Source organism: Streptomyces sp. NPDC092045 (assembly GCF_044756005.1).
Lineage (GTDB): Bacteria > Actinomycetota > Actinomycetes > Streptomycetales > Streptomycetaceae > Streptomyces.
In genome coordinates, this window is sequence record NZ_JBIVSC010000006.1 from 189,403 (window position 1) to 247,073 (window position 57,671).

The window sequence follows — 57,671 nt, forward strand, 5'->3', positions numbered from 1 at the left end:
GTCCACCCCTTGTCAGTGCAATTTCACATTACTATTGTACTGATCGCGCCAGGGTCACGAGCGAGCACGACTCGGCGCGCGTACGAGCGAGATGACCGTGAGGCACTCCGCACCGCCCCGCCCGTCCCCGAGAGAATGCGACACACCGCCGCCGTGTCCAAGAGCCAGAGCCCGGACGCCGTGATCATCGGCGCGGGCGTCGTCGGAGCCGCCTGCGCGTACTTCGCCGGCCGCGCGGGACTCTCCGTCGCGGTCGTCGACCGGGGCCCGGTCGCGGGCGGCACCACCGGCGCCGGCGAGGGCAACCTCCTCGTCTCCGACAAGGAACCCGGACCCGAACTCGGCCTCGCCCTGCTCTCCGCGCGCCTCTGGCGCGACCTCTCCGTCCTGCTCCCGCCCGACATCGAGCACGAGGCCAAGGGCGGCCTCGTCGTGGCGCCCGACCCGACCGCCCTCAAGGCCCTGCGCGCCTTCGCGGAGGGGCAGCGCGCCGCCGGCGTCGAGACCGCCGAGGTCCCCGGCGACGGGCTGCGCGCCCTCGAACCCCACCTCGCCGACGGCCTCGCGGGCGGCTTCCACTACCCGCAGGACTCCCAGGTCCAGCCCGCCCGCGCGGCGGCCCGCCTGCTCGCCGCCTCCGGCGCCGCCGTCCACCTCGGCGAGGAGGTCACCGGCATCCTCCGCACCCGCTCCGGGGCCGTGCGCGCGGTCCGCACCGCCCGCCGCGAACTCGCCGCCCCCGCCGTCGTCAACGCGGCCGGGACCTGGGGCGGCGCGGTCGCCGCCCTCGCCGGCACGGAGCTTCCGGTACGGCCCCGGCGCGGCTTCGTGCTCGTGACCGAACCCCTGCCCAGGGTCGTGCGCCACAAGGTGTACGCCGCCGACTACGTCGCGGACGTAGCCAGCGGTTCGGCCGCGCTCCAGTCCTCGGCCGTCGTCGAGGGCACCCCCGCCGGGCCCGTGCTCATCGGCGCCACCCGCGAGCGCGTCGGCTTCGACCGCTCCCTGTCCACCGAGGCCCTGCGCCGGCTCGCCGTCCAGGCCGCCGCGCTCTTCCCGGTCCTCGCCGACGTGCGGGTGCTGCGCGCCTACCACGGCTTCCGCCCCTACCTGCCGGACCACCTCCCGGCGATCGGACCCGACCCGCGCGTCCCGGGGCTGCTGCACGCCTGCGGCCACGAGGGCGCGGGCATCGGCCTCGCCCCGGCCACGGGGCTCCTGATCGCCGCCGCGCTCACCGGCGGCGCGGGGGAGGGGGCGGAGGGCGTGGACCCGGCGCCCTTCCGGCCCGAACGGTTCGACCACGCCTCCGGCCCCGGACGACGGGAGAACACCCGATGAGACGACGCCGCACCCCGCGCGACCTGGTCGGCGGCCGGGCCGGGGCCGCCTTCACCGTCACGTTCGACGGGCGCCCGCTCACCGCGCTCGACGGCCAGTCCGTCGCCGCCGTCCTGTGGGGCGCGGGCATCCTGACCTGGCGCACCACGCGGAACGCCGGGGCGCCGCGCGGGGTCTTCTGCGGCATGGGGAGCTGCTTCGACTGCCTCGTCACGGTCAACGGACGCCCCAACCAGCGCGCCTGCCTCACCCCGGCCCGCCCCGGCGACGCCGTCACGACCCAGGAGGGGACGGGCCGTGCCGAACTCACCGTCTGAACCGCCCGAGCCGCCTGAACCGCCCGAGCCGCCTGAGCCGTCCGAGCCGCCTGAGCTGCCTGAGCCGTCCGATCCGTCTGCGCTGCCTGAGCCGTCCGAGCCGTCTGCGCTGCCTGAGCCGTCCGAGCCGTTCGGGAAGTCCCTGCCGTCCGGGGCGTCCAAGCCGCCCCGCCCGCCCGAGTCGTCCGAGCCCCCGAACGAGCTCTCGGAGAAGGGACCGGAGGAGCGGCCGGCGGTGTCGTACGACGCCGACCTCGCCGTCGTCGGTGCCGGGCCCGCCGGGCTCGCCGCCGCCGTGGAGGCGGCCCGGCGCGGGCTCCGGGTCGTCCTCGTCGACGCGGGGGACCGGCCCGGGGGCCAGTACCACCGGCATCCCGCGCCCGGCCTCGGCGCGCTGCGGCCCGGGGCGCTCCACCACGACTGGCGGGAGTTCACCCGCCGGACGGCGGCCCTGGACGGCTTCGTCCGGGCGGGCCGGGTCGTCCACCTGCCCGGGCACCACGTCTGGACGGTGGTGGCCGGGGGCGCGGAACGGACGCTGCACGCCGTGGTCGCGGACGACGGGGGCGCCGCGACCGTCCGGGCCCGCGCGGTGCTCCTGGCCACCGGCTCCCACGAGCGCCAACTGCCCTTCCCCGGCTGGACGCTGCCGGGCGTGGTGGGCGCCGGGGGAGCGCAGGCGATGCTCAAGGGCGGGCTCGTCCTGCCCGGCCGCCGGGTCGTCGTGGCCGGCAGCGGCCCCCTGCTCCTGGCGGTCGCCGGCTCCCTGGCGGCGGCGGGCGCCCGCGTCCCCGCCGTCGTCGAGGCCGGCGCGTACCTCGGTTACTCCGGCTTCGTCCCGGCGCTCCTCCGCAACCCCGCCAAGCTCGCCGAAGGGGCCCTGCACGGCGGCGCGCTGCTGCGGCACGGCACCAGGGTCCTCGCCCGCCACGCGGTCGTCGAGGCCCACGGTTCCGCGCGCGTCGAGGCGGTGACCGTGGCGCGGCTCGGCCCCGACTGGCGGCCCCTGCCCGGCACCGGCCGCCGGATCCCCTGCGACGCGCTCGCCGTCGGCCACGGCCTCGTACCGCAGCTGGAACTCGCCACCGGGCTCGGCTGCGCGACCCGCACGGCCGCCGACGGGACGGCCGCCCTCGTCCTCGACGCCGAACAGTCGACCTCGGTCCCCGGCGTCTGGGCCGCCGGGGAGGCGGGCGGCGTCGGCGGCGCCCGCCTCGCGGTCGTCGAAGGGACGCTGGCGGCCCTCTCCGTCGCCCGCGCCCTCCTCGGCGGCCGGGCGCCGGAGCCCCGCGAGGCCGCGCTCCGGCGCCACCGCGACCGGCTGCGCGCCTTCGCGGAGGCGATGGGCGCCGTGCACCGGCCCGGGCCCGGCTGGACCGGGTGGCTGCGGCCGGACACCGAGGTCTGCCGCTGCGAGGAGGTGCCGGCGGCCCGCGTCACGGAGGCCGTCGACCTCCTGGGCGCGCGGGACGCCCGTACGGTCAAGCTGTTCACCCGGGCCGGCATGGGCTGGTGCCAGGGCCGCACGTGCGGCCCCGCCGTGGCCGCCCTCGCCGGAGGGGCCTCCGGGGGCGGGACGGCCCCGGACCGGCGCCCGCTCTCCTGCCCCGTACCGCTGCGGCACCTGGCGGAGCTTCCGGAGCGGGGCGGCACCGAGAGCTGACCGGCCGTCAGAACCGAAAGTGCGCGGGCCTCTTGTGGCCCGTCCGCCCATCAGTAAAATGTCACACACCATACAAGGGAGTCCTTTCATGGTCCACGAGCAAGCACCCGTGCACCGCGACCGACCCTGGCGCGGGATCATGGTCGCCACCGCCCTCCCCCTGCGCGACGACGGCTCCGTCGACCACGACGCCTACGCGCGCCACGTGGCCCGGCTGATCGCCGAGGGCTGCGACGGAGTCGTCCCGAACGGCTCCCTCGGCGAGTACCAGACGCTCACCGACGACGAGCGCGCCCGCGTCGTGCGGACCGCCGTCGAAGCCGCCGGGGACGGCGCCCGCGTCATGCCGGGCGTCTCCGCGTACGGCGCGGCCGAGGCCCGCCGCTGGGCCGAGCAGGCCGCCGAGGCCGGCGCCGGCTCCGTCCTGCTGCTGCCGCCCAACGCCTACCGGGCCGACGAGGCCGCCGTGCGCGACCACTTCGCCTCCGTCGCCGCCGCCGGCCTGCCCGTCGTCGCCTACAACAACCCCCTCGACACCAAGGTCGACCTCACCCCCGGCCTCCTCGCCCGGCTGTACGCCGACGGCAGCGTCGTCGCCGTCAAGGAGTTCAGCGGGGACGTCCGCCGCGCCTACGAGATCGCCGAACTCGCCCCCGGACTCGACCTGCTGGCCGGCGCCGACGACGTCCTCCTCGAACTCGTCCTCGCCGGCGCGGTCGGCTGGGTCGCCGGCTACCCCAACGCCCTCCCGCGCACCTGCGCGACCCTCTACCGGGCCGCCGTCGCCGGGGACCTCGACACCGCCCTCCCGCTCTACCGGTCCCTCCACCCGCTCTTCCGCTGGGACTCGAAGACCGAGTTCGTCCAGGCGATCAAGCTCTCCATGGACCTCGCGGGACACCACGGCGGCGCCTCCCGGCCGCCCCGGCTCCCGCTCGCCCCCGAGCAGGAGGCCGCCGTGCGGGCCGCCACGGAGAAGGTCCTCGCGGAGGGCCACGCGTAACCCCGTACCACCCCCGGCCCCGAGGCCGCCTCCCACGACAGAAGGGGACCCATGCGCACCCGCCACGTCTACCACGCGGTGGACTCCCACACCGAAGGCATGCCCACCCGGGTGATCACCGGCGGCCTCGGGGTGATCCCCGGCGCCACGATGGCCGAGCGGCGCCTCCACTTCGCCGAGCACCTCGACCACGTCCGCACCCTCCTCATGTACGAGCCGCGCGGCCACGCGGCGATGAGCGGCGCGGTCCTCCAGCCGCCCACCCGCCCCGACGCCGACTACGGCGTCCTCTACATCGAGGTCTCCGGCCTCCTCCCGATGTGCGGCCACGGCACCCTCGGGGTCGCCACCGTCCTCGTCGAGACGGGCATGGTGCCGGTCGTCGAACCGGTCACCACCGTCCGCCTCGACACCCCGGCGGGCCTCGTGAGCGTCGACGTGCGGGTGGAGGACGGCGCGGCGAAGGCGGTCACGCTCACCAACGTGCCCTCCTACTGCGTCGGCCTCGACCTCAAGGCGGACGTGCCCGGGTACGGCACCGTCACCTACGACCTCGCCTACGGCGGCAACTTCTACGCCTTCGTCGACCTCGACTCCCTGGGGCTGCCCTTCGACCGCGCCCGCAAGGACGAGCTCCTCGCCGCCGGACTCGCCGTCATGGCCGCGATCGACGCCGGGCCCGACCGGCCCGTCCACCCGGAGAACCCCGCCATCGCCGGGGTCAAGCACGTCTACCTGGCCGCGCCCGGCTCCGACGCGACCCGCTCGCGCCACGCCATGGCCATCCACCCCGGCTGGTTCGACCGCTCCCCGTGCGGCACCGGCACCAGCGCCCGCATGGCCCAGCTGCACGCCCGGGGGCTGCTCGTCCCGGGCGCCGACTTCGTCAACGAGTCCTTCATCGGCACCGAGTTCACCGGCCGGATCGTCGGCGAGACCACCGTGGGCGGGCTGCCCGCCGTCGTCCCGACCGTCACCGGCCGGGCCTGGATCACGGGCACGGCGCAGTACTTCCTCGACCCCGACGACCCGTTCGCGGCCGGCTTCCTCCTCTGAGACCGCCGGTTCCCCGCACCGGGCCCGTGGGCCTACCGCCCCGGGCCCGCCGGTCCACCGCCCCGGGCCCGGGGGAGGCGGGCGGGCCGGCCGGACGGCGAAACGTGACATTGTACGATGCTCCTCCGTGACTTCTCGGAGGACGCACGATGGGTGACCTGAAGCAGTACGGCCTCGTCAGAGCGCAGGAGAGGCTGCGCGACCAGGTCGCGCACGCCCTGCGCGCGGCCCTGATCGCCGGGGAACTGCGCCCCGGCCAGGTCTACTCGGCCCCCGGCCTCGCGGCCGACCTCGGCGTCTCCGCGACCCCGGTCCGCGAGGCCATGCTCGACCTGGCCCGGGAGGGCCTGGTCGAGCCCGTCCGCAACAAGGGCTTCCGCATCACCGAGGTCAGCGAGCGCGACCTCGACCAGTACACCGAACTGCGCACCCTCATCGAGGTCCCCACCGTCGGCCGGGTCACCAGGACGGCCGCGCGGGAGCAGCTGGAGGAACTCCGCCCGGTCGCCGAGGAGATCGTCGCCCGCGCCCGCGAGCACGACCTCATCGGCTACCTGGAGGCGGACCGCCGCTTCCACCTCGCCCTGCTCGGCCTCTCCGGCAACGAGCGGCTCGTCGAGACCGTCGGGGAGCTGCGCAAGCGCTCCCGCCTCTACGGCCTGACGGGCCTGGACGAGGCCGGCCTGCTCGTCTCCTCCGCCGAGGAGCACGTCGAACTCCTCGACCTCATGATCGCCGGGGACGCGCGCGGCGCCGAGGCCTGCATGCGCCGCCACCTCGGCCACGTCCGCTCCCTGTGGGCCGAGGGCCGCGACGAGCCGGCCGGACGCCGGTAGGAAGCCCTCCTCCGGGAGGCCTTCCGCGAGGGCTCCCGAGCCCTTCGGGGCCCTCCGGGGCCCTTCTGAGACGGCCCGGGAGCGCTCCAACTCGGCTTTCTCCGGCGGGAATCCCACGACCTGGACACCCTCCCGGGCGTCTATATGCTGACACCATGCTTTCCGCCGCCACGCCCGCGCACGCCGATCCCGCCGCCTCCACCCCCTCCGCGCCCGTGCCGGCCGTCGCCTCCCGGCTGGCCGGCGTCGGCTCCTCGCCGGTGCGGGACATCCTGGCGCTCACCGCGCGTCCCGAGATGATCTCCTTCGCGGGCGGCCTGCCCGCACCCGAGCTGTTCGACGTGGCCGGAATCCGGGCCGCGTACGACGGGGTCCTCACGGACCTCCCGCGGCGGGCGCTCCAGTACTCGACGACCGAGGGCGACCCGGAGCTGCGCGCCGCCGTCGCGGGCCGGCTCAGCGCGCGCGGATTGCCCACGGACGCCGACGACCTGCTCGTCACCACCGGCTCGCAGCAGGCCCTCACGCTCCTCGCCACCGCCCTGCTCGAACCGGGCGGCGTCGTCCTCGTCGAGGACCCCTGCTACCTGGCAGCCCTCCAGACCTTCGCCTTCGCCGGGGCCCGCGTCGTCCCCGTGCCCACCGACGACGAGGGCATCCTCCCGGAGGCGCTGGAGGAGATCGCGGCCCGCGAGGACCCGACCCTCCTCTACGTCGTCCCCACCTTCCAGAACCCCACGGGCCGCACCCTCCCCGCCGAGCGCCGCACCGCCGTCGCCGAGGCCGCGGCCCGCCACGGCTTCTGGATCGTCGAGGACGACCCGTACGGCGAACTGCGCTACGACGGCGAGCCCGTCCCCTGGATCGCCGCCGACCCCGCGGCGGCCGACCGCACCGTCCTGCTCGGCTCCTTCTCCAAGGTGATGGCCCCCGGCCTGCGGCTCGGACACCTGCGCGCCCCCGCCGGGCTCCGCCGCTCCTGCGTCATCGCCAAGCAGGCCGCCGACCTGCACACCTCGACCGTCGACCAGGCCGCGGCCGCGCGCTACCTGCGCGACAGCGACCTCGACGCGCACGTCGCGGTGATGCGCGCCGCCTACCGGGAGCGCAGGGACGCCATGCTCGACGGCCTGCCGGCCGCGCTGCCCGAGGGCAGCCGGTGGAACAGGCCGGAGGGCGGCATGTTCGTCTGGGCCACCCTGCCCGAGGGGTACGACGCCACGGCGCTCCTGCGGACCGCCGTCGGACACGAGGTGGCGTACGTGCCGGGGGCCCCGTTCTTCTGCGGAGCACCGGACCCCGGCGCCATGCGCCTGTCGTTCACGACGCACTCGGCCGAGGAGATCGGGGAGGGCCTCCGCAGGCTCGCCAAGAGCTTCGTCTGACACGGAGGGGCGGGAACGGCGAACGGGGGCGGGGGGACGGGGGGTCCGGCACGGGACGGAGTGGGCCGACCGGGTGACCTTCCGGTCCGTCCGCCCGCCACGCCGTCATCACGTCGTGTCGTTGTTGGGCCGAACGGGTGAGGAGCGGGAGGATGGACCCATGAGTAGGTACGAGAGGTACGACGTCACCGACGAGCAGTGGGAGGGCCTCGCGCAGGTCGTGCCCCTGCGCGGCCGTGACGAATGGCCGTCCAGGGTCGACCACCGCACGATCCCCGAGCAGTACGAATCCGCCGAGCAGCGCCGCATGGTCGTGCTCCGCGTGCAGGTCTTCGCCGACGCCCGCGAGGTCGCCGAGTACCTCATCGCCCAGATCCCGGTGCTCCTCGACCTGACCGGCGCCGACACCGAAGTCGCCAAGCGGATCCTCGACTTCAGCAGCGGCGTCGTCTTCGGACTCGGCAGCGGGATGCACCGCGTCGACCGCAACGTCTTCCTCCTCGCCCCGGCGGGCACGGAGGTCGAGGGCGCGGAGGGCGCGGACGAGGAGGAGGTCGTGGGCGGCCGGGCCGCCGGCGTCCCCCGATCGTAGGAAGGTCGGCTCGACGTAACGGTTCGTCGGGGAACGGCCTGCGTACGGTCCGGACATGGACCTCACCGGCGGCCCCGCGCTCGCCCGCACGTCGAAGAACCACCCCTCCGACCCCGCTTCCTCCCTCCTTCCCGATCCCGCTCCCGCTGCCCTCCCGGGCTCCGCCCCCGCACCCGGCGCCGCCCTCCCCTCCGACGCCGTTCCCCCCGCCGGACCGCGCGTCCCGGAGGCCCGCAACCCCGTCGCGTCCGCCCCCGCTCGCAGGACCGGCGTCCCCTCCCGGACGGCCGCCCCCTCCGGTGCGGACACCCCCCTTCCACGCGCCTCCCGGCCCCGTGCCTCCGTCCCCGAGGCACGGGGCCCGGTCGCGCCGGAGAGGCGGGAGGAGCGGGCCGACGCCCGGCCCGCCGTCACCGAGCTGCGCCTCTCCGCGTTCGCCGGCCACCGCTCCGCCGCGCACGCCCTCGGCCCCGTGACCCTCTTCGCCGGGCCCAGCGGCAGCGGCAAGACCACCACCCTGCGGGCGTACGAGGCGCTGGCCCGGCTCTGCGCGGGCGACCCGCTCGACGAGGTGTTCCCGGACGCCGCCGACCTCGTCCCCGAGCGCGCCCGGCCGGACGCCCAGGGCAGGCGCGGATTCCGCATCGGCTGCACCGTCGACGGGCCGTGCGGCCCCGTCCTCCTGGACCTCGCCGTGCAGGCCGAGCCCCGGCTCCGGATCGTCGGCGAACGGCTCACCGCGCGGGGCCGCACCCTGCTCTCCACCGCCCTCCGCGACCCCGGCCGCAGCACCGTCCAGGCCGCGTGGCACACGGCGGGCACCACCCCCGTGACCAGGGCCCCGCTCCCCGACGACCTCCTCGGCACGGCCCTGCTGCCGCTGCGGGTCGCCGGCCGGACCCCCGGACAGCTGGAGGTCCTGGCCGCCGCCGAGCAGGTGGTCGTCGGACTGCGGTCCGCCTTCGCCTGCGACCCCCGGCCCGAGCGGATGCGGGCCCCCGTGCCGCCCGGCGAGGGACGGCTGCGGCGCGACTGCGCCAACCTCGCCGAGGTCCTGCACCGCACCCACAACGACTGCCCGCGCCGCCACCACCGCCTCGCGACCGTGGCGGGAGCCGGCTGCGCGGGGACCGTCACGGGCCTCGGGGTGCGGGAGCTCCGGGAGGGCACCGTCCGGGCGGTGCTCGAACGGGGCGGCCGGCCCGAGACCCCGCTCGGCCGCCTCGGCGCCGGGGAGCTGCGCTATCTGGCGCTCGCGCTCACCCTGCTCACCGGCCCCGGGGTCCTGGAGATGGACCGCGTCGCCGAGGTGCCCGACGCCATGCAGGGCCTGACGCTGCTCGCCGACAGCCTCGACCGGGACCTCGACCGGCGCCAGTCGGGCGAACTGCTCCGCCTCGCCGTGGAGATCGCCGGGGACGGGCACATCCGGCTGGCGGGCGCGGTGGGCGACCGGACGGCGGCGGAGGCGCGCCGGACGCCCGGGGTGACGGTGGTAGACCTGGGCGCGTGACGCACGAAGAGACGACGGACAACAGCGTGGCGGGACTCCGGCGCAGGCTGGTCGAGTTCGCGGCCGCCCGCGACTGGCAGCCCTACCACACGCCCAAGAACCTGGCGGCGGCCCTCAGCGTGGAGGCGGCCGAACTCCTGGAGATCTTCCAGTGGCTGACCCCCGAGCAGGCCGAGCGGGTCATGGAGGACCCGGAGTCGGCCCACCGGGTCGCCGACGAGGTGGCGGACGTGCTCGCCTACCTCCTCCAGTTCTGCGAGGCGCTCGGGATCGATCCGCTGGCGGCGCTCGCGGCCAAGATCGACCGCAACGAGCTCCGGTTCCCCGCCAAGCGGCGGGGTGGGGAGGGCGATGGCCGGGACCGGGAGGACGGGAGCCGGGACGGGGAGGACGGGAGCCGGGACGGGGAGGACGAGCGGCGGGGCGGAGAGGGCGAGAGGCGGGGCGGAGAGGGCGAGAAGGAGGAGACGGGTGGGGAACGGGGTGAGGGAGCGGGGTGAGGAAGCGATGAGAGAGGGCCGGTGAACCAAGATCGTCACTCTTCGGAGTGATCGACTTCTCCCCGTCAAGCCTCCTGTCCACAGATTTCCGAATTCCCCTGGTGTTTGGGCTCAGGTCGCCTCACTCTGGGTAATGACTGAGTGGGTGGCAAGTCGTGGGAACGGGGGCGGTGTTGATGGAAGCGGAGCGACTGATCGCGCTCGGCCGGCACGCGCTGGCGGAGAGCGGGACGGCGCAGGACATCGTGGCGGAGGCCTGGCAGGCCCAGGCCCTCGCCCAGGCGATGGGGAGCAGGCTCGCGCTCTGCGGACCGCAGGAGCTGCGCGGCGAGGCGCGGGGTCTGGGAGAGACCGGGGAGTATCCGGCGGTGTGGGGCGCCGGAGGGCCGCGCGCGGCCCGGCTGACCGAGGTCGCGGACCCCCACCGGGCGCTGACCGCACTGGGGGAGCTGCTCGGCGAGGTGGGGATCGCACTGGTGGGCGTGGCCTGCGCCACCGACGAGGAGGGGCTCTACTGGCAGTGCATCGAGGCGATCGACGCCACCGACGAGTCGGGCGACCGGGTGCGCGGGATGTTACGGCGCCTCGCCGTCCGCGACGGCGAGCGCGCCCGCCCGCCCGACCCCGCCCGGGGCCGCGCGGCCCCACGGAGGGAGCGCTCACGCTGACGCCCCCGGCCCGACCGGGCCCTTGGCTCGTCTGGCCTCTCGGTCCGTCCGGCCTCCCGGCTCGTCTGGCCTCTCGGCCCGTCCGGCCTCCCGGCCCCCTAGTCGGTCCGGCCTCCCGGCCCGACCGGCCTCCCGATCCGCCGGCCTTCCCGGGGCGCCGGACGCGGGTCCGGTGGGTGTGGGTGCGGGTGCGGGTGCGGGCACGGGTATGGGTATGGGTGCGGCTGCGGACGCGGGTCCGGCGGACGTGACCGGGGCGGGCGGCCCGGGTGTCGGCCGGGAGGTTGACGCGCGGCCGACGGTGCAGGATGGAGACATGGATCTCCGCATCTTCACCGAACCCCAGCAGGGGGCCGACTACGACACCCTCCTCACCGTGGCCCGCGCCACCGAGGAGCTCGGCTTCGACGCCTTCTTCCGCTCCGACCACTACCTCAGCATGGGATCCGCCGACGGCCTGCCCGGCCCGACGGACGCCTGGATCACCCTGGCCGGACTGGCCCGGGAGACGAAGAGGATCCGCCTCGGCACGCTGATGACGGCCGGCACCTTCCGGCTCCCCGGTGTCCTCGCCATCCAGGTCGCCCAGGTCGACCGGATGTCCGGTGGCCGGGTCGAACTGGGCCTGGGCGCGGGCTGGTTCGAGGAGGAGCACAAGGCCTACGGCATCCCCTTCCCGAAGGAGAAGTTCGGCCGCCTCGAAGAGCAGCTGGCGATCGTCACCGGCCTGTGGGAGACCGAGGTCGGCAAGACGTTCACCCACGAGGGGGAGTTCTACCGGCTCACCGACTCCCCGGCGCTGCCCAAGCCCCTCCAGGAGAAGATCCCGGTCCTGATCGGCGGGCACGGCGCGACCCGCACCCCCCGGCTCGCCGCCCGTTACGCGGACGAGTTCAACATCCCCTTCGCCTCCCTGGAGGACAGCGAGAAGCAGTTCGGCCGGGTCCGGGCCGCCGCCGAGGCGATCGGCCGCCCGGCCGGCGACCTGGTGTACTCCAACGCGCTGGTCGTCTGCGTCGGCCGGGACGACGCCGAGGTGGCCCGCCGGGCCGCCGCCATCGGGCGGGACGTCGACGAGCTCAAGGCGAACGGCCTGGCCGGCTCGCCCGCCGAGGTCGTCGACAAGCTCGGACGGTACGCGGCCATCGGCTCCTCCCGCGTCTACCTCCAGGTCCTGGACCTGGACGACCTGGACCACCTGGAGCTGATCTCCGCCCAGGTCCAGTCGCAGCTGGGCTGAGGGGGAGGAGCGCCCCGATGCGACCGGCCCGCACGCTCGCCGAAGCCCTCCGGGCGGAGGTCCTCGTCCTCGACGGCGGACTCTCCCACCAGTTGGAGGCGCAGGGCTGCGACCTCTCGGGCGCGCTCTGGTCCGCGCGGCTCCTCGCCGACGGACCCGAGCGGATCGAGGAGGCGCACACGGCGTACGTACGGGCCGGGGCACGGGTCCTCATCACCTCCGGGTACCAGGCCACCTTCGAGGGCTTCGCCCGGCGGGGTCTGGCCCGGGAGGAGGCGGCGCGGCTGCTCGCCCGGAGCGTGGAGCTCGCGCGGTCGGCGGCGGACGCCGGGGAGCGGGAGGTGTGGGTCGCCGCGTCCGTCGGACCGTACGGCGCGATGCTGGCGGACGGCAGCGAGTACCGGGGCCGGTACGGGCTCTCCGTGCGGGAGCTGGAGGCGTTCCACCGGCCCAGGATCGAGGCGTTCGCGGCGGCCGGGCCCGACGTCCTCGCCCTGGAGACGGTGCCGGACGCGGCGGAGGCGGAGGCGCTGCTGCGGGCGGCCGAGGGGTGCGGGGTGCCGGTCTGGCTGTCGTACACGGTCGAGGGCGGGCGGACCCGGGCCGGGCAGGAGCAGGCGGAGGCGTTCGCGGTCGCCGCCGGGAACGACCGGGTGGTGGCGGTCGGGGTCAACTGCTGCGACCCGGCCGACGCGGGCCCGGCCGTGGAGACGGCCGTCGCCGTGACGGGGAAGCCGGCCGTGGTCTACCCCAACAGCGGGGAGCGCTGGGACGCCGGGGCGCGGGACTGGCGCGGCGAGGCCGCCTTCGACCCGGGGCGGGCCGCCGCCTGGGTCCGCTCCGGGGCCCGGCTCGTCGGCGGCTGCTGCCGGGTCGGCCCGTCCGGGATCGCCGCCCTCGCCGAGGCCCTGGCCGCCGACGGCACCGGCTGAACCGGGAGCCCCCGCGCGACCCGGCCGCGTGACCCGGTCCCACCCCGTGTTCCCCGCGCCCCCGCCGGACCCCTCCGGCGGGGGCGCAGGAGTGTCCTGAGCGGCGCTCCCCTGCGCCCCCCGTGCTCGTTGACGCGTTTCTTCCGCACCCTCTAGCGTTCTTCACCCCATGACGTGACAGAACGTCAACTCTGTGACTGGACAAGACACATGAGGTGGGAACACGCACACGAAAGGCGCCGGACGGCCATCGGCGGGAGGTCTTCCCGGGAGGGCCCGCGGACGGTACGGGGGTGAGCGGGCGATGAGTCTCTTCGGACAGGACCGCTCCTTCCTCCACGCCCTCCCGGCGGCCGACCGGCGGTCCCTGCTCGCCGAGGGGGTCCGGCGCGTCTACGACCCCGGGGAGGTGATGATCCGCGAACGCGACACCAGCGCCTACGTCCTCGCGCTGCTCTCCGGCTGGTCCGTCGTCTCCGTCGGCACCGAACGCGGCTCCCGGCTCATCCTCGCCCTGCGCGGAGCCGGCGAGGTCGTCGGGGACCTCGCCGCCGTCGACATGCGCCCGCGCAGCGCCACCGTCACCGCGCTCGGCACCGTCGAGGCCGTGGCCGTCTCCGGCGACCGCTTCCGCGGCTTCCTCGCCGCCCGGCCGCACGCGACCTCGCTGATCATGCGCCAGCTCGCCACCCGGCTGCGCAGCGCGGACGTCGAGCGCCGCGCGCTGGCCTCCGAGACCGTCCTCCAGCGCCTCGCCGCCCGGCTCGTCGAGCTGGCCGAACGCGCCGGACGGCGCGCCGACACCGGGACCGTCCTCGAACTCCCGCTGCCCCAGCACGACCTGGCGGCGGCCGTCGGGGCCACCCGGGAGGCGGTCGCCAAGGCGCTGCGCCTGCTGCGGGAGCAGGACGTCGTCCGCACCGCGAACCGCACCGTGATCATCCTCGACATGAAGGTCCTGGTGCTGCTCGCCGAGGGGCGCGCACGCCCCGGCGGAACCCCGGCGGACGAATCTCCGCCGGGTGTGTAAACGGCTACATCGCCGGCCGCGCGCGGCGGCCAGTCTGGACACGCACCACCACGGCGCCGACGGCACCGGGTCATCGCGAGGGAGTCCGAGTGGGCAGTGCGGGAGCGAACGGGACGGGGAGCGGTACGGGCGGAGCGTCGGGCGGGATCCACCGGTTCGTCGTCTTCGGCGACATCTGCGGCTCCGGAAGCCTGGACACGGCGGGGAAGGAGTGGCACCGCGCGGCGATGTACGCCGCCTTCGACGAGGCGTACGGCTCCGTCGGCGTCGAGCCCGGCACCTTCCACCAGGAGGACCGGGGCGACGGCATCCTCGCCGCCCTGCGCCCCGACGTCCCGCCGTCCCTCATGGTCGGGCGGTGGATCGACACCCTCTACGAGAGCCTGCGCGCCCGCAACGCGGGCCGCGACCGGCGGCTGCGGCTGCGCATCGGCATGAACGCCGGGATCGTCGTCCAGGACCGGCACGGGCTCGTCGGACGGGCGGTCGACCTCGCCGCCCGGCTCTGCGACAGCGCCCCGGCCCGGCGGATCATGGCGGAGGCGCCCGACGTCGACCTCCTCGTCGTCGTCTCCGACTGGCTGTACGGGAACGTGGTCGCCGACGGCGGCAGGTACGTGGAACCGACCCACTACCTGCCGGCCCGGGTCTCCTCCAAGGAGACCGACGAGACCGCCTGGTTCCACGTGCCGCGCAGGACCGCGCCGCCGCTGCCCGGACCGGACGGGGGACCGCCGCCCGGGGGGCGGCGGGAGCCGGCGGGGGGATCAGGGACCGGCGTTGGGCCGTCGCGGGGGGACGGCCCAACGCCCCGGACCGGAGGGGGGAGCCGCACGTACCACGTCGGCGGCGACCTGCTCGACGTCCACGGCAACACCATCCACGGCGGCTTCACCGGGATACGCAAGGAACCCGCGCCGAGGTCCGCCTCCGCACCGGAGCCCGAGCCCGCCTCCGGAGCGGTGCCCGAGGCGGGTGGGCCGCGATGAGCGACCAGGACGACGCGGCGCCGCAGGGCGACGGCCCGGACGCCGGCCGCGACGACCGGGCGGACGCGCACGACAGGGGTCCGGACCGGGGGGACCGCGGCGACCGGGACCGCGACCGGGGTCGAGACCGCGACCGCGACCGAGGAAGGGACCGCGACCGCGACCGCGATCGCGGCTCGCGCGGCGACCGGGACCGCGAGGGCGACCGGAGCGACGGCCCCGGCGACCAGCCCCGCGAGCCGAGCGTCTTCGAGGCCGCCGACCGGGGCCCCCTCGGCGGCGAGAGCGACACCGGCGGCGCCGCCACCGCCCACCGGGCCGTCCGCACCTGGACGGGCGGCGGCCCCGACCGCCTGACCACCATCCACGGCGACGGCACCGTCTTCGAGGGCAACCAGATCTTCGCCCTGTACGGTTCCGACCGCGCCGCGCACTTCGTGCAGGGCCCCGTCCCGGCCGAGACGCTCGACCACCTCGGCCGGGTGTACTGCGCCACCGCCGGGTACCCCCGGATGCGGGAGCGCCTCCGCGCCCACCGGGTCCTCGTCCTGTGCGGCGAGCCCGGCAGCGGCCGCAAGGCCACCGCGCTCGCCCTCCTCGACGAGCTCACCGGCGGCAAGGTCTTCCGCCTCGACCCCCGCCACGGCGTCGACGAGATCACCGAGGAGGCCGTCCAGGAGGGCGGCGGCCACCTCCTGGAACTGCTCGCCGAGGACGTGCGCGCCGAGACCGAGCCCCGCCCCGCCCGGGGCGGCGAGCACGCGCCCGCCGTCCGCCGCCCCGCCGTCCGCCTCTCCGAACTGCACCTCGACCGCTTCGGCGAACTGCTGCGCGGCCGGAACGCGTACGGGGTCGTCCTCGTCGAGAACGGCGAGCTCGCCGACCGCCTCCTGCGCGGCCGGTACGGGGCGTACTGCGCGCCCCCGCCGGCCGACGAGGTCCTCCACCGGCACCTCTGGCACCACCTGCGCGCCGAGCCCGACGAGGCCCTCGGCGCCGCCCGGGCCCGCGCCCGGCGCCGGGACGTCGTCGAGGCCCTCGGCCTGGAGGAGCTGCGGCCGCGCGAGGCGGTCCTCCTCGCCGACCACCTCGCCCGGCACTGGCGCGGCGAGGCGACGGACGACGAACTCCTCGCCGAGTGCGCCGGCTTCGTCCGCTCCCAGGCCCGCGAGTGGTTCGCGGGCGCCGACCGGCCGGGCTCCCTCCCGGAGGCGCTGCCGGCCCTGGGGGCCGGGGCGTTCCGCGTGGCCGTCGCCGTCTTCGACGGCTCGGCCTACAGCCTCGCCGCCGAGGCCGCCGAACTCCTCGCCTGGGAGCTCGCCGTCACCCTCGACCCCGAACACGCCCCGGGACGGCGTCTGTTCGGCACCCACGCCGAACACCGGCCGGTGCGGGCGCGGGCCGTCCTGGAGGACGGCGAACTGGACCTCGGCCCGGCCAAGGTGCCGGTGCGGGCCGTCCGCTTCCAGGGCGAGGCGCTCGCCCGCGCCGTCCTCGGCGAGATCTGGCACGGCTACCACAACGTCCGCGGCCCGGTGGCCCGCTGGCTGCGCTCGCTGTGCGACGACCCGCGCCCCGAGGTGTGGGTCCGGGCCTCCGTCGCCGCCGGGGTGCTCTGCTCCTGGGACTGGATCCACGGCTTCCGCGAGCTGGTGGTGCCGCTCGCCGCGACGGACGAGCCCAGGGCCCGGATGGCCGCCGCCACCGCGCTCGCCGAGGCCGCCCGCGACCCGCGGGTCCGGCCGGCCGTCGCCGCCGTCCTCAAGGACTGGGCGGCGTCGGACGAGGACCCCCTCGTCACGACGGCCCTGCTCGCCCACGGCTACGTCCTGGCCGCCGGAAGCGTCTCCGGCTCGCTCGACGCCCTGGCGCGGGTCGTCAGGACCCGGGAGGCCGGCGACGTCGACGTGCTCGTGCCCGCCTCCTTCAGCGTGGCCCGGCTGCTCGCCTCCGGCGACCCCGACCCCGTCCTGGAGCGGCTCCACCGCTGGCTGGAGGACGGCCGGCTCAACCTCGCCAACCTGGTCCACTTCGCCGTCATCCGCGCCCTGAGCACCCGGACCACCCATGTGTGGGGGCTGCGCGAGGTGCCCGGGCTCGACGGCCACGCGGCCCGGCCCCTGCTCGTCGCGCTGCTCGCGACCCGGCCCGACCTCGCGCCCCGACTCGGCGCGCTGGTGCGCCACGCCCTCACCACGGCCCGCTCCGGCGAGGCCGCCCTGGAGGCCCTCGGCGGCATGCTCCGGCGGGCCGCCAAGGACCCGGAGGCTCTCGGGCACGTCTGCGTCCTCCTGCCGCTCCTCGCGGTGGAGCGCCGGGACCGGGACCGGCTCAGGGGACTGCTGAACGAACTCGTCCGGGACCGCGACCGGCCCCTGGACAGGAACGCGGCGCACCGCATGTGGGACGCCGTGACGGAAGGAGCGAGCCGATGACCGGGCCCGAGCAGAACGGGAACGCGCGGTCCGACGGGCGGGCGCGGTGGGACGGGCGGGAACGCGACGGGCGCGACCGGGACGGGGACCGGCGCGACGAGCGGGCCCGGGACGGGGACGGACGGGTGGACGACGGACGGGAACGGCGGCGGAACGACGAGCGGGGCCGGGGGCACGAGGAGGGGCGCGACGGGCGCCGGTACGGAGAGGACCGCGACGGGCGCCGGCGGTACGACCGGCAGAACGGCGGGCGCCGCGACGCGGACGCCGATCTCGACCTCGACCTCTACCCGGACGGCGACCCGGGCCGGGGCACCGCTCCGGAGCAGGTGAGCGGACGGGTGCGCGGCCCCCTCCTCGGGGAGTACGCGCCCCCGTACCGCCGCCGGAGCGGCAAGGTCGCCGCCGTCCTGCTCTACCGCAACGGCGGCCACCGGGTGGTCTGGCCGGACCGCGTCGAGGACGTCAACAAGCCCGTGCTCGGCTTCCCGTACACCGTCTTCGAGGTCCGGCTCGGCCGCAACGTGACCGAGTTCAGGCTCCGGCTCCCGGCCGCCGGGGACGGCGTCTTCTTCGAGGCCGTCGCCAGGGTCCAGTGGGTGGTGACCGACCCGTACCTCGTCGTCCAGGAACAGGTCGAGGACGTCGCCGAGCTGCTGCGCGACGAGCTGCTCGACGGCCTGCGCAGGCTGTCCCGGCGCTTCCGCATCACCGAGGCGCAGCGCGCCGACGAGGCGGTGCGGGCCGAACTGAGCGCCGGGCGCCTGGCCTTCGGCCGGGACATCGGACTGCGGACCCGGGTCCTCGTCTTCATCGACCTGGACGCCTCCGTCAAGGCCGAGGTCTCCCGCCGCGACCGCGTCGACGTCACCATGGAGGCCGACCAGCGCGTCGCCGAGGCCGAGCGGCGCAGGGAGGCGGCGGAGCGCGCCCTCGTCGCCGACCGCGCCCGCGAGCTCGAAGCCCTCTTCCGGCGCGGCGACCTGGCGCAGATCGCCCACCACATGGCGATGCACCCCGACAAGCAGTGGGAGATCCGCTCCCAGCTCCAGCGGGAGCGGCGCGAGGGCCAGGAGGACTACCTGGCCGTCTTCAACCGGCTGCTGGACACCGGGGTCCTGGAGCGGCACGACATCGGCGAGCAGATGTACCAGGTGCTGATGTACCTGCGTTCCCAGACCGGCACCGTCCTCGGCGGGATCACCGACCGGGTGCTCAACCCCCCGGGCGACGCCCGGGGTCGCCGGCTCGCCCTGGAGGACGCCGTTCCGGAACCGCGCCGCCCGGACTGGGACGAGGAGCGGGGGGAGCGCGGGGCCCCCGGGGACGACCGCCGTGACTCCCGGGTCTACGAGCCGACCCGCGTCGAGTCGGGCTCCGAGCGGGAGCGCGACCGGGAGCGGGAGAGGGGCGACGGGAGGGACCGGGGCCGCGAGGGCGGGCGGTCGCGGGACCGCCACGAGGGCGGTCCCGACGACGGACGCGACCGGTACGAGCCCTACGACCCGTACGAGCGGACCGACCGCTACGGCCGCTACGAGCGGACCGACCCCTACGACCACGAGGGCGGCGACCGGCCCCGCCCGACCGCGCGCCCGGCCCGGCCCAGCGCGGAGTTCGACGACTGGGACGACGCGTGACCGCCCCCGACCCGGCGGCCCCCGCACCCGCGCCCCCGCCCGCACCGGAGCCCGTCCCCGCGTCCCCGTCCCCGCCCGCACCGGAGCCCGTCCCCGCGTCCCCGTCCCCGCCCGCACCGGCCCCCGTCCCGTCCGAGGAGCTGCGGTTCATGGCCGAGCGGCTCCTCGGCACCGTCCGCGAGGACATCGGGCGGGCCGACACCAAGGCCGCGATCCTGCTCTCCGGCGCCCTCGCCTTCCTCGCGGTCGTCTTCTCCGGCGACCACGGCCCGCTGCCCGCGGCCGGACCCGCCCTCGTCCTCCTGACCGCGGCGGGCGTCCTGTGGACGGCCGGGGTCGTGATGCTCGTCTCGGTGGTCCTGCCCCGCACCCGGATCGGGGCGGACCGCACCCTCCTGCGCGAGCTGACGACCGGACCGTCCGGGCCCGTACTGCGCGAGCGGCTCGTCGCGTCCGGCACGGACGCCACCGGCTGGCTCCTCGAACAGGCCGGGGTGCACGGGCTCGTGCTCGCGGCGAAGTACCGGTGGCTGCGGCTCGGCGTGTGCGCGCTCGCGCTCGGCACCCTCCTGGCCCTCTTCGGCGAACTGTGGTGAGAGAGAAGAAGATGCAGTGGACCAACAGGGGGAGCGTCCTGCTCCTCGCCGGGGCGCTCCTCGCGCTCTCCGGACCGCTCGCGGCGCCCGCCGCCACCGGCGCGGCCCGCACCGTCGCCGGCCCGGCCGCCGACCCCGCCGAGGGCCCCGACCCGATCGACTTCGCCGTCGTCGTCGACCAGTCCGCGAGCCTGGCCCAGAAGGACCTGGACCGGGAGACCGACGCGGCCGCGCTGATCGCCCAGGGCGAGATATCGGAGCGCTCCCGGGCCACCGTCATCGGCTTCGGCAGCTCCGAGAAGCCGGGCCAGTCGCCCGTGCGCGAGGTCTGCCCGCTCGTCGTCGCGGACGCGGCGGGCCGCGAGCGGCTCTCCGCGTGCGTCCAGGAGCTGCGCCGCCGCGACACCGCCCGGCTGGGCCCCGGCACCGACTTCCCGGCCGCGATCCGCCAGGCCGTCGCCCGCCTCGCCGGGGCCGGCCCGGCCCCCGGCGCCGGGCCGGGAGCGGGGACGGACGGGGCGAAGCCGCCCGCCACCCCCAAGGTCCTCTTCCTGCTCACCGACGGCCGGCTCGACGTCGCCGACAGCCCCGAGTACGGCACCGACCCGGACAGCCGCCGGGCCAACGGGGCGCGGCGGCTCACCGAGGAGCTCGCCCGCGCCCGCGCGGCCGGCGTCCAGATCTGGCCGCTCGGCTTCGGCACCGAGATCGACCGCGCCGCCCTCACCGCCATGGCCGCGGGCGGCCACCGGGGCGCCTGCTCCGACGTCCCCGGCTCGGCCCCCCACCCGCGGGTCGTCGGCACCTCCGCCGAGATCGACAAGGCGCTCCAGGAGACCTTCGCCGCCGCCCGCTGCGCCCGGGTCGCGCACGGCACCGTCGGCCGCCCGCCCGCCGACCTCACCGTGACCATCCCGCCCCTCGCCACCGACGGCTCCCTCACGGTCTCCAAGCACGACCCGAAGGTCCGGGTCACCTACTACGACCCGGCGGGCCGCGAGGTGCCCGTCCGGGGCGAGTTCGACGGCTCCGCCTTCGAGGTCAGCGGCCAGGACGGGCCGGTCGAGGCGCTGCGCGTGAAGAACCCGCTGCCCGGCCCCTGGCGGGTGCACATCGAGGCGCCGGAGGGCCACCGCGACCGCGAGGTCGCCGTCCGGGCCATCTGGCAGGGCCGCCTCCGCTCCGACGTCACCCTCGACCCGGCCTCCCCGCGCGCCGGGGAGAAGGTCACCGTGCAGGTGCGGATGCAGACCCGGCGCGGCGTCGTCATCACCGACCCCAGGCAGCTCGCGGGGCTCAGGGCCTCGGCCGAACTGAGCGGCGCGGGCTTCGCGCCCTTCGCCTTCCGGCTCGCCGACGACGGGCGGGCCCCGGACGCGAAGGCGGGCGACGTCCGCTTCACCGGCACCTTCACCCTGCCCGCCGGGGCCACCGGCGACCTGGAGCTCGTCACCCGCATGGAGGCGCCCGGCATCACCTCCGACCGGCGCCCGCTGCACGCCCGGCGCGGCGAGGACGCCCCGCTCCTGACCGCCGGACTCACCGTCGACCGCGCCCCCGTCCACCCCGGCGGCACCGTCCGGGGCACCCTCGACGTCACCAACAACGACTCCGCGCCGCACACCCTGCGGCTCGCCCTCCAGGACGGATCCCCCGGCGCGGGCCTCGCCGTCTCCCCGACGCCGGTCACCGCGCCCCCGGGCCGCAGCACCCGGGTCCCCTTCACCGTCACCCTCGGCCGCGACGCGCCCCTCGGCGAACTCGGCGGCCGGATCGCGGTCGTGGACACCGCCGACGGCGACCTCGTCCTCGACACCGCCTTCCTGGACGTGCGGGTGGAGGCGCCGCCCACCTGGTGGGACCGGTGGTGGAAGCACGTGGCCGCCGGAGCCGCGCTCCTCCTCGCCCTCGCCGCCCTCGCGGCCGTCCGCCTCGCCGTCCGGCGCCGCCGCCGCGACCTCACCGGCGCCGTCCTCGAACTCCACCGGGAGGGGCGGTCCCTCTTCAAGCTGACCGTCGGTCCCGGGCGGAGCAGGAACGGCGTCTTCGCCTTCACCGTCGACGAGCCGTACGGGGCGCCGCCGACGCTCCGCAGGGTCGGCGGCACCGCCGTCTCCACCGCCCACGTGCTGCGCCGTGACGGTGCCGGCGCCCTGACGCTCCGCCCCCGGGGCGGGGCGCGGGTCCCGGTCGTGCCGGGCGAGCCGATCGGCCTGGACGCGTACGAACTCGTCGTGCGGAGCGGCGGCACGGCCGCCCCGGGGACCCGGTCCGGGGCAGGGTCCGGACCGGGGGCGCGGCCCGGTGGGCGGTCGGCGGGGGCTCCGGGGTCCCGCGGGTTCCCGTGGCCCCGGCGGTCCCGCGCCCCGGGCGGCACCGGGACCGGCGCCGCCCCCGGCAGGGGCTCCGACCCGGGCTCCGGCTCCGGCCCGGGGACCGGGGCCGGCTTCGGGGGCCCCGGCGGGTCCGACGCCTACGACCGCAACTTCTGAACGGGTACCGAGGAGACGACATGAAGATCTACCAGCCCATGCTCTTCGTCGGACTCGGCGGCACCGGCGGACGCATCGGCATCGAGCTCGAACGCAGCCTCCGCCGGGAGCTGTGCGGCCCCGACGGCACCGACCTCGTCGACGGCGGCCGCCGCCTGCCCTTCCAGCTCCCCGACTGCCTCCAGTTCGTCTACGCCGACTTCAGCGAGGGCGAACTCCTGGGCCAGCCGCAGTTCCGCGCCAGGGGAGCGGAGGGCGCCGCCTACGCCCGCACCTCCCGCATGGTCCGCGACCTGCTCCCCACCGACCTCGAAAGCTCCCCCGAGGTCGCCCGCATGCTGCGCGTCTCCCTCGACGAGGAGACCCGGCACTGGCTGCCGCCCCAGGCCCGCCAGCCGCGCGTCGCCCCCCTCAACCACGGCGCCGGACAGCTCCCGACCGTCGGGCGCTCCGCCCTCTTCGCGACCCTGCGCTCCGGGCTCGACCCCGTCGTGCGCCAGCTCCGCGAGGCGATCGGCGCCATCGGCCAGGCGGCCGGCGACCTCAAGCGGGTCGGCGGCGGACGCATCCGGGGCTGCGACGTCTTCGTCGCCTTCTCCGTCGCCGGCGGCACGGGGGCCGGCATCTTCTACGACTTCATCCACCTCGTCGGGCACGAGTTCCGCAACGCCAAGGTGCCCGGCGTGAAGATCTACCCGCTCGTCGTCATGCCCTCCGCCTTCCCGCCCGAGGGCGGCGGCGGACGCGAGGCCGAACTCAACGCCGCCCGCGCCCTCGTGGACCTCTCGCGGCTCGTCGACGACCAGAACGTCCCCGACGCCCCCGACACGGTCGGCGACGTCCGCGAGCGCGGCCGGCTCAGCGTCACCTACCCGGTCGACGGGACCGTCGCCCTGCGCCCCGCCACCATGCAGACCGCCTTCCTCTTCTCCAAGCCGTCCGTCATCGGCTCCGAGGACCTGCGCCGCTCCATCGCCGCCATGGTGATGTCGCTGATCGGCACCGAACTCGGCGAGGAGCACGGCGCGGTGAACCGCGCCGACGACGACTACCAGTCCTTCGCCGCCAGCTTCATCAACAAGAGCGTCGAGCGCGCGACCCCGGCCCGCACCGGCATCGGCTACCGGGGCATGTCCACCAGCCTCGCCGCCTCCCTCACCGTCCCCGTCGACGACCTCGCCGAGATCGTCGCCGCCCGGCTCCTCGCCCAGGCCGTCCGCGGCATGTCCGAGCGGGCCCGGCGGCCCGCCCGCGACGGACAGGACCTCGTCCGGGACCTCTTCACCCGCTCCGGCATCGGCCGCCTGTGGAGCCGCGAGGCCCCCGACGTGCCGCTGCCCGAGCAACTGCCCCGGGGCAGCAGGGACATCGCCCAGGAGCTGAACCAGCGCCTCCACGACATGGAGGACTCCCTCCAGCGCCTCGACGTGCACCTCTCCCGCGAGGTCCCGCGCCTCACCGAGGACTTCAGGCCCGGCGCGGGCGCCCGCGAACTGCTCGGCCTCGTCGGCCCGTTCATGCTGGAGACCGTCCTCGCCGGACTGCCCGGACACCCCGACCGGGTGGCCAGGGAGGGCTTCACCGGCATGCTCGACAACCGGCGCAACGACCCCGAGCGGCCGCCGAACGTCCAGACCTCCGCCCCCGCCGTCCCGCACGTCAAGGGACCGGTCGGCGGACTCGTGCCGGCCCGGTGGACCGACCCCGACGTGCAGGACGCGCTCGCCGCGCAGGAGGCCTGGTACCAGTGGCGGGCCCGGGTCCTCTGGCACCGCGGCTGGCAGGCCGGCGAGTCCCAGTGGCGCCCCTCCCTGAACCGCGTCACCCACGAGGTCGCCGAACTCGCCAGGGCCCTGCGCGCCCACGAGCAGGACGAGGCCAAGTCCTTCGCCGAGAGCCGCCGCAAGCTCTACCGCGACGACCGCGCGGGCATCGCCTACCTGCTGCCCCCGCAGAACACCCTCCGCGCCTTCTACGACGACGTCGTCGACCGGCTCGCCCAGAGCGAGGGCCTCCCGGAGAGCGCCGACGCCGCCACCCTCCTCGACCGGCTGGTCGGACCCGACGACTGGCGGCGCGCCCTGGACGCCGTCCGCTCGACCGGAGCGGCGGTCAAGGAGGTCAAGCAGGTCGTCGAGCGGCGGGTCAAGCGCCTCTTCGGCGAGGCCAACGACGACGTCTTCGCCCGCCCCCTGCTGCCCTCCATGGAGCTGCTGCTCCGGGCCGCCTCCGGCGACGGGACCGCCGAGTCGAAGGTCGACCCGCGCTGGCTCGACCAGTTCCGCTCCCGCCTCGCCGGACTCCTCCCGGTGGGCTTCGTCCCGGACGGCAGCGGCCCCCTCAAGATCCTCATCGTGCACCCGGCGAGCGAGTCCGACGGACGGGCCGCCGACTTCCTCTCCCAGGAGCTCAACCTGCCCCCGCGGGTGGTCCCCGAGTGCCGGGCCGTCGACACCGACTCCATCACCGTCGTCTTCTTCCGCAGCGGCATGAACCTCACCGACATCTCCGAGGTCCGCGGCGTCCTCAGCCTCTGGGCCGAGGCCCGCGACTCCGGCGGCGAGCACGACTTCCTGCACTGGCGCCAGCGGCTCGGCTACCAGGACGACTGGCTCGTCTCCACCGAACAGGACCGGCAGCGCATCCTGCACCGGCTGCTCTGCGCCATGTGGAACGGCCACATCACCACCGAGGGCCCGGCCGGCTCGCCCCACCTCGTGCGGATCCGCCTCCAGGAGGGCGAGTCCGCGACCATGACGCTGCGCCTGGAGGACTTCGACGGCTCGCTCTCCAGCTGGGCGGGGCTGCTGCGGGCGTACGAGCGGTGGGCGCTGCTCGACGAGGGGCAGATCATCGAGCAGTTCTGCGAACGGCTCATGCGCGCCCTGCCCAAGGGCCTCGCGCAGGTCCCGGTCCCCCCGTCGCCGCTCTTCACCCGCTTCGTGGAGGAGGTGGCGCCGCGCCAGCTCGCCCTCGTCGACGCGTTCGCCGCCGAGTACGGCGAGGCGGACACCGAATGGCTCGCCCCGCTCCGCCACTTCTGGTCGGTCACCTACCCGGGCGCCCTCGCCATGCGCTTCCCCAGCGCGGCCCACGCCACCCGCTCGACCCTCCGCGCCCTCTACGAACGCCACGCGCCCCGACCGGGCGGGAACGGGAACCACCAGCCCGGCCCCGGCGCCGTTCCGGGGCAGGGGCAGGGGCAGGGGCAGGGGCAGGGGTACGGACCCGGACCGGCGCACGACAGCCCCCCTCCCGGGTACGGGAACGGCCCCGCGTACGCGAACGACTCCCCGTACGGGAACAACCCCCCGTACCCGAACAGCTCCCCGTACGGGAACGGCGGTCCCCCCGGAGGGCACGGGAGCGGTGCCCCGGGCGACCCGTACGCCTCCCGCGGGCAGCGGCCCCCCGCGCCCTCGTCCGTCTTCGAGGAGGGCTGGGAGCAGGAGCCCGAGCCCGACTTCGACGGCTACTTCGCGGAACCGGGCTCCGGGGACCGGAACGGCGGGACCGAGTGAGCGCGCGCGTCCTTCCCGAACGGCCCCTGCCCGGCCACGCCGTCTGCCTCGACCTGCGGGCCGCCGGAGACGGCGGGCGCGACCCCGGCGCCGCCGTCCGCGCGGCCCTCGACGCCCCGCAGCCCGACGGCCGCCGCCGCTTCCTGGTCGTCGACGAGGCCGACCGGCTCGTCGCCCACCAACTGCTCTACGAGCGCCTCTCCTCGTACGGGCCCGCCCACGTCGTCTGCCTGGCCGTCGGCACCGAGGACGGGCGGACCCTGCGCCGGACCCTCGCCCTGCGCCCGCCCGCCGCCGGCGTCCTGTGGCTGCTCGGCGCCCCGGACGACGGCGTCCCCGCCGAGTCCGTCCTGCGTCCGCTCGTCGACGTCCTCTCCACCCCCGAGGTGTACGACGCCGTGCTGCGCGCGCTCGGCGAGGTGGTGCACGGCGTCGCCGTGCCCGCCGCCCGCGTCCTGGAGCACGACCTCACCGACGAGGCCAGGGCGCGCGCCTGGCGGCAGGCGGTGGAGGGCCTCGCGGGACCGGACGTCCCCGTCGGCACCGTCTCCGCCGACCAGGTGCCAGGCTCCCTCGCGCTCCTCCTCGACGACGGCGTGCCGAACTCGCTCTCCGGCCACCACTGGCTGCCGCCCGGAGGCCGGGCCGGGGCCCGGCTCGCCGCCTGCGAGGAGGCCGTGGGCGACGCCGTCGAAGGGTACCGGCGGGTGCGGGGCCCGGCCGGGCTCCTCGCCGGGGCGGGCCGGGACGCCGACCTGCCGGGCGACGTCGAGCGCGCGGCGGAGGAGCTGGGCCGCTTCCGCGCCGCCGTGGCGGACGCGTTCGGCGTGGCGGGCGGCGCCCGGCCGACCGCCGAGCACCGGAGCCTGCTGCGGGACCGGGGCGTCGAACTCCCCGAACTGCCCCGGGAGATCACGCGCACCGGGATCGTCCCGGCCCTGCGCGACCACACCCACGACCTGATCGGAAAGGGGCTGCCGCTGCGTTCCGTGGCGGCCCGGCTCTCCGCCCTGTCCGCGCGCACCGCGCCCGTGGGCAGCGCCGCCCGGCTCGCCCGGCTCGACGCCCTCTGCGGCCCGGAGCGGCTGCGGAGGCTGAACGCCCGGCACCCCTTCACCGCCGGCGGCCCGCGCCCGGCGGCCTTCGCCGTCACCGGGCTCCTCGCCCTGCTCGCCGGGGTCTGGCCGGTCCTCGGCTGGGTCCTCGGGCCCGCCGTGGGCGTCCTCGCCGCCGGCCTCGCCCGTCTGATGCTGCGCCGCCGGCCCAACCGCTCCCCCGACGGGCGGATCGACGGCGGCGGCGCCACGGGCGCGGCGCCCCGGCTCCTCGGCGGCGTGCTCGGCGGCCTCGCGGGGGCGCTCCTCGGCCGGTTCCTGGAGCCGCCGGCGTGGGCGGGGGCCGTGGGCCTCGCCGTGTCCGTGACGGCGGTCGTCCTCCTCGCGCTGCGCGACTGGACGCGGGCCGTGGACGACTGGTGGGCCCGGGCGGACCCGGAGGAGGCCTGGCGCATCCTGCGGGAGGTCCACGCCCTGGTCGTCACGACCGCCGTCCACGACTGGCTCTTCGCCGAGGTGCGGCACCACTGCTCGGCCGGGGCGGGGGCCGTGGCCCGGCTGCTCCGCGTCCTCGCGGAGACCGCCGACGCGCACGGCGGTGCGTACGCCCGGCCGTCCGCGACGGCCCCGGGCGACCGGCCGGGCGCGCCGCCGCCGCCGGCGGGACCGGACACCGGCACGGCCTCCTGGAGCTGGGAGGACTGGGGGGACGGCGGGGAGGAGGACCTCTGGTCCGACACGGACGACGACCCCCCGGCCTCCGGCCCTCCGGACCCGCCCCCGGCCGCCCCCTCCGCGTCCTCCGGGCCCTTCACGCCCTCCGGTTCCTCCACGCCTTCCACGTCCTCGGCGTCCTCGGCGTCCTCCGCGCCGTTCCCGTCCGGCCCCGACTTCCCGTCCGGCCCGGACGCCGGAGTCCGGGCCGGGCCCGCTCCCGTCCCCGCCTGGCTGGAGCGGCGGTACGGGGACGGGGGCCCCGCGCTCGTCGACACCCTGGTGGGCGACCTGGTCGCCGGGACCGTCCTGATCCTCGACCGCTGCTGGGCGGGGATCGAGCACGACCCGGCCGCCGTCGCGGCGGCGGGCCACGAGGAACGGCTCGCGGAACTCCTGGCCGAGACCCGCCTCCGTCTCGAACGCGACGTGGCCGCCTCGCCGCCCCCGTACGAGGGCCTCCACGCCCGGGGGGCGCCCGTCGCCGCCTTCGCGGACCGCGCCGACCGGCCCGACGCGGCCCGGCTCACCGGCGTGGCCCCGGACGCGGTGGCCCGGCTGCTCCTGGCCGAGGACGATCCCGGCCGCACGGTCGTGCTCTGCGGCCCCGAGCACCTGCGGCTGCTCTCCCACGACCCGGCCGCCGCCCGGCAGGTCCGCTTCGTCCCCGAGGCGATGCGGCGCGGCGCGGCGGGGGACGACGTCTGGCGGGGCACCCCCGAGGACGTGGTGTGGACCGGCGCCGGACGGCACGCCGGCGTCCTCCGTCTCGTACCGCTGCGCGCGGACGTCGTGCACACCGTCCGCGCCGAGGAGGCGGGAGAACCGTGACCGACCCGAACCACCCGAACCACCCGAACGAGCCGAACGAGCCGGGCCGTCCGGCCGGCCCGCGCCACGACGGCGCCCCGGACGCCCCGCGCCCCGGCCGGCCCCCCGAACCGGGCCGGGCCCTCGACCCCGACCACCCCGACCACCTGGGCGAGCCCGTCCCGCCGCCCCACCCGTACTACCAGGAGCTGGAGTTCCTCACCCACCGGGAGGTGCCGGTCCGCTTCGCCGTGCGGTACGGCGAGGACCGCAGGCCGCCCGGCCGGCCCGGGATCCTCGCGCGGCGGGCGGTCCTGGGCGCGGGCGCGCACGTCCTCCAGTACCGGCTGCCCCCGTCCGCCCTGAGCGACCCCCGCGCGTACGGCCTCCTGGAGCGCGAGGTGGCCGCCGCCGTCGCCCTCGAACGGCGCTACGGGACGGAGCGGTTCGGCGCGGTCTTCGCCCGGCTCGTCGGCTTCGACCTGACCGCGCCCGAGCCCTTCGTCCTGTACCGCCCGTCCGGCGGCCGTCCGCTCTCCGAGTGGGCCGGCCGCCTCGGCGCCGAGGACCAGGAGCGGATCACCGGCCAACTCGCCATGGCCGTGAGGCTCCTGGAGGACACGGGCCTCGTGCACCGGGCCGTCACGCCCGACACCGTGCGGTGGGACGGCTCCCGGGTGCGGCTCTGCGCGCCGTACGCGGCACTGCGCTCCGGAGAGCCCCGCGAGCCCTTCGGCACCGCCCCCTGGGCCTCGCCCGAACAGCGCGCGGGCCGGGGCGCCACCGATCCGCGCGACGACCTGTGGTCCGTCGCCCAACTCGCCTACCACCTGCTCTCCGGCCGCCCCGACCGGGGCGAGGGCCCGCCGGCCGACCTCGCCGACTACCGCCGCCTCGCCGCCCTGGGACAGGCCGGCCTCTTCGCGGCGGACGCGGCGGACCGGCCCCCGCCGGCCGGGCTCATGCGGCTGCTGCACGTCCCCGACCCGCTCGCCGCCCGCGCCGGGACGGCCGACCCGCTCGACCGGTGGCGGGCCGAGTACGACGTCCAGACCGCCCGGAAGCGCGCGGTCGCCGGAGACCCCGGGCCGGGCGCGGGACCGGGGACCTCCGGGGAGGGCCCCGCGCGGGACCCGCGCCCGCGGCGCGCCTCCCTCCTCGACCGGATCTTCGGCGGCGGGAGCGGACCCGACCGGCCCGCGGCCTCCGCCGCCCCCGCCGGACCGGCACCGGAACCGCCGCCGCGGAGCCGGATGTGCCCCCACTGCCTGCTCCCCGTCGCGTACGACGAACGGCTCCTCGTCACCATCGACGCCAAGGGCAACCGCATCCCGCTCGACCTCGGCGCCGAGCGCCGCCCCCACCACGTCGCCGACGCCCTGCGCAAGGCGTACCACCTGTGCCCGCACACCGTGGACGGCGACGAGGAGCACGAACTGCCCGTCCCCTACCTGACCAACGGCGAACCGCTCTCCGTCGCCCTCGTCGGCAGCTCCTCCGTCGGCAAGACCCACCTCCTCGCCGCCATGCTCGGCGAGGTCGAGCTCGGCGGCCTCGAACCGTACGGACTCAAGTGCCGGCCGCTGAACCCCGAGGCGCACCGCGCCTATCTGCGCGAACGCGTGCAGAGCCTGCAACAGGGCCGTCAGCTGGGCCGCACCGGGCAGCAGACCTTCGCCCGGTTCGCCGACGGACTGCTCGTCCAGGCGGGCGGCGCGACGCCCCGGCCCGTCGTCTTCTTCGACCTCGCGGGCGAGGACCTCGCGCAGGACGGGGAGGTCGGCCGCTTCCTCATGGGCGTCGACGCCTTCGTGTTCGTCCTCGACCCGCTGCGCGCGCTCCGGCTGCCCGCGCTCGACCCGCTGCGCGAGCAGAGCGGGCTGCGGCGCCGCGAGCTCGGCGACGAGGCCTTCACCACCGTCCTCAACCGCGTTCCCCGGCGGCGCGGCGGACTCGTCGCCGCCCCGGCCGCGCTCGCCGTCAACAAGAGCGACCTCGTGCGCTTCGAACCGGCCGTCGACCGCTGGCTCGGCCGGGCGCTCCCCGGCCGGTACGACCCCGCCGCGCTGCGGGCCGAGAGCCGGGACGCGTACGCCTTCCTCGCCCACCACGCCGGCGCCGCCTGGCTCAAGCCCTTCGACGACTGCGCGGACTGCACGCTGCACTTCGTCGCCGCGACCGGCGGGCAGGCGCGCGGCGACCGGTTTCCGCACGGGGTCCGGCCGCGCCGGGTCCTCGCACCACTGCTGTCGCTCTTCGCCTCGTGCGGGCTGCTGCCCGGGGCGGAGCCTACGGAGGGGATCGTCCGATGACGCGGTCGGAGAACGAGGTCGACCAGATCGTCTTCCGCTGGGACAGCGAGAACCTGTCCGGCACCACCGGCTTCGGACCGGTCGCGTGGTCCGGGCCGCGCGACGAGGCGGAGAACCTCTTCCGGATCTCCGCCCCCGTGCTGCGGGCGAGCGGCGAGGAGACCCGGCCCGCCCTCGTCCGGCTCCAGCGGCGCGCCGACGTCATGCTGATCCGGCGCGCCCCGTTCACCGGCGCCGACGGCGGCACGTCCGTGCTCTGCCACGCCCTCGTCGGCTCGCCCGCCCTCCTCGAACCCTCCTTCTGCCTCGGCCTCCACGCCTGGAACTGGGAGGGCTCGGCCCTCGACGCCGCCGGGGTGCGGGGACGGCTCCCGGCCGTCCCCGAGGACGTCCTCGTCCCGGCGACCGGCCGGGGCCAGGGCGAGCTGGACGACTCCCTCGCCTACGCGGCCGACGAACTCACCGGCACGGTCGCGGAGCTGCTGCGCCACCCCGACGAGCGGTTCACCGTCCTCGACGAGCGCGGCAACACCGCCTGCCCCGTGCTGTGGGGGTTGCACAGCATGTTCGGCGCGTCCACCGAACGCCGCTGGACCTTCGCCACCCACGACACCGTCGAACTGAGCGCGCTCCGCTTCTCGTTCGTCGGCCGCTGGGCGGGCGCGGCGAGCCGCAACACCGGCCGCCGCCGCGTCGATCCGCGCGAGCGGTACGACGACCGGGCGGAGGAGATCGCGGCCGGGCTCGTCCGCCACCACCTGCGGGGGGTCGCGGAGGGGGCGGGCCGCGAGTACGCGGTCGGCAGCGCCCTCCACGCCGCCGCGACGGCCCGCAGCGCGCCCCTCCTGGAGACGGCGGCCCGCGCCCTGGACGCCCTGGACCGCGGCACCGGCACGCCCTCCGGCCCGGAACCGTCCCCGCGGAGGGCCCGCGAGGAACCGCCCCACCGGACGGACCGCCCCGACCATCAGGACCGTCCGCACCACCCCGACCACCCGGACCGTCCGCACCACTCCGACCACCCGGACCGTCCGCACCACTCCGACCACCCGGACCGTCCGCACCACCCCGACCGTCCGCACCACTCCGACGGCCCCGAACACTCCGACTGGCCGAAGCACCTGAGCCGCACGGAGTACTTCGGCCGCGCGGAACGCCCCGACCGTCCGGAGGATCCCGCTCGTACGGACCACTCCGCTCGTACGGACCACTCGCCCGCCCCGGAACCCCCGCCCGCACCCTCGTCCGCCCCGGAGCCCGCCCCCGTACCCCCGCCCCCTCCTCCCTCCTCCCCTCCCGCCGTCCCCGCCGTCCCCGGCCCCCCGGCCGCCCCGCCTCCCCCCGCCGTTCCCGTCCGCTCCCATCCCCGCCCCGTCCTGCCCTCCGTCGCGCCCCGGTGGACCGGGCCCGGGAAGGAGGGGCGGCCGCCGTGGCGGCGGGCGCGGGAGCGGGAGGACGAGACCGGGCTCGTGTACAAGCTGCCGCCCGCGCGCACCACGGAGGAGGCCCGGGAGCTCGTCGGGCGGTCCGGCGACCGGGAACTCCTCGACGCGCTGCGCCGCCCCCAGACGGACGGCTCCCGCACCCTCCTCCTCCGGGAGGCCGCCCGGCGCCTGCCGTCCTGGGAGCACCGGCTGCGCCGGGAGCTCTGCGACGCGGTCCTCGGCCGGGACCTCTGGGCCGTGGCCCCGTCCGGGACCCGCGGCGGGCCCGGCGAACCGGCGGAGGAGCAGCGCGCGGCCGACGCCGCCGAGCTGTACCGCTGGGCGGTCCGCCCGCTCCTCGGCGCCGGCGACGCCCCGGCCGGCACCGTCGCCGAGCTGCTCTCCCGGCTCCGCACGAGCCCCGAGCCGTCCGCCCGGGAGGCGTTCTGGCTGATCGTCGAGGGGGAGCGCCCGGGGCTCCCGGACGCGGTCTGGCTCGCCCTCCTCAAGGAGGCGTACGGACTCTCCCGCGCCCCGCACCGCCCGGCCGCCGCCCCGGCCGCCCCGCCGCCCCCGGAGGACCCCGGCGACGGCTACACCCGCCGCTTCCTGCGCCGGGGCGCGGTGGTGCTCGGCGTCCTCCTGGCCGCGATCGTCCTGGCGGTGCTCGGCAAGCTCCTCGTCTGACGGCCCCGGTCCGACGGCCCCGGTCCGACGGCCCCTGTCCGACGGCCCTGTGCCGAAACACGGGCCGCACGGGCCCCCCTCCGTCAGGATGGACCCATGGGATTCCATGTCGATTCCGAGACCGGGCGGCTGCGCCGCGTCATCCTCCACCGCCCCGATCTGGAGCTGAAGCGGCTCACCCCGACCAACAAGGACGCCCTCCTCTTCGACGACGTGCTCTGGGTGCGGCGGGCCCGGCAGGAGCACGACGGCTTCGCCGACGTGCTGCGGGACCGGGGGGTGGAGGTGCACCTCTTCGCGGACCTCCTGAGCGAGTCGCTCAAGGTGCCGGCCGCCCGCGCGCTGGTCCTGGACCGGGTCTTCGACGAGAAGGAGTACGGTCCGCTCGCCGCCGACCACCTTCGGGCGGCCTTCGACTCGCTCGACGCCGTCGCGCTCGGCGAGGTGCTCGTCGGCGGGATGACGAAGCGGGAGTTCCTGGCGGCGCACCGGGAGCCGACCTCGGTCCGCTTCCACGCCCTCGACCTGGACGACTTCGTCCTCGGCCCGCTGCCCAACCACCTCTTCACCCGGGACACCTCGGCCTGGATCTACGACGGCGTCTCCATCAACGCCATGCGGTGGCCGGCCCGGCAGCGCGAGACGGTCCACTTCGAGGCGATCTACAAGCACCACCCGCTCTTCACCGGGCCCGAGGCGGGCGCCTTCCACCACTGGTCGGAGGGGCAGGCGGACTACCCGTCGACGATCGAGGGCGGGGACGTCCTGGTCATCGGCGACGGCGCCGTGCTCATCGGGATGAGCGAGCGCACCACCCCGCAGGCGGTGGAGATGCTGGCCCGGGGCATGTTCGCGGCCGGTTCGGCGCGCACGATCGTCGCGCTCGACATGCCGAAGCGGCGCGCGTTCATGCACCTGGACACGGTGATGACGATGGTGGACCAGGACACGTTCACCCAGTACGCGGGGCTCGGCATGCTCCGCTCGTACACGATCGAGCCGGGGGACGCGGGGCAGCCCCTGCGGGTGACCGACCACCCGCCGGAGCGGATGCACGACGCGATCGCGGCGGCCCTGGGGCTCCCCGAGATCAGGGTCCTGACCGCCACCCAGGACGTGCACGCGGCCGAGCGCGAGCAGTGGGACGACGGGTGCAACGTGCTCGCCGTGGAGCCGGGCGTGGTCGTCGCGTACGAGCGGAACGTCACCACGAACACGCACCTGCGCAAGCAGGGCATCGAGGTGATCGAGATCCCCGGCAGCGAACTGGGCCGGGGGAGGGGCGGCCCGCGCTGCATGAGCTGTCCGGTGGAGCGGGACGCCGTCTGAGCCCCCGGGCGGGCGCGGGAGCGGCGGGGAGGGCGCGAGGAGGGGGGCGGGGAGGGCGCAGGAAGGGGGCTGTATATAAATGTTGAAGTTCGTATAGACTTCCATGGTCCCCGACCGCCGTCCCCCGACCGTACCCACAGGAGCGCGACCCATGGCCACAGACCTCATCGGCCGCCACTTCCTCAAGGAGCTGGACTTCACCGCCGAGGAGCTCCGGGGGCTGGTCGCGCTCGCCGCCGACCTCAAGGCCGCCAAGAAGGCGGGCGCCGAGGTGCAGCGGCTGCGCGGCCGGAACATCGCCCTGATCTTCGAGAAGACCTCGACCCGCACCCGCTGCGCCTTCGAGGTCGCCGCCTCCGACCAGGGCGCCTCCACGACCTACCTGGACCCCGCGAGCTCCCAGATGGGCCACAAGGAGTCGGTCAAGGACACGGCCCGCGTCCTCGGCCGGATGTTCGACGGGATCGAGTACCGGGGGGACAGCCAGGCCGCGGTCGAGGAGCTCGCCGCCTTCGCGGGCGTCCCCGTCTTCAACGGCCTCACCGACGACTGGCACCCCACCCAGATGCTCGCCGACGTGCTCACCGTGACCGAGCACACGGCCAAGCCGCTGGACGAGGTCGCCTTCGCCTACCTCGGCGACGCCCGCTTCAACATGGGCAACTCCTACCTCGTCACCGGCGCCCTGCTCGGCATGGACGTCCGGATCGTCGCCCCGAAGGCGTACTGGCCCTCCGGGGAGGTCGTCGACCGGGCCCGCGAGCTCGCCGGGAAGAGCGGCGCCACCGTCACCCTCACCGAGGACGTGGCGGAGGGGGTCCGGGGCGCCGACTTCGTCGCCACCGACGTCTGGGTCTCCATGGGCGAGCCCAAGGAGGTCTGGGACGAGCGGATCGCCTCCCTCGCCCCGTACTCCGTGACCATGGACGTGCTGCGCGCCACCGGGAACCCGGACGTCCGGTTCCTGCACTGCCTGCCGGCCTTCCACGACCTGGGCACCGCCGTCGGCCGTGACATCCACGCCCGGCACGGCCTGGCCGAGCTGGAGGTCTCCGACGAGGTCTTCGAGTCGGCGCACTCCGTCGTCTTCGACCAGGCCGAGAACCGGATGCACACCATCAAGGCGGTCCTGGTCGCCACCATGGCCGGGACCGGCCCCGGCACCGGGGCGTAGCGCCGCGCCCGATGGGGTGAACGCGCGGGGCGCGGTTTACGATCGCACGGTTCAGGGGGGTTCGGGCGGATAGGCCCGAACCCCCTCTCGCGTGCCCGCACCAGAAACGAGAACCCCCGCATGCCCCCGTCCGCCGCGCGGATCAAGACGCCGCAGCAGCTCATCGCCGAGTCCGGCGCCGACCTCGAAGGCCACGGCCTCAAGCGCACCATGGGCCTCTTCCAGCTCGTCTGCTTCGGCGTCGGCGCGATCGTGGGCACGGGCATCTTCGTCGGCCTCTCCGACAGCGTCGCGGAGGCCGGCCCCGCCGTCGTGGTCTCCTTCGTGCTCGCCGCGGTCACCTGCGTCTTCACCGCCTTCTCCTTCGCGGAGCTGGGCAGCGCGATCCCGGTCTCCGGCTCCTCCTACTCCTTCGCCTACGCGAGCCTCGGCGAGCGGGCCGCCTTCCTCGTCGGCTGGTGCCTGCTCCTGGAGTACGGCGTGTCCGTCTCCGCCGTCGCGGTCGGCTGGAGCCAGTACCTCAACGAACTCCTGGACGGCCTGGTCGGCCTGCGGCTGCCCGACGCGCTCTCCGCCGGACCGGGCGAGGGCGGCGTGGTCAACGTGCCCGCCGTGGTCGTGATCCTGCTCGCCGCCGGCCTGCTCGTGCGCGGGGTCCGCGAGAGCGCCCGGGCGACCGCCGCCATGGCCGTCCTCAAGATCGGCATCCTGATCGTCTTCTGCGCCATCGGCTTCTCCGCCTTCCAGGACGGGAACCTCTCGCCGTTCACGGGCAGCGGCGCCGCCGGCATCACCGCGGGCGCCTCCGTGGCCTTCTTCTCGTACATCGGCTTCGACGCGATCACCACGGCCGGCGAGGAGGTGAAGAACCCGCGCCGCGACATCCCGATCGCCATCCTCGTCTGCATCGGGCTCGTCACCCTGCTCTACTGCGCGGTCGCCCTCTCCGCGATCGGGGCGATCGGGGCCGACGCCGTCGCGAACAGCCCGGCCGCGCTCTCGGTCGTCGTGGACGAGGTCACCGGCTCGTCGGTCGGCGGCGGGATCGTCGCCTTCGGCGCGGTCGTCGCCATCGCCTCCGTCGTCCTCGCCGTGATGTACGGCCAGACCCGCATCCTGATGTCGATGTCCCGCGACGGACTCGTCCCCCGGGTCTTCGAGCGGGTCTCCCCGAAGACCTCGACCCCCGTCGCCAACACCTGGATCGTCGCCGCCGTCTTCGCCGTCCCGGCCGCCTTCGCCCCGCTCGACGTGGTCGTCGACCTGACCACCATCGGCACCCTGGCCGTCATGGCGGTCGTCAACCTCGCGGTGATGGTGCTGCGCCGCCGCGCCCCCGAGCTGCCGCGCTCCTTCCGGGTGCCGCTCTTCCCGCTGAGCCCGGTGCTCGGCATCGGCTTCTGCCTGTACCTGATCTGGGGCACGGGCTGGACGACCTGGCTCCAGTTCGCGGTCTTCCTGGTGGCGGGCGGACTGCTGTACGCGGCCTACGGGCGGCGCAACTCGCGGCTCGCCGCGCGGTAGGGCGCGTCCGGCGGACCGGGGCCCCGGCCGTGATCCGCCGGACGCGCCCCGGGGGGAGGCCACGGGACGGTCACCCCTCTATCGCGTACTCGTGACGACGGTCACAGGACGGTGATACGCTCCGAGATGGAGGAAGGAGGCCGTTCCGGATGAGCCCCTTTACCGGCTCCGCGCCCCGCACCGCACGCTGGCGACACCTGCGCCTGGACGTCGACGAGGGCGTCGCCACCGTCACCCTCGCCCGGCCCGCCAAACTCAACGCCCTCACCTTCGGCGCCTACGCCGACCTGCGCGACCTCCTCGCCGAGCTCTCCCGCGAGCGGACCGTCCGCGCCCTCGTCCTCGGCGGCGAGGGCCGCGGCTTCTGCTCCGGCGGCGACGTGGACGAGATCATCGGCGCCACCCTCGCCCTCGACACCGCCCGGCTCCTCGACTTCAACCGGATGACCGGCCAGGTCGTCCGTGCCCTGCGCGAATGCCCCTTCCCCGTCGTCGCGGCCCTCCACGGCGTCGCCGCGGGCGCCGGGGCGGTCCTCGCGCTCGCCGCCGACTTCCGGATCGCCGACCCCACCACCCGCTTCGCCTTCCTCTTCACCCGGGTCGGCCTCTCCGGCGGCGACATGGGCGCGGCCTACCTGCTGCCCCGGGTCGTCGGCCTCGGCCACGCCACCCGGCTCCTCATGCTCGGCGAGCCCGTCCGCGCCGCCGAGGCCGAGCGCATCGGCCTGCTGAGCGAACTCACCGAGGAGGGCGCCGCCGACGCACGCGCCGCCGCCCTCGCCCGGCGCCTCGCGGACGGCCCCGCGCTCGCCCTCGCCCAGACCAAGGCCCTGCTCACCGCCGAACTCGACATGCCCCTCGCCGCCTCGGTCGAACTGGACGCGGCCACCCAGGCCCTCCTGATGCACGGCGAGGACTACGCCGAGTTCCACGCGTCCTTCACCGAGAAGAGGCCCCCGAAGTGGCGGGGCCGCTGACCGCGCCGGGCGCCCCGAACCCCCACGGGACCCGGGCCGCGCCCCCCTCCCCGTCCCGCGTCGCCGTCGTCGGCGGCGGCCCCGGCGGGCTCTACGCCGCCGCCCTGCTCAAACGGCGTGACCCCCGGCGCGAGGTCACCGTCTGGGAGCGGAACGCGCCCACCGACACCTTCGGCTTCGGCGTCGTCCTCTCCGACGAGACCCTCGGCGGCATCCGGGAGGCCGACCCCGTCGCGTACGCGGCGCTCGACCGCGAACTCGTCCGCTGGGACGACATCGACGTCGTCCACCGGGGCCGGCGCACCACCTCCACCGGCCACGCCTTCGCCGCCCTCGGCCGCCGCCGCCTCCTGGAGCTCCTGCACGCCCGCTGCGCCGACCTCGGCGTACGGCTCCGCTTCCGCGCCGAGGCCCCGCCCGCCGCCGAACTCGCCGCGGCACACGACCTGGTCGTCGCCGCCGACGGCGTCCACAGCCGCACCCGCGAGACGTACGCCGCGCACTTCCGCCCCCGGATCACCACCCACCGCTGCCGCTACATCTGGCTCGCCGCCGACTTCGCCCTCGACGCCTTCCGCTTCGAGACCGCCGAGACCGCACACGGCGTGATGCAGCTCCACGCCTACCCCTACGGGCCCGCCTCCTCCACCGTCATCGTCGAGGCCCGCGAGGAGGTCTGGCGCGCCGCCGGACTCCACGCCCTGGACGAGGCCGGATCCACCGCCCGCTGCGCCGAGATCTTCGCCGGGGCGCTCGGCGGCCGGAAGCTGCGCGCCAACAACTCCGCCTGGACCGCCTTCCGCACGGTCGTCAACGACCGCTGGTCGCACGGCAACACGGTCCTCATCGGCGACGCCGCCCACACCGCGCACTTCTCCATCGGCTCCGGCACCAAACTGGCCGTCGAGGACGCCCTCGCCCTCGCCGACAGCCTCGACGCGCACGGCACCATGGAGGAGGCCCTGGCCGCCTACGAGGCCGGGCGCCGCCCCGCCGTCGCCTCCACCCAGCGCGCCGCCGCCGCCAGCCTGCACTGGTTCGAGGAGCTCGCGGACCGCGTCGACCGCCCGCCCCGCCGCTTCGCCTTCGACCTCCTCACCCGCAGCCGCCGCGTCACCCACGCCAACCTGCGCCTGCGCGACCCGGCCCTCACCGCCGCCGTCGAGGACGACTTCGGCTGCCCGCCCGGCACCCCGCCCATGTTCACCCCCTTCCGGCTGCGCGGACTGACCCTGCGCAACCGGATCGTGGTCTCCCCCATGGACCTGTACGTCGCGCGGGACGGCGTCCCCGGCGACTTCCACCTCGTCCACCTGGGTTCCCGGGCCCTCGGCGGCGCCGGACTCGTCATGACCGAGATGGTCTGCGTGAGCCCCGCCGGCCGCATCACCCCCGGCTGCACCGGCCTCTGGACCGACGAACAGGCCGCCGCCTGGAGCCGGATCACCGACTTCGTCCACACCGGCGCGCCCGGCACCGCGCTCGGCGTCCAGCTCGGCCACTCCGGCCGCAAGGGCTCCACCCGGCGCATGTGGGAGGGGATCGACCAGCCGCTGCCCGAGGGCAACTGGCCCCTCGTCGCTGCCTCGCCCCTCCCGTACCGGCCCGGCGTCAACCAGATCCCGGCCGCCCTCGACCGCGCCGGACTCACCGCCGTCCGCGAGGAGTTCACGGCCGCCGCCCGGCGTGCCGCCCGCAGCGGCTTCGACCTCCTCGAACTCCACGCCGCCCACGGCTACCTGCTCTCCGGCTTCCTCTCCCCGCTCACCAACCACCGTGCCGACGCCTACGGCGGCGACCTCGAAGGACGCCTCCGCTTCCCCCTCGAAGTCCTCGACGCGGTGCGGGAGGCGTGGCCCGACGACCGGCCCCTGACCGTCCGCGTCTCGGCCACCGACTGGGCCGAGGGCGGCACGAGCGCCGAGGACGCCGTCGCGATCGCCCGCGCCCTCGCCGCGCACGGCGCCGACGCGATCGACGTCTCCACCGGCCAGGTAGTCCCCCACGAGACCCCCGCGTACGGCCGCTCCTACCAGACCCCGTACGCCGACCGCATCCGCAACGAGACCGGCGTCCCGGTGATCGCGGTCGGCGCGATCTCCTCCTGGGACGACGTCAACTCCCTCCTCCTGGCGGGCCGCGCCGACCTCTGCGCCCTCGCCCGCCCCCACCTCTACGACCCCCACTGGACCCTCCACGCGGCGGCCGAACAGGGCTACGAGGGCCCGGCGGCCCCCTGGCCCGACCCGTACCGCGCGGGCAGCCGCCGCCCGCCCACCGGCCGCCGCGACCAGGAGGCCCCCTGAGCCGGGACCGCCGCGCGGCTCAGTGCTCGCAGAGGGAGAACGCGCGCTCGTAGAGCTGCTCGTTGTGCTCGTCCACGAAGAACTTGCGCTCCTTCATGAGCTCCTCGCGGTACTCCTCGGCCCGCGCGCGCGTCATGGTCGAGGTGTCGGCCCACGGCTGCTGCGGGGGCACGTCGGAGGTGGACACGATCCGCTCCGACGGGTCGACCAGGAAGAACGCGAGGATCTTGCGGTGTCCCGGGCGGGTGAGGTCCGCGAGGCGGAACGGGGCGACGCGGTGCTGGAGGACGTTCGGGAACGCCAGGCAGCGGCCCGCCGGGGTCGCCACCGAGCCCAGCACCTGGTTCAGCGCGTCCTCGTCCTCCAGGCCGTACACCTCGCGCAGACCGTTGTCGTCGTTCTGCTCGTAGTGCGGGTCGTCGAGCGCCGCCCGGAAGCCCAGCCGGCTCTCGGTGATGTTCTCGCTGTCCCAGTAGAAGAGGCCGGTCGAGACGATCCGCTCGTTCAGCATCCCCTCGACGTGCCAGGAACCGCCGGTGTACGCGGGCTTCTCCGGGGTGAGGTGGAGGGCGGCGAGCTTGACGATCACCTGGAGGCGGCGGCCGCGCAGGTCGACCCGGGCGGACGCGTCGGGCAGCGCGGGCGGGACGAAGTCCGGGGCGTCCGGGACGACCGGGCGGCGGTTCTCCCACCACTCCTCGTGGGCCCGTCCCCACGCGTCGAGCGCGTCGCGGTAGGCCCCGTCGTCGGTGTGGGAGGCCTTGTGCGGGTACTCCGGCTCCGAGTCGTACCACCCGTAGGGGTCGGCCTCGATCCGCGGGGGCCGGGGGTGGCGCAGATCGGTGAGCACGTTCTCGAACAGCGGGAGGAAGCGCGCGAACAGCTCCGGCAGGACGGCGGCCAGCTCGCGGTGGTCCTCGGGGTGGACGTTGTTGACGTACGAGCGGAAGGCGACGGCGCCGTCCCCGTCCACCTCGACGTCCGTGGGCAGCCACTGGAACCGCTCGGAGAACTCGTGCTTCGAGTAGCTGTTCGTCGGGTTCCGCCAGGCCTCCTCCGGCGCCCCGCTCACCTCCCTCACCAGGCAGAACAGCGAGGGGTGGACCAGGTCGAGGACCTGGCCGTCCGATCCGGGGTGCCAGTCCCTCTCCGCCTCGGGGACCTCCTCCAGGACCCGGACCGCCTCGCGCAGCCGGGACCGGAGCCCGTCGTCGACCAGCGCGTCCGACTGCCACACGCCGTCGACGCCGGACACCTCGGCGCCGGTCCGCCCGTCCCGCAGCGCGGCGTAGTGCGCGAGTTCGGCCAGGACGTGGCGGACCTGCGCCTCGGTGAGCCCCTGCGCGACCGCCTCCCGCGCCCACCTGCCGACGATCTCGGGATCGCGCATCTTCCCGGACCAGTCCGGCTTCTCCCGGATGTGCGCGCTGCACTCGATCATCCGGAGCTCCCGCAGCGTCCGGGGCGTCGCGAACGCCATGGAGCGGGAGGCGTGGAAGGGCGAAGGGAAAGCGGACAGGCCGGACAATGCTCTCGTTCCTCACGGTCGGTGTGCGATGGCGGGAACGATACTTCGGGGCACCGACACCGCGGCCGCGGCCCGGCGGCCCCTCAGCGCACCACGCGGTGGCGGAGGAGGACCGCCTTCGAACCGAAGGCGCGGCTCTCGACGAGTTCCAGGTCCACCCGGCGCCCGTCCCGGGGGAAGAACGGGGTGCCGCCGCCGACCAGCACCGGATGGACCACGGTCCGGTACTCGTCGATCAGCCCCGCCGCGGCCGCCTCGGCCGCCAGGGTCGCGCCCCCGATCGCGATCTCGCCCCCGCCCGGTTCGGCCCGCAGCCGCTCGATCTCCTCCGCCACGCTCCCGGAGGCCAGCCGGGCGTTGCCCCGCACCTCCGTCAGGGTCGTGGAGAACACCACCTTCGGGAGCGGATTCCAGAGCGAGATCCACTCGCGCGTCGGGGCGTCGAGCGACGGGTCCCCTTCGGCGGTCTCCCAGTACAGCATCGTCTCGTACAGCCGCCGCCCCATCAGGTGGACGCCGACCTCCCGGATGTCGTCGATCCAGAAGCGGAAGACCTCGTCGTCGGGTCCCGACCAGTCGAAACCGCCGTCCGGCCCGGCGATGTAGCCGTCCAGGGACACGCCCATCGAACAGGTCACTCTGCGCATCGGAAGTCCTCCTCGGTGACGGGGCTCCGACAGTACGGCCGCCGGACGCCGGGGGACCCGGCACGACGCGCGGGAGCCCCCCCCGGGGGCGGCCGACCGGTTGAACAACCCTGCGAACCCTCCCCGGTGGGGATGAAGCGCGGTCGCCGCCGTGCCCCCGGTCGCCCTCCCGCTGTTCTTCCGGCGGAAAGATCGTTCCGACGCCGGGAGAGGGCGAGATGCAGCGAGGCGGGGAAGGCGGTCGGCGCACGTGAGCCTGTACCAGGAGGCCGGGCCCCGGACGGCGCCCGCCGCCACCCGCACCGCCCGGGCGGTGGCCGGCCGACTCCTCGACCGCACCCCCGGGGCCCCGGCCCCGTGGCCCCGATGGGACGTCGACGGCGCCGGGCCGGTCGGCATCGACGCGGGCGACGAGCGCGCCGTGCAGGCCGCGTGCGGCGTCATGCAGGTCCACGGCCGGGCCACCGGCGCCCCCGTGCCGCTCGCCGCGGACTACGTCTCCACGGTGACGGGCGTCCTCGCCGCCCAGGGCGCCACCGCGGCCCTCCTCGCCCGCCGGCGGGGCCACCCGCCGCTGCGGACCCGCACCTCCCTCGCCCAGGGAGCGCTCCTGACGCTCACCCAGTACCTCGCCGCCGCCACCGCGGACGACGGGACGGGCGCCCGGGACGCGGCGGGCACGGGGCTCGCCACCCTCACCACCGCCGACGCCGCGCGCGTCGAGATCGAGACGCTCGACCCCGCGGCCTGGGCCGGGTTCTGGCACCGGCTCGGCGTGCCGCCCCGGACGGCCGGACGCGGCTGGCTGCCCTTCCAGACCCGCTTCGGCACGGCCGTCTGCCCCCTGCCCCCGGAACTCCGCGCCGCCGTGCGGGCCCACCCCCTGGAAGCCGTGCGCCGGGCGGGCGCCGAGCACGGCGTGTCCGTCGCCGCGATCGGGGAGGCGACGACGGCCCCGCCCGGCCTCGCCCCCTGGACCCTCGCCCCGGGCCCTCCCGCCGGCCCGCCCCCGTGCCCCCCGGCCCCGACCGATCCGGACGCCCTGCCCCTCGCAGGCCTGCGGGTGGTCGAATCCGCCCGCCGCGTCCAGGGGCCCGTGGCCGGACACGTCCTGCGGCTGCTCGGCGCCGAGGTCGTCCGCGTCGAACCCCCCGGCGGCGACCCGATGCGCGGCCTGCCCCCGGTCGCCGGGGGCTGCTCGGTCCGGTTCTCCGCGCTCAACCACGGCAAGGCCGTGACCGAGGCCGACCTCACCACCCGCCCGGGCCGGGACGCCGTCCGCGAACTGGTCTCCCGCGCCGACGTCTTCCTGCACAACTGGGCCCCCGGCAAGGACGGGGCCCTCCGCCTCGACGCCGACGCGCTGCACGCCGTCAACCCCCGCCTGGTGTACGCCTCCGCCTCCGGCTTCGGCACCGCCCTCGGCCCCGTCCCGCCGATCGGCACCGACTACCTGGCCCAGGTCCACGGCGGCCTCGCCGCCGCGCTGCGCCCCGCCGGAGAGCCGCCCGCCCCCTCCCTGATGACCGTCACCGACGTGCTCGGCGGCCTGGTCCTCGCCCAGGCCGTGCTCGCCGGTCTCCTCGCCCGCGAGGAGACCGGCCGGGGCTGCCGCGCCGCGTCGTCGCTGCTCTCCGCGGCGGCCCTGGTCCCGCGCCCGGACCGGCGCGTCGTGCTCTCCCCGCTCGACCGCCCGCTGCCCACCGCCGACGGACTGCTGCACCTGGGCGCCGGGGCGCGGGCCCTGCCCCGGGAGGTGGCCCGGACCGTCGGCGCCACCGGCACCGCCTCCGTGGGGGAGCGGCTGCTGGCCCGGGGGACGGACGACTGGCTGGCCGAGCTGCGGACGGCCGGACTGCCGTCCGTCGCCGTCCGCACCGACCTGGCGGACCTCGCGACGGACCCGGCCTTCGCCCGGGCCGTCCTGCCGCCGGACGCCCGCCTCCCGTACGCGCGCCCCGCCGCGCCCTGGGAGTTCACGGAGGAGACCCGGTGACCACGACCCCCACCGCGCGCCGGACCCCCTGGCGCTCCCGCAACGGCCTGGAGTTACCCGACAGGGTCCCCCGCGCCGACCGCAGGGCGTGGGAGGCCCGGGGCCTCTGCCCCGACGCCGACCTCTTCACCCTCTTCCGGGGCCACGCGCTCGCCTTCCCCGGCCGCGACGCGGTGGTGGACGAGCGGGGCACCCTCTCCTACGGCGAGCTGTACGCGGAAGTGCTGCGCGTCGCGGCCCTGTTCGCGGAGGCGGGGCTCGGCCCCCGGGACGTGATCGCGCTCCGCCTGCCCAACGGGCGCCTGGCGGCGACGGCGGAACTGGCCGTCTACGCCCTCGGCGCGGTCGCCCTGCCCTACCCCCTCGGGGGCGGCGTCCGGGACACCCTCTCGCTCCTCGCCCGCTCCCGGGCGGGCGGCGCCGTACTGAGCGAACCCGAGGACCTCGAAGCGACGGCCGGACTGCCCTGGTTGCGGGCGGTGTTCACGGCCGGTCCCGCCACCGCCCCCGGAGTGCGAAGCCTCGACCGCACCCCGCCCGGCGGACCGTTCCGGCCGGACGGTCCTCCCGCCGAGGCCACCGCCCCGGCCCGGATCCTGGTCTCCTCCGGCTCCGAGACCGAGCCCAAGATGATCGCCTACAGCCACCAGGCCATGGCCGGCGGCCGAGCCGCCTACGTACGGGCCCTGGCGGGCCTTCCGGCCCGACCCCCGGGCCCCGAGGCCCGACCTGCCGGTCCCGGAGCCCGGCCTCCCGGCTTCGAGGAGCGGCCCTCCGGCGCCGGAGCCCGGCCTCCCGGCCCCGAGGCCCGGCCTCCCGGCCCCGAGGCCCGGCCTCCCGGCCCCGGGGAGCGGCCTGCCGGTCCCGGAGCCCGGCCCTCCGGCGCAGAGGCCCGGCTCTCCGGCCCCGGAGCCCGGCCTCCCGGCTTCGAGGAGCGGCCCTCCGGCGCCGGAGCCCGGCCTCCCGGCCCCGGGGAGCGGCCCTCCGGTGCCGGAGCACGGCCTGTTGGCTTTGAGGCCCGGCCCTCCGGCCCCGGAGCCCGGTCCGGACCCCCGGCCTCGTCCGGCCCCCCGGCGGCCCCGCCCGCCCCGCCCCGGTTCCTCGTCCTCGTCCCCCTCGCCTCCTCCTACGGCTCCCTGGGCGTCCCCGTCGCCCTCGCCGCGCTCGGCGGGACCCTGATCGTGCGCGGGCGGTTCGACGCCGCCGACGCGCTCCGGGCGGCCGTCGCGCACCGGCCCACCCATCTGTTCGGGGTGCCGACCATGCTGCGGCGGATGGCGGACCTGCCGCGCCTCCCGGGGGAGGACACCTCCTCCCTGCGGGCCGTGGTCTCCAGCGGCGCCGCGCTCCCCGCCTCCACCGCCGCCGCCTGCCGCGAGCGGTTCGGCGTGCCGGTCGTCGCCGTCTACGGCTCGTCGGACGGCGTCAACTGCCACACCGCCGCCCCCGGCGCCCCCGCCGGGGACACCGCCGGCACCCCCGACCCCGCCGTGGCCGTCCTCCGGATCGTCCGGCCGGACGGCTCCCCGGCGGACACCGGGGAGCCCGGGGAGATCCAGGCCAGGGGTCCCATGACCCCGCTCTGCCACGTGGCCGCCCCCGACCTCGACGCCCGCTACCGCACCGCCGACGGCTGGGTCCGCACCGGGGACCTGGGGGCGCTCGACGAGAAGGGGCGGCTGCGGGTCCTCGGGCGCCTCAGGAACGTGGTGATCCGGGGCGGCCACACCCTCAGCCCGGCCGAGGTGGAACACGAGCTGGGCACCCATCCCGGGATCGCGGAGGCGGTCTGCGTACCGGTGCCGGACGAGGAGTTCGGGGAGCGGCTGTGCGCCTGCGTACGGCCGGTCCCGGGGACGCCCGCCCCCGCGCTGGGGGACGTGACCGCGCACCTCGCCGCCCGGGGCCTCGAACGGCGCAAGTTCCCCGAGTACCTGCTCGTCCTCGACCGGCTGCCGCTGCGCCCCACCGGCAAGGTCTGCCGCCGCACCGCCGCCGCCCTCGCCGCGACCGCGCTCGGCGCCGACACGCCACCCGGTGCCACGGTCTTCGGCAAGCGCAGCAGATGATTTCACTCATACAGGGGAAATGGCGCACTAATAGCGCCTAGGCGCCGAATCGCGTGCAATCCTTTTGCCAGCAAGCGGAATCCCTGATTCAACTTCTTTCGTGGCAGAGGCCCTCCGACGGGCCCGCCCCCGTTCACGGAGAACTCTCTTGCGACGTTCCCCCGCCGTCCCCGCCCGGCGCCGCGACGACTCCGGCGCCTGACGGACCGGATCGCAGGGGACCCACACCGGACACCTGGGGGGAAACATGTTCACTGAAGTCGCCGTGGTCGGCCTCGGCTACGTCGGCCTCCCGCTGGCCCGCAGGGCCTGCGAGGCGGGACTGACGACCGTCGGCCACGACATCGACGCCGACGTCGTCGCGGGCCTGGAGGGGGGCCGTTCCCACATCGGGGACGTCCACGACGCGGACGTCGGGGCGATGCGCGCCGCGGGCTTCCGCGCGAGCACCGACCCCGGCGTCCTCGCCGGCGCCCACACCGTCGTCGTCTGCGTGCCGACCGGCCTCACCCCGGACGGCGAACCGGACCTGGAGCCGCTGCTCGCGGCCGTCCGCACCGTCGCCCGCCACCTCGAACCGGGCACGCTGGTCTGCGTCGAGTCCACCAGCCACCCCGGCACCACGGAGGAGATCGTCCGCCCCCTCCTGGAGGCGAACGGCCTGCGCGCCGGCGAGGACTTCCACCTGGCGTACTCGCCCGAGCGCATCGACCCCGGCAACCGCCGCCACACCCTGCGCACCACGCCGAAGGTCGTCAGCGGCTCCACCGAACTCTGCGCCAAGCACGCCGCCGCCTTCTACGAACGCCTCGTCGACGAGGTCGTCGTCGCCGCCGGGACCCGGGAGGCGGAGATGGCCAAGATCCTGGAGAACGCCTACCGCTACGTCAACATCGCGCTGGTCAACGAGGCCGCCGTCTACTGCGACCGGGTCGGCATCGACATCTGGGACGTGCTCCGCTGCGCGGACACCAAGCCCTTCGGGTTCTCCGCCTTCCGTCCGGGACCCGGCGTCGGCGGCCACTGCATCCCCGTCGACCCCCGCTACCTGATGACCCGCGCCGCCGAACAGGGCTTCACCTTCCACACCCTGGGCGCCGCCCGCGCCGTGCTCGACGCGATGCCGGAGCACGTCGCGGGGCGCGCCCGCGACCTGCTCGTCGCGGCGGGCAAGGACCCGGCGCGGGCCCGGGTGACGCTGCTCGGCGTCGCCTACAAGGCCGACGTCGCCGACACCAGGGAGTCGCCCGCCTACCCCGTGGCCCGCGCCCTGCGCGCCCTCGGGGCCCGGCTCGCCTACCACGACCCGCACGTCGGGCGGTTCGAGGTGGACGGCGACCCCGTGACCCGGCAGCCGTCGGCGGAACGGGCCCTCGCCGACAGCGACCTGGTGGTGCTGCTCCAGGACCACTCCGCCTACCGGACGACCGACTGGGACGGGGCCGCCTGCCCGGTCCTCGACACCCGGGGCGCGGCCGGAGGCCCGCGCGTGGTGCGCCTCTGACGCCCGCGCCGCGCCCCCACAGACCTCCGGCCGGGACATCCCGTGTCCCGGCCGCGAGCAAGGCGCCCGGACGCCGTCCGGACGTCACACGAGGAAAGAAACAAGGAGACCAACCCATGACCATGGCCATCGACAACGTCGCCCAGGAGCGTCTGGCGAAGCGCTTCGACAAGTGGGACGCCGACGGCAACGGCCTGCTGGAGCCCTCGGACTTCACCGCCGAGGCCGCCACCATCGCCCGCGCGTTCGGCGAGTCCCCCGAGTCGCCGAAGGCCACCGCGCTGCGCGACGGCTTCGTCGCCATGTTCGAGCACCTCGCCCGCAAGGCGGGCGTCGCGCCGCAGGGCTCGATCGACCGCGAGCAGTTCCTCCGGGCCGCCGGTGAGGTCGTCCAGGGCGGCGCCGCCACCTTCGACCCGGTCTTCTCCCCGGTCGCCAAGGGCATCGTCGGCCTGGCCGACCGCAACGGCGACGGCGTCATCGACGGCGAGGAGTTCGCCACCTGGCTCAAGGCCCTCGGCCTCGGCCAGGCGGAGGCCCGCGAGGCCTTCAAGCAGATCGACGCCGACGGCGACGGCACCCTGTCCGAGCAGGAACTCCTCGCCGCCGTGCGCAGGTTCCACCTCGGCGAGCTCGACGTCGAGCTGCTCGGCTGAGACCGGCACCCGGTCCGACGGCGGCCGGCCGACACCCCTGGAGGGGGTGTCGGCCGGCCGCCTCGGCGCGTGCGCCGTCAGTCCGCGGGCGCGAAGACCACCGGGGTCTCCGGCGCGAGCGCCAGCGACCGGCCGGTCAGCAGCCGGGGCGCGTGGACCACGATGTTGTAGTGGTTGGGCAGGTGGCAGCCGTCGAAGCCGAGCACGGTGCCCACCCGCTCCCCGCCGATCAGGACCGTGTCCCCCCGGTCGACGACCCCGCCGAGCTCCAGCTCCACGAAGCCGAGGAAGCCGACCCGGTCCACCCGGGCGCCCGGAGCGTCGGTCCACCGGTCGGTCGTGAGCAGCTCGTGCACCTCGCCCCGGCGCACGCAGCGGGCCGCGAACGGCTCCAACTCCATCCCCCGGTCCGTGCGTTCGTGCAGCAGCACCTTCACCAGGGTCCCGCGCACCGCGCGCTTGGCACCGTTCTCGTGGAGACCGGAGTCGAGGGAGGGCGGGGACGCGGGGAGGGCGGGGGAGGAGGTCATCGGGGCTCCGATCGGTGGGCGGCGTACGGCGCGCGGGGCCGGGGCGGACCGGCCGCGGCCTCCGCCGCGTAGACGGCGGCGACCAGTTCGAGCGCGGCCAGGCCGCCCTCGACGGCCCGGGAGGGGTCGGGCAGGCCGCGCAGCCGGGCGAGGTCGCTCAGGACGCCCTCGTACTCGTGCCACAGCGACTCCTTGAAGCCGGGGCGGCCGTCCAGCATGTCCGCGTACAGCTCGGTGCCGTCGTCCAGGCGCACGCGCACGTCCTTCACCTCCCCGGGGTACGACCAGTCCAGCTCCACCCGCCCCCGCCCGCCGGGTCCGGCCAGCTCGACCACGGCCTGCCGGTCCGTGCCGGCCGCGTCCCGGGCCACGTCGACGGCCACGACCTCCGAGGGGCTCTCGCCCAGCACCAGCCGCACCAGGTCGAAGGCGTTGGGCCCGTTGTCCGCGACGCAGCCGCCGCCGCAGCGGGCCGGGTCCAGGTACCAGGTGTCCGCGCCGATGTGCTCCTCGATCCGCTCCAGGTACCGCACCCGCACGGACTCCACCCGCACCGGCGCGCCCGGCGGGGGCAGCCGGTCGAGCAGGTCCAGGACGCGGTCGTTGTAGCGGCGGTGGAACGCGGTGAACAGCGGGACGCCGTGCTCCCGGGACAGCGCGGCGAGCCGCCGGCCGTCCGCCGGGTCCAGGGCGAGCGGCTTCTCCACGCACACCGGGACGCCGGCCCGCAGCGCGTCCGCGCACACCTCGGCGTGCGCGTGGTTGGGCACCGCCACGACCAGGGCGTCCAGCCCCCCGGCGGCGAGCAGCTCCCGGTGGCCGGTGTGGCAGGCGAACCGGTCGCGGTACGGGGCGAGGGCCTCCTCGCGCAGGTCGCAGACCGCGGCCACCTCCCACTCGGGCAGCCGTTCGGCCGCCGCCAGGTAGAAGCGGGAGATCACCCCGAGCCCGGCGATCCCGAGCCGCAGGGGCGGGGCGTTCCCGGTGCGCGGCGTCATGCCGTCGTCCCCGGCGCGCGGCGTCATCGGCCCTCCTCCCGGGCGCCCGGGACCGTTCCGGCGGCCGGAAGGCGCAGGCCGAGGGCGGTCAGTTCGGCGTGGAGCGGGGCGGGCAGCGGGACGCCCGACGCGCGCCGCCGCTCGGCGCGCTCGGCCTCCGGGTGGCCCGGGTAGCGGACCGGCTCCCCGCCCGGGAGCGGAGGACAGCCCAGTACCGTCCCGAACACCTCACGGGCGTCCCCGGCGAAGCCGTCGCGCAGCGCGTCGGGGGCGACCGCCAGCACCAGGAAGCCGATGTCGTCGTCGCGGCCGCCCGGCCTGCCGTCCCCCTCCAGGGCCGCCGGGGCGGGCCCGGTGGCCGCCCCGGGCAGCACGGCGGCGAGCAGCTCCACGGCGAGCCCGAGCCCGAACCCCTTGAAGGCGCCGGTCGCCGGGGTGCCGCCCAGCCAGCCCAGCCAGGCCTCGCCCCGGTCGTAGGCGGAGGCGTCCCGCACCGGGCGCCCGGCGTCGTCGGTGAGCCAGCCCTCGGGCGCCTCGCGCCCGTCCCGGGCCGCGGTGCGGATCCGCCCGGTGGGGACGACGGTGGTGCTCATGTCGAGGACGAACGGCCGTCCCTCCACCGCCGGGGCCGCCACGCTCAGCGGATTGGTCCCGAGCAGGGCCGCCGCGCCGAGCGGTGGGCGGGCGATGCGCTGGCCGCCGCAGTTGGAGGCCACCACGCCGATCATGCCCCGGTCGGCGGCCCGCCGCGCGTGGACGCCCGCGCAGCCGAAGTGGGTGGCGCCCCGCACCGACACCAGGCCGATGCCGTGGCGGGCCGCCCGCTCCGCCGCGAGGTCCATCGCCTCCGACGCGGCCCACAGGCCGAGCGCCCGCCGGTGGTCCAGGAGCACACAGGCCCCCAGGTCGCGCAGGACCTCCGGCTCGGCGGCCGGATCGGCGCCGCCGGACTCCAGGAGCGGCCGGTAGAGCCGGCCCAGGTTGAACACGCCGTGCGAGTCCATGCCGGTCAGGTCGCCGTAGCAGAGCGCCTCGGCGGCGAGCCGGGCCCGGGCCTCCGGGACCCCGAGCCGGACGAAACAGGCGGCGGTCTCGCCGAGCAGCGTCTCGTACGGGACGGTCACCTCCCCCGGCGCGTCGCTCCGGGGTGCGGCGCCGTCGGACAGCGTCGACGTCATGCGGTTCCTGCTTTCTCGGCGGGTCCGGCCGATAGGGGGGTCGGTGCGGGTGCGGGTGCGGGTGCGGGTGCGGGTGCGGGAACAGGCACGGGCGCGGGTGCGGTGCGACGGGTCCCGTCCCGGCGCGGTGCGTCGTCGGCGAAGGCGGTGAGCAGCGCGGCGGTGCGGTCCGCGAACGCCTCCAGGTCGGCCAGGTCGACGAACTCGCCCGCCGCGTGCGCCCGGTTGGCGTCGAGCGAACCGGGGCCGAACACCGTGGTGAAGGCGTCCGGCAGCCCCTCCGCCCAGATCGCGTCGCAGGTGAACCCCGGCTCCTCGTCGGGCCACCGGTCGACGCCCGCCCGCGCGAGCAGCTCCTCGCCCCACTCCGGCTGGGGCCCGAGCGCGGGCAGACCGCGCTTCTCCCACTCCAGGCGGGTGATCCGGGCCGCGTCGGCGGCGGTCCGCGCGAACGGCGGCGCGCCGGAGAACCGGGCGGTGAACTCCCGCAGCCCCTCGTCGAGGGCCCGGGCGAGGGCGCGCTCGGCGGCGGCACCGGCCCCGGCCGTGGCGTACGCCAGGTTGAGCAGCAGACTGCCGGTGCCGTGCACCTTGTTGTGCAGCGTGCCGGTGTGCAGTCCGGCCACGCAGACGGTGAACGGCGGCTCGCCGGACGCCTCCCGGCCGAGCGCGGCGGCCAGGTGCTGGGCGAGGAAGCCGAGCAGCACGGTGGCGTTGTGCCCGGCCTCCGGCCGGTCGTCCACGGCGTCCTCGCCGTCGACCGCGATCCGGGCGGTGGCGGCGGCGGTCGCGCGGGGCAGGTGGCGCAGCCCCGTCGGCTCGCAGAACACGTTGAGCCGCCCCGTGTGCCCCGCCTCCACGAGCGGCCGGGTGCCGAAGGTGCCGAGCGCCCCGCCCTCCTCGCCCGCCACCGCCTGCACGAGCACCGCGACGTCCCGGCCCACGGCCGGGCAGGTCCGGGCGGCGGCCGCGACACCGGCGAGCAGTGCCACCGCGGGCCCCTTCGCGTCCACCGCGCCCCGCCCGGTGAACCGGGCCCCGTCGAACGCGGGGGGCTCGCCGCCGGCGACGGTGTCCAGGTGCACGTTGAACATCACCGTGCGCTCCCGGGGCAGTTCGGGCCCGAGCCGCAGCACCAGGCTCGGCTGGTCCGCCAGGAACGCCGGGTCGGCGGCGACCGCGCGCCGTACCGGCGCCGGGGTGTCGTCGCGCGAGACCGCCGAGGGGTCCGGGGCGCCGAGCCGCACGGTCGTGAACCCGAGCCGTTCCGCCGCCGTCGCGTACGAGCGGAGGGCGGCGGTCGTCAGGTGGGGCGCGCCGGGGCCGGTCTCCAGCGGCCCGGCGGTGGGCGTGTGCAGCAGGTGCAGCAGCAGGCCCGTGTCGACGGCGGGGCGCGGCAGGAGGTTCGGGGCGGCGCGGGGGGCGGGGAGCGGCAGGGCGGCCAGGCGGCGGGCCGCCCGGACGAAGGGCCCGGCCGCGTCCCCGCCCCGCACCCCCTCGTGCGGGACCACCGCCAGGTGCGGTTCCAGTGAGTACGCGCCCCGGTAGCCGTACTCCTCCAGCAGGCGCACGCAGTCGGCGACCCGGGCGGCGCCCTCCCCGGGCAGGGTGTAGACGGCCTCGCCGGGCCGGTCGCCGGGCAGCGCGTCCTTGACGTGCACGTGGGCGACGTGCGGCAGCAGCTCTGCGAGGAGGGCGTGGGCGTCGTACCCGTACGGGACGCCGTTGCCGGTGTCGAACAGGACGCGCAGCGCCGGGCTGTCCACCTCGGCGAGGAGCCGGAGCGTCCGGGAGGCGTCGGAGCCCGCCCACCCCGCGCAGTTCTCGTGGAGCAGCTCGACGCCGAGCGCCTCCGCCCGGCGGGCGAGCCGGCGCATCCGGTCGATCGCCCCGGCCGCCCACGCGTCCTCGGGCAGCCCGCCGTCGGTCCACGACATGACGCGCAGGCTGCGGCAGCCCAGGATCCTGCCGTACGCGGCGAGCCGTTCCAGCTCCTCCAGGTCGGCGGAGAAGGGGCCGGTGACCGGGCGGGCCCAGTTGCCGATCCGGGAGTCGAGGCAGACCACGCCGAGCCCCGCCGCGTGCAGCCGCCCGGCGGCCTCCCGTACGTCCGGTTCGGGCAGGTCGGCGAGGGCCGTGCCGTCCAGTGAGCGCAGCTCCAGGGACGTCCAGCCGAGTTCGCGGGCGACCGCGATCTGCCCGGCCAGGCCGGGGGCGGCCTCGTCGCCGATGCCGGTGATCCGGCCGGTCAGGTCGAGGGGCGCGGCCCGGCCGGCGGACCCGGCGTGCTCGGGCCGCGCGACGGGACCGGCGGATCCGCTGCGCTCGGGCCGCTCGGCGGGTTCAGCGGACCGCGACACGGGAGGCCTCCTCGCGACGCCCTTCGGCGTTCTCCTCCGCGCAGCGCCGCTTGGCCGCGTCGAGCAGCCGGACCACGTCGGCGTGCAGGGCGAAGTCCGCCGCCCAGGAGGGGTCCTCGGCCGGGACGCCGGCGAACCGGGTGTAGGCGCCGTGCAGGAACGCGGTCAGCGCGTCGTCGCGGAACACCTCGCGCCTCCCGTCGACGACGAGCTGGACGTGGTCGTCGGCGTCGCTCGGGGCGAAGTGGGCGACGGCGGTGCCGCGTTCGAAGGCGAGGACGGCCCTGCGCTCCCGCACGGGGGCGGCCAGGTCGGAGAAGAGGCGGGTCCGCACGCCGTTCGCGTGCCGCAGGTCGAGGAGCGCGGAGCCGAGCCCGGGGCGCACCGCCTCCCCGATCCGCAGGTCGGTCAGCCGGGCCCTGGCCGTCTCGGCGGGACCGGCCAGGGAGAGGACCAGGCCGAGGGAGTGCGGCAGTTCCACGTCGAACGCCGTGGAGTGCCCGTCGTCGGCGCGCAGCGAGCGGGTGAAGCGCGGCTTGTGCTGGGTGACGTCGACGCGCAGCAGGCGTCCCAGGTCGCCCGAGCCGATCAGGTCGCGCAGCCGTCCGGCCAGGGCCGAGGCGGGCCAGTGGGCCACCACCGCCAGGCGGAGGCCGTGGCGGGCGCGCAGCTCCGCCACGGCGGCCAGCTCCCCGGCGTCGGCGGCGAGCGGCTTCTCCACGACCAGGTCGCGGTAGCCCGCGTCGCACAGCCCGGCGAGGACGGCGGGCCGGGCGTCGGGCGGGACGCAGACGTGGACGACGGTCCGGTCGGGGGCGAGCGACCGCCGGGCCTCCTCCAGGGAGGGCACCACGGTGACCCCGTCCGGCACCGGGGCCCGCTCCCCGGGCCGGGGCTCGACGGCGACCACCGGCCCCCGCCACAGCTCCGGCGACCGGTCGAGGGCGGTGCGCAGGGCCCGCAGGTGCAACCCGGCCCCGGAACGGCCCAGTCCGACGATCAGGGGCTGTCGGATCGGGGGCTGCTTCATGCGGTCGTTCCCTCCGGGGGTCGGATCCGGTGCTCCGGATCCCCTGTTCGAGCGGGGTGCGGCGAAGAATCTCGCCGCGACGCGCGACACCGGTCAAGGAAATCGGAGGTGTTGTCACCGGAAAGTATGAAGTTCCTTTGAGTTTTCGGGACTTCATTCTTCCGGCTGTTAGATTCACCGGGCAGACTTCCCGAAGGCGGGGTCGGGGCCGCCCGTCGTATTTCCCCGGGCCGCCGACCTGGCCCCAGTTGACCCGGCCTCATGCGACACCGGCATGCCGTCGGCCGAGAAGAATTGTTTCCGCGTGACGTTATCCAGCATTCCCTTTTTCTCCCAGGCGAAGACGTTCGAAAAGATCTGGCCGAACCTCCTGGCCGGAGTGGACGAGGTTTTCGCCGACGGAAAGTTCTCGCATTCCCGGCAGGTCGGCCGGCTCGAAGAGGCCCTCGCGCACTACACCGGGGCCCGGCACGTGATCGGGGTCAACAGCGGCACCGACGCCCTGGTGCTGCTCCTGAAGGCGTGCGGGCTGCGCCCCGGCGACCGGGTCCTGGTCCCCGCGTACTCCTTCGTCGCCACCGCCACCTCCGTCGTCCTGGCCGGTGGTGAGCCCGTCTTCACCGACATCGACCCCGACACGTACGCCATGGACCCCGGCCGGATCGGGGACGCGGCGGACGGCGCCCGGTTCGTGATGCCGGTCCACCTCTTCTGCCGCATGGCGGACATGGCCGCCCTCACCGCCCTCGCCGACGACCGCGGCCTGACGCTCGTCGAGGACAGCGCCGAGGGCATCGGCATGCGGCAGCACGGCGTCCACGCCGGACTCCACGGACGCGGCGGCGTCCTCTCGTTCTTCCCCAGCAAGACCCTCGGCGCCCTCGGCGACGCCGGAGCCGTCCTCACCGACGACCCGGACCTCGCCGACCGCGTGGCCGCGCTGCGCCACCACGGACGCACGGGCCGCACCCTCGCCCACTTCCCCGGCATCTCCCACGAGACCCGGTACCCCGGCCACAACAGCAAGATGGACGACCTCCAGGCCGCCGTCCTGCTCGCCAAGCTCACCGTCCTCGACGAGGACGTCCGCCACCGCGCGGTCCTGGCCCGCCGCTACGACGAGGGGCTGCGGGGCACGCCCGGCATCGTCCGGCTGCCCGCCGTCACCGGCGCCCCCGACGAGGTCTTCTACGTCTACCTGATCGAGACCGAGCGGCGCGACGCGCTCGCCGCCCACCTCCAGGAGCGGGGCATCGGCACCGAGACGTACTACCCCCGGCCCCTGCACCTCCAGCCCTGCTTCGCCGGACTCGGCCACCGGCCCGGTGACTTCCCCGTCGCCGAGGCCGCCGCGGGCCGCGCCCTGGCCCTGCCGCTGTACGCCGACCTCACCGAGGCCGAGGTCGACCGCGTCTGCGCGGCCGTCCGCGCCTTCCACACCGGGAGGGTCCCCGCATGACCACGACCAGCACCCACGAGGACCCGGCCGTCGCAGACGGCCCCGCGCCCGGCGGCCGCGTCCCCTTCTTCCCGCCCGACCTCTTCCACGAGGACCGCGACGCCCTCCTGCGGCTCCTGTACGAGATCGGCACCGGCGCGGACCAGAAGTTCATCCTGGGGGAGCGCACCCGCCGCTTCGAGGACGCCCTGCGCGACCGGCTCGGCGCCGCCGACGTGGTCGCCTGCTCCAGCGGCACCTCCGCCCTCCACCTGATCCTCACCGCCCTCGGCGTCGGCCCCGGCGACGAGGTCGTGGTCCCCGCCTTCGGCTGCGCCCCGCTCGCCGCCGCCGTCCTGCACACCGGCGCCGTCCCCGTCTTCGGCGACGTCGACCCCCGCACGCTCACCCTCGACCCCGAGGACGCGCGGACCCGGATCACCCCCCGCACCAAGGCGCTGATGCCCGCCCACATGTTCTCCGTCATGGCGGACATGCCCCGCTTCACCGCCCTGGCCGCCGCCGAGGGGCTGCGCCTGGTCGAGGACTCCGCCGTCGCCCAGGGCGCCGTGCTCGACGGCACGCCCGCCGGGCTGTGGGGGGACGCCGGGCTCTACTCCTTCGTCCAGGTCAAGTCGTTCGGCATGCCCGGCGAGGGCGGCGCCGTCGTCACCCGGGACGAGGAGACCGGCCGCCGGGTCCGCATGCTCCGCAACCACGGCCAGGACGGCGTCCGGCGCGGCCTGCACCACGTGATCGGCGTCAACAGCCGCTTCGACGAGATCCAGGCCGCCTTCCAGCTCCACCGGCTGCCCGGCCTCGACGCCCGCCTGGCACGCCGGGCCCGGATCGCCGCCCACTACACCGAGCACCTCACCGGCCTGCCCGGCCTCACCACCCCGCCGCCCGGCACCGACGGCCGCTGCCACTACGTCTACACGCTGCTCGCCGACGACCGGGACGCGCTGCGCGACCACCTGGCCGCCGAGGGCGTCGACACCCACGTCTACTACCCGAAGACCCTGCCCGACCAGGCCGCCTTCGCCCCCGTCGCAGCCGCCTCCTCCGTACGGACGGGGGCCGGCGGCGCCGGATCCGACTGGCCGCACGCCCGGGACGCCGCCCGCCGGCAGCTCTCGCTCCCCGTCCACCACCGGCTCACCGACGCCCAGGTCGAGCACGTCACCACCGCCGTCCGCGCCCACGCCCTGCGCATCCGCGGCTGACCACTCCGCCCGCGCCCCACGGGCGCCCGACCCGCGGGCGGACCGTCCGCGCCACCACCCCCAGCCCCCTCGGAGCACCCCCGCATGACCCCTGACCTCGACGTCGCCGTCGTCGGCGCCGGACTCGCCGGCCTCGCCGCCGCCCACGAACTGCGCCGCAGCGGCCACCAGGTGTGCGTCCTCGAAGCCGCCGACGCCCCCGGCGGCCGGATGCGCAGCCTCCGCCGCGACGGCTACCTGATGGACACCGGAGCCGAACAGATCTCCGCCCAGGGCTACCGCGCCACCTGGCAGCTGATCCGCCGGGCCGGACTCACCCCCGACGACGTGCCCCGCATCGGCCGCCCCATGGCCGTCTGGCGCGGCGGACGGCCCCACAACGGCGTCGGCGAGCCCCGCGCCGTGCTCACCGGCGCCGGACTCGTCCCCGCCGCCCGCCCCTCCCTGGCC

At 76.3% G+C, this 57,671-nt stretch carries 41 protein-coding genes and 1 pseudogene (1 of these 42 running past the window's edge); 35 read left to right on the top strand and 7 right to left on the bottom strand.

Annotated features, from left to right (window positions below):
- Nucleotides 1-153: 153 nt before the first annotated feature.
- The 28 genes and pseudogenes from ACIQKA_RS18795 to ACIQKA_RS18930 all read left to right on the top strand — a co-directional run bounded on the left by ACIQKA_RS18795 (nt 154) and on the right by ACIQKA_RS18930 (nt 40,061).
- On the top strand, nt 154-1,341 hold the full coding sequence (locus tag ACIQKA_RS18795) for an NAD(P)/FAD-dependent oxidoreductase (protein ID WP_383151578.1): 1,188 nt from the start codon (nt 154-156) through the stop codon (nt 1,339-1,341).
- A complete protein-coding gene (locus ACIQKA_RS18800) occupies nt 1,338-1,658 on the top strand; it encodes a (2Fe-2S)-binding protein (protein WP_366378229.1) in 321 nt (106 codons plus the stop codon). The genes ACIQKA_RS18795 and ACIQKA_RS18800 overlap by 4 nt, the downstream gene beginning before the upstream one ends.
- A 235-nt stretch (nt 1,659-1,893) precedes the next feature.
- On the top strand, nt 1,894-3,321 hold the full coding sequence (locus ACIQKA_RS18805) for an FAD-dependent oxidoreductase (protein WP_391094430.1): 1,428 nt from the start codon (nt 1,894-1,896) through the stop codon (nt 3,319-3,321).
- An 88-nt stretch (nt 3,322-3,409) separates the two neighbouring features.
- Complete coding sequence (locus ACIQKA_RS18810) at nt 3,410-4,324, top strand: dihydrodipicolinate synthase family protein (RefSeq protein WP_383432267.1); 915 nt, start codon at nt 3,410-3,412, stop codon at nt 4,322-4,324.
- 51 nt (nt 4,325-4,375) lie between these two features.
- The gene (locus tag ACIQKA_RS18815) at nt 4,376-5,380 is read left to right on the top strand and encodes a proline racemase family protein (protein WP_402541601.1); all 1,005 of its coding nucleotides are present in this window, start codon (nt 4,376-4,378) and stop codon (nt 5,378-5,380) included.
- A 149-nt stretch (nt 5,381-5,529) separates the two neighbouring features.
- A complete protein-coding gene (locus tag ACIQKA_RS18820) occupies nt 5,530-6,216 on the top strand; it encodes a GntR family transcriptional regulator (RefSeq protein WP_383151573.1) in 687 nt (228 codons plus the stop codon).
- Nucleotides 6,217-6,371: 155 nt separating this feature from the next.
- The gene (locus ACIQKA_RS18825; protein ID WP_402541604.1) at nt 6,372-7,601 is read left to right on the top strand and encodes a PLP-dependent aminotransferase family protein; all 1,230 of its coding nucleotides are present in this window, start codon (nt 6,372-6,374) and stop codon (nt 7,599-7,601) included.
- A 160-nt stretch (nt 7,602-7,761) separates the two neighbouring features.
- Nucleotides 7,762-8,193: a cell division protein SepF gene (locus ACIQKA_RS18830; RefSeq protein WP_125667861.1), complete on the top strand. Its 432-nt coding sequence runs from the start codon at nt 7,762-7,764 to the stop codon at nt 8,191-8,193.
- A gap of 55 nt (nt 8,194-8,248) precedes the next feature.
- Entirely contained in the window at nt 8,249-9,706 is a 1,458-nt protein-coding gene (locus ACIQKA_RS18835; RefSeq protein ID WP_402541606.1) for an ATP-binding protein, read from the top strand.
- Nucleotides 9,703-10,062, top strand: a pseudogene (locus tag ACIQKA_RS18840) (nucleotide pyrophosphohydrolase); the annotation flags it as partial. The gene ACIQKA_RS18835 and the pseudogene ACIQKA_RS18840, both read left to right, overlap by 4 nt.
- 320 nt (nt 10,063-10,382) lie before the next feature.
- Nucleotides 10,383-10,874 (top strand): DUF6099 family protein, encoded by a 492-nt coding sequence (locus ACIQKA_RS18845; RefSeq protein WP_383151569.1) that lies wholly within the window; start codon nt 10,383-10,385, stop codon nt 10,872-10,874.
- Between the two features lie 316 nt (nt 10,875-11,190).
- Nucleotides 11,191-12,114 (top strand): LLM class F420-dependent oxidoreductase, encoded by a 924-nt coding sequence (locus ACIQKA_RS18850; RefSeq protein ID WP_383151567.1) that lies wholly within the window; start codon nt 11,191-11,193, stop codon nt 12,112-12,114.
- 17 nt (nt 12,115-12,131) lie between these two features.
- A complete protein-coding gene (gene mmuM, locus ACIQKA_RS18855; protein WP_383151564.1) occupies nt 12,132-13,046 on the top strand; it encodes a homocysteine S-methyltransferase in 915 nt (304 codons plus the stop codon).
- A gap of 304 nt (nt 13,047-13,350) precedes the next feature.
- Entirely contained in the window at nt 13,351-14,076 is a 726-nt protein-coding gene (locus tag ACIQKA_RS18860; RefSeq protein WP_402541609.1) for a Crp/Fnr family transcriptional regulator, read from the top strand.
- An 89-nt stretch (nt 14,077-14,165) separates the two neighbouring features.
- Nucleotides 14,166-15,065: a hypothetical protein gene (locus ACIQKA_RS18865; RefSeq protein ID WP_402541611.1), complete on the top strand. Its 900-nt coding sequence runs from the start codon at nt 14,166-14,168 to the stop codon at nt 15,063-15,065.
- Nucleotides 15,062-17,500: a hypothetical protein gene (locus ACIQKA_RS18870; protein WP_383432286.1), complete on the top strand. Its 2,439-nt coding sequence runs from the start codon at nt 15,062-15,064 to the stop codon at nt 17,498-17,500. The genes ACIQKA_RS18865 and ACIQKA_RS18870 overlap by 4 nt, the downstream gene beginning before the upstream one ends.
- Nucleotides 17,497-19,140 carry a hypothetical protein gene (locus tag ACIQKA_RS18875; protein ID WP_402541613.1) on the top strand — a complete coding sequence of 548 codons (1,644 nt, stop codon included), beginning with the start codon at nt 17,497-17,499 and terminating at the stop codon, nt 19,138-19,140. The genes ACIQKA_RS18870 and ACIQKA_RS18875 overlap by 4 nt, the downstream gene beginning before the upstream one ends.
- Nucleotides 19,137-19,736, top strand: coding sequence for a Pycsar system effector family protein (locus ACIQKA_RS18880; protein WP_402541615.1), 600 nt, complete (start codon nt 19,137-19,139; stop codon nt 19,734-19,736). The genes ACIQKA_RS18875 and ACIQKA_RS18880 overlap by 4 nt, the downstream gene beginning before the upstream one ends.
- 11 nt (nt 19,737-19,747) lie before the next feature.
- Nucleotides 19,748-22,228, top strand: coding sequence for a VWA domain-containing protein (locus tag ACIQKA_RS18885; protein WP_402541617.1), 2,481 nt, complete (start codon nt 19,748-19,750; stop codon nt 22,226-22,228).
- A gap of 20 nt (nt 22,229-22,248) precedes the next feature.
- Nucleotides 22,249-25,749 carry a tubulin-like doman-containing protein gene (locus tag ACIQKA_RS18890; RefSeq protein ID WP_402541619.1) on the top strand — a complete coding sequence of 1,167 codons (3,501 nt, stop codon included), beginning with the start codon at nt 22,249-22,251 and terminating at the stop codon, nt 25,747-25,749.
- A complete protein-coding gene (locus ACIQKA_RS18895) occupies nt 25,746-28,349 on the top strand; it encodes a hypothetical protein (RefSeq protein ID WP_402541620.1) in 2,604 nt (867 codons plus the stop codon). Before ACIQKA_RS18890 ends, ACIQKA_RS18895 begins: the two co-directional genes overlap by 4 nt.
- Complete coding sequence (locus tag ACIQKA_RS18900) at nt 28,346-30,640, top strand: hypothetical protein (protein WP_402541622.1); 2,295 nt, start codon at nt 28,346-28,348, stop codon at nt 30,638-30,640. Before ACIQKA_RS18895 ends, ACIQKA_RS18900 begins: the two co-directional genes overlap by 4 nt.
- The gene (locus ACIQKA_RS18905) at nt 30,637-32,751 is read left to right on the top strand and encodes a hypothetical protein (RefSeq protein WP_402541624.1); all 2,115 of its coding nucleotides are present in this window, start codon (nt 30,637-30,639) and stop codon (nt 32,749-32,751) included. The genes ACIQKA_RS18900 and ACIQKA_RS18905 overlap by 4 nt, the downstream gene beginning before the upstream one ends.
- A gap of 96 nt (nt 32,752-32,847) precedes the next feature.
- Nucleotides 32,848-34,080 (top strand): arginine deiminase, encoded by a 1,233-nt coding sequence (locus tag ACIQKA_RS18910; RefSeq protein ID WP_383432299.1) that lies wholly within the window; start codon nt 32,848-32,850, stop codon nt 34,078-34,080.
- Nucleotides 34,081-34,231: 151 nt separating this feature from the next.
- Nucleotides 34,232-35,254: an ornithine carbamoyltransferase gene (gene argF / locus ACIQKA_RS18915; protein ID WP_383151551.1), complete on the top strand. Its 1,023-nt coding sequence runs from the start codon at nt 34,232-34,234 to the stop codon at nt 35,252-35,254.
- Nucleotides 35,255-35,374: 120 nt separating this feature from the next.
- Nucleotides 35,375-36,778, top strand: a complete 1,404-nt coding sequence (locus tag ACIQKA_RS18920) for an amino acid permease (protein ID WP_383151550.1) — start codon at nt 35,375-35,377, stop codon at nt 36,776-36,778.
- A 149-nt stretch (nt 36,779-36,927) separates the two neighbouring features.
- The gene (locus ACIQKA_RS18925) at nt 36,928-37,755 is read left to right on the top strand and encodes an enoyl-CoA hydratase family protein (protein WP_383151549.1); all 828 of its coding nucleotides are present in this window, start codon (nt 36,928-36,930) and stop codon (nt 37,753-37,755) included.
- The gene (locus ACIQKA_RS18930; protein ID WP_402541646.1) at nt 37,752-40,061 is read left to right on the top strand and encodes a bifunctional salicylyl-CoA 5-hydroxylase/oxidoreductase; all 2,310 of its coding nucleotides are present in this window, start codon (nt 37,752-37,754) and stop codon (nt 40,059-40,061) included. The genes ACIQKA_RS18925 and ACIQKA_RS18930 overlap by 4 nt, the downstream gene beginning before the upstream one ends.
- Before the next feature lie 19 nt (nt 40,062-40,080).
- Here ACIQKA_RS18930 and ACIQKA_RS18935 read toward each other — a convergent pair whose 3' ends face one another.
- A complete protein-coding gene (locus ACIQKA_RS18935; RefSeq protein ID WP_402541627.1) occupies nt 40,081-41,589 on the bottom strand; it encodes a DUF4246 domain-containing protein in 1,509 nt (502 codons plus the stop codon).
- Between the two features lie 83 nt (nt 41,590-41,672).
- Nucleotides 41,673-42,236, bottom strand: a complete 564-nt coding sequence (locus ACIQKA_RS18940) for a dihydrofolate reductase family protein (protein WP_383151547.1) — start codon at nt 42,234-42,236, stop codon at nt 41,673-41,675.
- 250 nt (nt 42,237-42,486) lie between these two features.
- On the opposite strand from ACIQKA_RS18940, the gene ACIQKA_RS18945 reads away from it, so the two are divergent.
- The 4 genes from ACIQKA_RS18945 to ACIQKA_RS18960 all read left to right on the top strand — a co-directional run bounded on the left by ACIQKA_RS18945 (nt 42,487) and on the right by ACIQKA_RS18960 (nt 48,461).
- Nucleotides 42,487-44,232 (top strand): CoA transferase, encoded by a 1,746-nt coding sequence (locus tag ACIQKA_RS18945; protein WP_391094453.1) that lies wholly within the window; start codon nt 42,487-42,489, stop codon nt 44,230-44,232.
- Nucleotides 44,229-46,301 carry an AMP-binding protein gene (locus ACIQKA_RS18950; protein WP_402541628.1) on the top strand — a complete coding sequence of 691 codons (2,073 nt, stop codon included), beginning with the start codon at nt 44,229-44,231 and terminating at the stop codon, nt 46,299-46,301. Before ACIQKA_RS18945 ends, ACIQKA_RS18950 begins: the two co-directional genes overlap by 4 nt.
- Before the next feature lie 247 nt (nt 46,302-46,548).
- Complete coding sequence (locus tag ACIQKA_RS18955; RefSeq protein WP_383432307.1) at nt 46,549-47,805, top strand: nucleotide sugar dehydrogenase; 1,257 nt, start codon at nt 46,549-46,551, stop codon at nt 47,803-47,805.
- Nucleotides 47,806-47,921: 116 nt separating this feature from the next.
- A complete protein-coding gene (locus ACIQKA_RS18960; protein ID WP_383151541.1) occupies nt 47,922-48,461 on the top strand; it encodes an EF-hand domain-containing protein in 540 nt (179 codons plus the stop codon).
- A 77-nt stretch (nt 48,462-48,538) separates the two neighbouring features.
- Here ACIQKA_RS18960 and ACIQKA_RS18965 read toward each other — a convergent pair whose 3' ends face one another.
- Genes ACIQKA_RS18965 through ACIQKA_RS18985 form a run of 5 tightly spaced genes read right to left on the bottom strand, consistent with a single transcriptional unit; the run spans nt 48,539 to nt 54,557 of the window.
- On the bottom strand, nt 48,539-48,991 hold the full coding sequence (locus ACIQKA_RS18965; protein ID WP_383155711.1) for a DUF6917 domain-containing protein: 453 nt from the start codon (nt 48,989-48,991) through the stop codon (nt 48,539-48,541).
- Nucleotides 48,988-50,016: a Gfo/Idh/MocA family protein gene (locus ACIQKA_RS18970; protein WP_383447303.1), complete on the bottom strand. Its 1,029-nt coding sequence runs from the start codon at nt 50,014-50,016 to the stop codon at nt 48,988-48,990. Before ACIQKA_RS18970 ends, ACIQKA_RS18965 begins: the two co-directional genes overlap by 4 nt.
- Complete coding sequence (locus ACIQKA_RS18975; protein ID WP_391094459.1) at nt 50,013-51,167, bottom strand: Ldh family oxidoreductase; 1,155 nt, start codon at nt 51,165-51,167, stop codon at nt 50,013-50,015. The genes ACIQKA_RS18970 and ACIQKA_RS18975 overlap by 4 nt, the downstream gene beginning before the upstream one ends.
- Nucleotides 51,164-53,527: a M20/M25/M40 family metallo-hydrolase gene (locus ACIQKA_RS18980; protein ID WP_402541630.1), complete on the bottom strand. Its 2,364-nt coding sequence runs from the start codon at nt 53,525-53,527 to the stop codon at nt 51,164-51,166. The genes ACIQKA_RS18975 and ACIQKA_RS18980 overlap by 4 nt, the downstream gene beginning before the upstream one ends.
- Entirely contained in the window at nt 53,511-54,557 is a 1,047-nt protein-coding gene (locus tag ACIQKA_RS18985) for a Gfo/Idh/MocA family protein (RefSeq protein WP_383155717.1), read from the bottom strand. Before ACIQKA_RS18985 ends, ACIQKA_RS18980 begins: the two co-directional genes overlap by 17 nt.
- A gap of 304 nt (nt 54,558-54,861) precedes the next feature.
- On the opposite strand from ACIQKA_RS18985, the gene ACIQKA_RS18990 reads away from it, so the two are divergent.
- The 3 genes from ACIQKA_RS18990 to ACIQKA_RS19000 all read left to right on the top strand — a co-directional run.
- Complete coding sequence (locus ACIQKA_RS18990) at nt 54,862-56,016, top strand: DegT/DnrJ/EryC1/StrS family aminotransferase (RefSeq protein WP_383437636.1); 1,155 nt, start codon at nt 54,862-54,864, stop codon at nt 56,014-56,016.
- Complete coding sequence (locus ACIQKA_RS18995; protein ID WP_391094462.1) at nt 56,013-57,221, top strand: DegT/DnrJ/EryC1/StrS family aminotransferase; 1,209 nt, start codon at nt 56,013-56,015, stop codon at nt 57,219-57,221. The genes ACIQKA_RS18990 and ACIQKA_RS18995 overlap by 4 nt, the downstream gene beginning before the upstream one ends.
- An 84-nt stretch (nt 57,222-57,305) precedes the next feature.
- On the top strand, nt 57,306-57,671 hold the 5' portion of the coding sequence (locus tag ACIQKA_RS19000) for a protoporphyrinogen/coproporphyrinogen oxidase (protein WP_402541632.1). Its footprint extends 987 nt past the window's final position; the window shows 366 of its 1,353 coding nt (coding positions 1-366); it begins with the start codon at nt 57,306-57,308; its stop codon lies off the right edge, out of view.

Coding starts and splice junctions, on each gene's coding strand:
- ACIQKA_RS18910 (WP_383432299.1), top strand. CDS start 32,848: ATGGGATTCCATGTCGATTCCGAGACCGGGCGGCTGCGCCGCGTCATC.
- ACIQKA_RS18820 (WP_383151573.1), top strand. CDS start 5,530: ATGGGTGACCTGAAGCAGTACGGCCTCGTCAGAGCGCAGGAGAGGCTG.
- ACIQKA_RS18845 (WP_383151569.1), top strand. CDS start 10,383: ATGGAAGCGGAGCGACTGATCGCGCTCGGCCGGCACGCGCTGGCGGAG.
- ACIQKA_RS18860 (WP_402541609.1), top strand. CDS start 13,351: ATGAGTCTCTTCGGACAGGACCGCTCCTTCCTCCACGCCCTCCCGGCG.
- ACIQKA_RS18810 (WP_383432267.1), top strand. CDS start 3,410: ATGGTCCACGAGCAAGCACCCGTGCACCGCGACCGACCCTGGCGCGGG.
- ACIQKA_RS18835 (WP_402541606.1), top strand. CDS start 8,249: ATGGACCTCACCGGCGGCCCCGCGCTCGCCCGCACGTCGAAGAACCAC.
- ACIQKA_RS18800 (WP_366378229.1), top strand. CDS start 1,338: ATGAGACGACGCCGCACCCCGCGCGACCTGGTCGGCGGCCGGGCCGGG.
- ACIQKA_RS18830 (WP_125667861.1), top strand. CDS start 7,762: ATGAGTAGGTACGAGAGGTACGACGTCACCGACGAGCAGTGGGAGGGC.
- ACIQKA_RS18970 (WP_383447303.1), bottom strand. CDS start 50,016: ATGACGCCGCGCGCCGGGGACGACGGCATGACGCCGCGCACCGGGAAC.
- ACIQKA_RS18870 (WP_383432286.1), top strand. CDS start 15,062: ATGAGCGACCAGGACGACGCGGCGCCGCAGGGCGACGGCCCGGACGCC.
- ACIQKA_RS18825 (WP_402541604.1), top strand. CDS start 6,372: ATGCTTTCCGCCGCCACGCCCGCGCACGCCGATCCCGCCGCCTCCACC.
- ACIQKA_RS18940 (WP_383151547.1), bottom strand. CDS start 42,236: ATGCGCAGAGTGACCTGTTCGATGGGCGTGTCCCTGGACGGCTACATC.
- mmuM (WP_383151564.1), top strand. CDS start 12,132: ATGCGACCGGCCCGCACGCTCGCCGAAGCCCTCCGGGCGGAGGTCCTC.
- ACIQKA_RS18920 (WP_383151550.1), top strand. CDS start 35,375: ATGCCCCCGTCCGCCGCGCGGATCAAGACGCCGCAGCAGCTCATCGCC.
- ACIQKA_RS18815 (WP_402541601.1), top strand. CDS start 4,376: ATGCGCACCCGCCACGTCTACCACGCGGTGGACTCCCACACCGAAGGC.
- ACIQKA_RS18985 (WP_383155717.1), bottom strand. CDS start 54,557: ATGAAGCAGCCCCCGATCCGACAGCCCCTGATCGTCGGACTGGGCCGT.
- ACIQKA_RS18925 (WP_383151549.1), top strand. CDS start 36,928: ATGAGCCCCTTTACCGGCTCCGCGCCCCGCACCGCACGCTGGCGACAC.
- ACIQKA_RS18885 (WP_402541617.1), top strand. CDS start 19,748: ATGCAGTGGACCAACAGGGGGAGCGTCCTGCTCCTCGCCGGGGCGCTC.
- ACIQKA_RS18955 (WP_383432307.1), top strand. CDS start 46,549: ATGTTCACTGAAGTCGCCGTGGTCGGCCTCGGCTACGTCGGCCTCCCG.
- ACIQKA_RS18975 (WP_391094459.1), bottom strand. CDS start 51,167: ATGACGTCGACGCTGTCCGACGGCGCCGCACCCCGGAGCGACGCGCCG.
- ACIQKA_RS18850 (WP_383151567.1), top strand. CDS start 11,191: ATGGATCTCCGCATCTTCACCGAACCCCAGCAGGGGGCCGACTACGAC.
- ACIQKA_RS18890 (WP_402541619.1), top strand. CDS start 22,249: ATGAAGATCTACCAGCCCATGCTCTTCGTCGGACTCGGCGGCACCGGC.
- ACIQKA_RS18905 (WP_402541624.1), top strand. CDS start 30,637: ATGACGCGGTCGGAGAACGAGGTCGACCAGATCGTCTTCCGCTGGGAC.
- argF (WP_383151551.1), top strand. CDS start 34,232: ATGGCCACAGACCTCATCGGCCGCCACTTCCTCAAGGAGCTGGACTTC.
- ACIQKA_RS18875 (WP_402541613.1), top strand. CDS start 17,497: ATGACCGGGCCCGAGCAGAACGGGAACGCGCGGTCCGACGGGCGGGCG.
- ACIQKA_RS18960 (WP_383151541.1), top strand. CDS start 47,922: ATGACCATGGCCATCGACAACGTCGCCCAGGAGCGTCTGGCGAAGCGC.
- ACIQKA_RS18995 (WP_391094462.1), top strand. CDS start 56,013: ATGACCACGACCAGCACCCACGAGGACCCGGCCGTCGCAGACGGCCCC.
- ACIQKA_RS18965 (WP_383155711.1), bottom strand. CDS start 48,991: ATGACCTCCTCCCCCGCCCTCCCCGCGTCCCCGCCCTCCCTCGACTCC.